The organism is Streptomyces sp. A1136 (assembly GCF_004795055.1).
Classification (GTDB): Bacteria; Actinomycetota; Actinomycetes; order Streptomycetales; family Streptomycetaceae; genus Streptomyces.
In genome coordinates this window covers 226,510-270,292 of record NZ_SSBJ01000007.1, presented here as the reverse complement: position 1 = coordinate 270,292, position 43,783 = coordinate 226,510, and the positions used below count along the sequence as shown (strand labels likewise).

Below are 43,783 nucleotides of genomic sequence, written 5' to 3'. Positions count from 1 at the left end.
CCGCCGGAGTCGGGCCCGGGTGTGTGGGAGCCCCGCTACGAGGGTCCGGCCGCCGACTTCGGTGTGCAGCCGCCGGAGTCGGCGCGGCCCCCGCGGGTCCCGGGGCCCCGGCGCGAGGGCGCGACGACCCGCCCGGTGGCGCAACCGCCGGAGTCGGGCCCGGGTGTGTGGGAGCCCCGCTACGAGGGTCCGGCCGCCGACCTCGCGGCGCAGCCGCCGGAGTCGGGCCCGGGGTTACCGGAGCCCCGGGACCAGGGCTCGACGGCCGGCCCCGGGGTAGGACCGCCCGAGGCGTCGCCCGGGGAGCCGGTCGGGCGGGCCGACGGACGGTGGCTGCGGGGTGGGCGGCGTAGCGGGGGCGCCCGGTACGCGGGGGCGCCGGCCGGGGAAGCGCCGCCGTCGCTGCCGGACTCGACTCCCCGGGCCCCGGAGGTCACGCCCCGCGGCGCCCGCTTCGCCCATCTCGTCCCCGCGGGCGCGGCCCCGGACACCGACCCGGCCGAGCACCCGGGCGCCGATCCGACGGCCCCGCCGCGGCTCGGCCCCGGTGCGCCGGAGCCTGCCACAGGGCCTGCCGTGGGGCCCGGTACCGGGGCCCTCCCGCCGGAGGTGCCCCGGACCGTGGCCCGACTCCTCGGGCTCCGGGCGCAGGGTCGCGGGGGAGAGGCGCACGCGCTGCTCTGCGAGGCCGCCGCGTGGCCCGCGCACCTCCTCCCGGAGTTCGCCGCCGAGCTGGGCCGCGCCGGGCTCGGCGCGGACTGGGCCACCCTGCTCTGGGAGGCGGCCTCGCTCCCGCCCGGCCGGCTCGCCGCCGCGGCGGCAGCGCTCGGGGAGGCCGGGCGGGACGGCGACAGCGACGCGCTGCTGCGCCAGGGCGTCGCCCGTCCCACCGCCGAGATCGCCGAGGCGGCCCTCCTCCTCGGCGCCGGCGGGCGAGAGCGCGAGGCCGACGCGCTGCTCTCCGCCTTCGTCCGGCTGCGCACCGCCGAGGAGGCCGCCGCCCTGGCGCGGCGGGACCCGCACTGGTTCGCCCCGCGCCTGCTCCGCGCGGCCTCCGCGCTCGCCGGGGGCAAACACCGCGACCTGTCCCACGCCCTTCGCGTCGCCGGGATTCCCCTGCCCTGAACCGGCCACCCCCTGATCGCAAACGATCACGTTTGCACCTAACGTGATCGACTACTCCAACAGCGCACGGCGCTCTTGCCCCACGGTGTGACGAGGCCTACGTTCTACTCCCTACGGACACCGTCTACGGGCGTAGAAGTCGGCGTCCCGTCGCGAGGAGGCAGCTCATGGCCCAAGTCGTCCGCGCCGCTCTGGTCCAGGCCACCTGGACCGGAGACACCGAATCGATGATCGCCAAGCACGAGGAGCACGCCCGGCGGGCCGCCGCCCAGGGCGCGAAGATCATCGGCTTCCAGGAGGTCTTCAACGCCCCCTACTTCTGCCAGGTCCAGGACCCCGAGCACTACCGCTGGGCCGAGCCCGTCCCCGACGGCCCCACCGTCCGCAGGATGCGTGACCTGGCCCGCGAGACCGGCATGGTGATCGTCGTCCCGGTCTTCGAGCTGGAGTCCGAGGGCTTCTACTACAACACCGCCGCCGTCATCGACGCCGACGGCAGCTACCTCGGGAAGTACCGCAAGCACCACATCCCGCAGGTCAAGGGCTTCTGGGAGAAGTACTACTTCCGACCGGGCAACCTCGGCTGGCCCGTCTTCGACACCGCGGTCGGCCGCGTCGGCGTCTACATCTGCTACGACCGGCACTTCCCCGAGGGGTGGCGCCAACTCGGACTCGCAGGCGCCCAGTTGGTGTACAACCCGTCCGCCACCCACCGCGGTCTCTCGGCCTACCTGTGGCAGCTGGAACAGCCCGCCGCGGCCGTCGCCAACGAGTACTTCATCGCGGCCATCAACCGCGTCGGCCAGGAGGAGTACGGCGACAACGACTTCTACGGCACCAGCTACTTCGTCGACCCCCGCGGCCGGTTCGTCGGAGAGACGGCGAGCGACAAGGAGGAGGAACTCCTCGTCCGGGACCTCGACTTCGACCTGATCAAGGAGGTCCGCGACCAGTGGGCCTTCTACCGCGACCGCCGCCCCGACGCCTACGGAGGACTCGTACAGCCGTGAGCAATCCGATCCCCCTGCACAGTCGCCACCACGCCGTCCTCCCGGACTGGCTCACGCTCTACTACGAGCGCCCCATCGAGCTCACCCACGGCGAGGGCCGCCACGTCTGGGACGCCGACGGCAACCGCTACCTCGACTTCTTCGGCGGCATCCTCACCACGATGACCGCGCACGCCCTGCCCGAGGTCACCAAGGCCGTCGCCGAACAGGCCGGGCGGATCATCCACTCCTCCACCCTGTACCTGAACCGCCCCATGGTCGAGCTGGCCGAGCGGGTCGCCGCCCTCTCCGGCATCCCCGACGCCAGGGTCTTCTTCACCACCTCCGGTACCGAGGCCAACGACACGGCCCTGCTGCTCGCGACGACGTACCGCCGCTCCAACCAGATCCTGGCGATGCGCAACAGCTACCACGGGCGCTCCTTCTCCACCGTCTCCATCACCGGCAACCGCGGCTGGTCCCCGACCAGCCTCTCGCCGCTCCAGACGTACTACGTCCACGGCGCGGTCCGCACCCGCGGCCCCTTCGCCCACCTCGGCGACGCCGCGTTCACCGAGGCGGCCGTCGCCGACCTGGAAGACGTACTGGGCCAGGCCCGCGGCGGGGTGGCCGCCCTGATCGCCGAACCGATCCAGGGAGTCGGCGGGTTCACCTCCCCGCCCGACGGCCTCTACGGCGCGTTCCGCGAGGTCCTCGACCGGCACGGCATCCTCTGGATCAGCGACGAGGTGCAGACCGGCTGGGGCCGCACCGGCGAACACTTCTGGGGCTGGCAGGCCCATGCCCAGAACGGCCCGCCGGACATCCTCACCTTCGCCAAGGGCATCGGCAACGGCATGTCCATCGGCGGCGTCGTGGCCCGCTCCGAGGTGATGAACTGCCTCGACTCGAACTCGATCTCCACCTTCGGCGGCTCCCCGGTCACCATGGCGGCCGGCGTCGCGAACCTCGGGTACCTGCTGGAGCACGACCTCCAGGGCAACGCCCGCCGCGTCGGCGGTCTGCTCCTGGAGCGGCTCCGGGCCATCGCCGCCGGCGTGCCAGCCGTGCGGGAGGTGCGCGGCCGGGGCCTGATGGCCGGGCTGGAGCTCACGCGGCCCGGCACCGACGAGGCCGACCCGCGGGCGGCCGCCGCCGTACTGGAGGCCGCCCGCGCCGGGGGCCTGCTGCTCGGCAAGGGCGGCGGCCACGACACCAGCGTGCTGCGCATCGCGCCGCCGCTCTCCCTCACCGTCGCGGAGGCGGAAGAGGGCGCCGAGATCCTCGAACAGGCCCTGCGCGGTCTGAACCGGTAGCGAGGGACACGTACATGAGCACCCGCACCCTGATCCGCGGCGGACTCGTCGTCACGGCCGCCGACGAACTGCACGCGGACGTCCTGATCGAGAACGGCCGCGTCGTCGCCCTCGCGGCCCACGGCTCACAGGTCGCCGACGGCTGGACGGCGCAGACCACGATCGACGCGAGCGGGAAGTACGTCATCCCCGGCGGCGTCGACGCCCACACCCACATGGAGCTTCCCTTCGGCGGCACCGCCGCCTCGGACACCTTCGAGACGGGCACCAGGGCGGCCGCCTGGGGCGGCACCACCACCATCGTCGACTTCGCCGTGCAAAGCGTCGGCCGCTCCCTGCGCGCCGGGCTCGACACCTGGTACGACAAGGCCGACGGCCGGTGCGCGATCGACTACGCCTTCCACATGATCCTCTCCGACGTCAACGAGGGCACGCTCAAGGAGATGGACCACCTCGTCGGCGAAGGCGTCACCTCCTTCAAGCTGTTCATGGCCTATCCGGGGGTCTTCTACAGCGACGACGGCCAGATCCTGCGCGCGATGCAGCGGGCCTCCGGCAACGGCGGACTGATCATGATGCACGCCGAGAACGGCATCGCGATCGACGTCCTCGTCGAACAGGCCCTGGCGCGCGGCGAGACGGACCCCCGCCACCACGGCGAGGTCCGCAAGGTCCTCCTCGAAGCCGAGGCCACCCACCGCGCCATCCAACTCGCCCGGGTGGCCGGCTCCCCGCTGTACGTCGTCCACGTCTCGGCCGAGGAGGCGGTCGCCGAGCTGGCCGCCGCCCGCGACAAGGGCCTGCCGGTGTTCGGGGAGACCTGCCCGCAATACCTGTTCCTGTCCACCGACAACCTGGCGGAGCCGGACTTCCAGGGCGCCAAGTACGTCTGCTCCACCCCCCTGAGGCCACGCGAGCACCAGGCCGCGCTGTGGCGGGGGCTGCGCACCAACGACCTCCAGGTGGTCTCCACCGACCACTGCCCCTTCTGCTTCCGGGGCCAGAAGGAGCTCGGCCGCGGTGACTTCTCGAAGATCCCCAACGGCCTGCCCGGGGTGGAGAACCGCATGGACCTCCTGCACCAGGCCGTCCTGGACGGGCACATCACCCGCCGGCGCTGGATCGAGATCGCCTGCGCGACCCCGGCCCGGATGTTCGGCCTCTACCCCAAGAAAGGCACCATCGCGCCGGGCTCCGACGCCGACATCGTGCTCTACGATCCGCATGCCGAGCAGGTCATCTCCGCCGAGACGCACCACATGAACGTGGACTACTCGGCGTACGAGGGCAAGCGGATCACCGGGCGCGTCGACACGGTGCTCTCGCGCGGGGAACTCGTCATCGACCGGCGCGAGTACACCGGCCGGGCCGGTCACGGGGCCTTCGTCCCCCGCTCGACCTGCCAGTACCTGTAAGGAGCCGTGATGGACTTCGGTCTCGTCCTGCAAACAGACCCGCCCGCCTCGCAGGTCATCAGCCTGATGAAACGCGCCGAGCGGGGCGGCTTCCGCTACGGCTGGACCTTCGACTCGGCGGTCCTGTGGCAGGAGCCCTTCGTCATCTACAGCCAGATCCTCGCCAACACCCAAAAGCTCCACGTCGGACCGATGGTCACCAACCCGGGAACCCGGACCTGGGAGGTGACCGCCTCCACCTTCGCCACCCTCAACGACATGTACGGCAACCGCACGATCTGCGGGATCGGCCGCGGCGACTCCGCGATGCGGGTCGCGGGCCGCAAGCCCAACACGCTGGCCCGCCTGGGGGAGGCCATCGAGGTGATCCGCGACCTCGCGGAGGGCCGCGAGGCCGAGGTCGACGGCAACCCGATCCGCATCCCCTGGATCAAGGACGGCAAACTCCCCGTCTGGATGGCCGCCTACGGGCCCAAGGCCCTCGCCCTGGCAGGGCAGAAGGCGGACGGGTTCATCCTCCAGCTCGCCGACCCCTGCCTCACCGAGTGGATGATCAAGGCGGTCCGCGAGGCCGCCGCCCGGGCGGGTCGCGACCCGGACGCGGTCACCATCTGCGTGGCGGCCCCGGCGTACGTCACGGCTGACGACTCGGTGCGGGCGCTGGCCCACGCGCGGGACCAGTGCCGCTGGTTCGGCGGCATGGTCGGCAACCACGTCGCCGACCTCGTCTCCCGCTACGGTGAACACTCCTCGATGGTCCCGGACGCCCTCACCGAGTACATCAAGGCCCGGGGCGGCTACGACTACAGCCACCACGGCCGCGCCGGGAACCCGTCCACCGACTTCGTTCCGGACGAGATCGTCGACCGCTTCTGCCTGCTCGGCCCGGTCGAGGCCCACATCGAGAAGCTCCGCGCCCTGCGCGCCCTCGGCGTGGACCAGTTCGCCGTGTACGCCATGCACGACGCCAGGGAGGACGTGATCGACACGTACGGGCGGGAGGTCATCCCGGCGCTCGGCACCTGACGGCGCGGCCCCGGGGGAGCGCCGCCGGGGCTCAGGCCCGCGCCTCTCAGGCCCGCGGGTCCATCAGCAACGCCATCACGCCGACCAGCGTCGCGCTGCTGACGATCTCCCGCCGGGCGATCATCCCGGGGACGTCGGAGAGGGGGATCCACTCCACCCGGTCCGACTCGTTGCGCTCCGTGGGCTCGCCCACGCGCCGCACCCCGTCGGCGCGGAACACGAAGTGTCGGGAATCGGTGATCCCGGCGGCGGGTTCCGCGTAGAGCAGCTCCCGCACGGCCGCCGGCCGCCACCCGGTCTCCTCCTCCAGCTCCCGGGCGGCGGCGGCCTCGGGGTCCTCGCCGTCCTCCACCAGCCCCATGGGCAGCTCCCAGGCCCAGGTGTCCGTGACGAAGCGGTGGCGCCACATCATCAGGACCCGTCGCCGGTCGTCGACGGCAGCCGTCACGGCCAGGTCCCGCAGGCGCACGACCTCGTAGGGGACACGGGCGCCGTCCGGCCGCTCCACGTCGAGCGAGCGGAGCCGTACCCAGGGGGTGTCGAGAATCGTCCGCTCGCCGTGAACGGTCCAGCGCATGTCGTGCCTGCTCTCGATGGGGGGCGGTCCGGCATCCGTAGCCTCGCACGTCGTGCCGGAGGAAGGCCGTTCGCGGTGTGAAACCCCGTCGGGGAATGGCGAATTTCCCAGGGACAAAGGTCCTATGGCGCGCGACAGCTCCCGAAAGCCACAGTAGTGACCACGGCGAGGGCAGGTCGGACAGGCCATGACGGGAGTGATCATGACACGGATATCCATCGATCCGGGGCGCTTCAGCCAATTCGGGGAGGCCACGGGAAGCACCTTCTGTCTGGTCACCAACCCCGAGTTGGTCGACCGGTTCGAGATCGTGGAATCCGCCGCGTACAAGAATTACCTCACGATCCCGATGGGCCAGGGTGACCGTTTCGAGGACCTCCTCGAAAAGCGGATCCCGGAACCCGCCCACATCCTGGTCGTATCGCCCCACCGGTTCTTCGCGTCCCCGGACCCCGATCTGGTGGGGCAGCGGAAGATCATGGGAATGGCCTGCAATTCGACGCCGACCACCCTCGACGAGATCCGGCACTTCCTCGGCGTCATGGAGCGGACCTCATCGGCCGAGCAGGCGGCGTTCTGCGACACCTTCTTCGAACTCGCCGAGGAGGCCGACCACCTGGTCTACGCCGACCCCGTGCACGGCACCCGAGCGGTACTCGACCATCTGCGCGACGGCCTGGTGTGGAACCAACAGGCCGGCCCGCTCGAATGGGGCGACCAGCAGATCGTGCCGTCCGGCGAGATCAGCGTGCTGCCGGTGGAGATCAGGGAGTTCGACGAGGCCCTGAAACTGCCGTTGGAAGGCGAGATCACGCTGCGCGGCTACCCGATCCTGCACAACGGGACCCCGTCCTTCTCACGCGCCGACCAGGCCCGCATTCACGCGAGGCTCTGGGCGATGCGCGACCACGCCATCAAGGCCCGGGTCGAGGACGGCAGGATCACGCGGCTGGAGGCACTGGACCCGGGGGCAGAGCCCGCCGTGTCGATGTTGGAGCAGATGTTCGCGGTGGACTCCCGCTACCGCATCGTGTGGGAGATCGGTCACGCCCTCAACACCTCCCTCGACATCCTGCCCGGCAACCACGCCATGAACGAGGTGTACGGCGGCACGGAAGGCTGCCTCCACTACGGTCTCGGGCTCACTCCGTACACCCAATACCACCTGGACATCATTTCGCCCGACACGCGCGTCCTCACGAGCAATGGACTGGCGCTGATCGGCCACCCGGACCACCCCACGGTGGAGAGGGTCGTCACCGCGGACCAGCGGAACCGACCGTCCCCCGACCGTACGGGGTGAATATGAGGAATCCATTCAACAGGAGGTGACTGTCATGAAGAAGATCAAGGTGCAGAAGAACCGCAACTACCTGGGCACGCTCCTGGGCTGAGTACCGACCCGTGGCGGGGCATTCAAATGCCCCGCCACGGGGTTCTCGTCGTCTTTCACTAGGGAGTGCGCCCGTGTCACCGCTGGATCTCACCACAGACGACTTCGGTCAATTCGGCGAGCCGGTAGAGACGTTCTGTCTGATCACGACCGAGGACGGCGGCGAGCCCCTCTCCCTGCTCCCCGGTGACGGGTATTCCCGCGTGGACCACCTGACCCTGCCGCGCGGCACACGTCTGGGCACCCTCATCGCCGAGCAGGCCCCGCCGGACGCGCACGTCCTGGCCGTCTGCCCGGGGCGCTTCCTCGACTCGCCGAGCCCGCAGGAGTTGGGCGCGCGCAAGCTGGCCGTGCTGCCGGCCGGCTCCACCCCGCTCACCGACGAGCACGTCCGCTACTTCCTGCGTACCGCGGCCAAGACCGACGTGGCCCGACAGGCCGCCGCGGCGGAGGAGTTCTTCGACCTCGTCGGGGACAGCGAACGGTTGACGATCGTCGACGACGCCTCGGGAACGGAAGCCGAGTTCGACCACACGGCGGGCGACTGCGTCTGGAACCAACAGGCGGGCGTCCTGGAGCCCGGCGATCAACAGATCTTCCCGTCCGGCAAACTGAGCGTGACCGCCGCCGAGATCACCACCTTCGAGCCGGACGCCCGCCTGCTCGGGCTCCACGGGGACCTGACGCTGCGCGGGTGGCCGATCGTCCACCGGCACGCGGACCCCGCCGACGGCGACGAGCAGCGAAGGCTGTTCGACGCGCTCTCCCCGCTCGTCTCGAACGCCGTGACGCTCCACGTGAGCGCCGGAACCATCGAGGGCGTCACCCCGCAGACCCCGGCCGCCGCGCCGGCCGCCGAGGAGCTGGACAAGCTCCTCACCGACGACCCCCGTTACCGGGTCATCTGGGAACTCGGCTTCGCGATCAACACCGCCACGGAGGTCATACCGGCGAACTGCGGGCCCAACGAGGTGTACGGAGCCACGGCCGGCGTGGTCAACCTCGGACTGGGGATCACCCCGGCCACGCGCTTCGCCCTGGCCTTCCTCTGCCCCCGCAGTTCCCTGCTGACATCGGACGGAACCCCCGTACTCGGCGCCCGCAAAGCGGTGCGCCGCGGCCGGATGCAGCGCGTCTCCAGCGCGAGTTGCGGCTGCCACTGACCCCACGGCCACTGGCCCCACAGGAGGGAAGCAAGCCCATGACGGTCAACCCCGAACTGCGCAAGCGGGTCGACGCGATCCTCGACACCTACATCAAGGACTTCTACGAGACGGTGCCGTTCGCCCAGCACCAGAAGAACGCCGCCGAACTCAACCTGGACTACTACAAGCGCCACAACATCGAGACCATCCTGCGGCTGCGCCGCAAGCGGACCATCGACGCGCTGGCCATCAAGTACTTCACGAAGGTCGACCCGGTGCAGGCCAAGGCGTGGGCCCACTACACCGATGACGAGATGCTGCACGACCGGCTGTTCGCCGCGGACCTCGCGAAGGTCGGGGTCACCAAGGACCAGATCTACTCCACCGAGCCGATGCTCTCCACCAAGCTGCTCACCGGATACCTCCAATACGGCATGGAATTCGAGGACAGTCCGCTCGCGCTGATCACCAGCGTCTACTTCGTGGAGTACGTGACCACGCGTACCCAGCCCGAATGGCTGGACAACCTGGAGAGCGTCCTCGGCCAGGAGAACGTCAAGGGCGCGCGCGCCCACGTCAACACCGACCTCGACGACGACCACGACGACTTCGTGTGGCGGGTGATGTCCACCCTGGTCACCACCGACGCGGACGAACAGAAGGTCGTCGAGCACCTCGACCACGTCTACTGGCTGTGGAAGCTGTACTTCGTCGAGCTGCACCAGCTCACCGTGCTCGGCCGCACGGAGGACCGGATCCCGCTGCCCACCTCGGCCGACGTCTGAGCGGGGCCTCCCGTGCCGGACGACGACCGGGCCGCACGACGGGGCGGGCGGCGGGCAGTCGAGGTGACGGCCCTGCCGCCCGGCCGGGAGCTGCCGACGGAGACCGAGAAGTGGATCGTGGACGGCCTGGTGGCGGCCATGCCCGGCCTGCGGGCCCGGCAACTGTTCACGCTGCGCCGCGACATGCTGACGGAGGCCGACTACATCGTCGTCGGGGTGGACCGGGAGCGCGACCGCGTCGTCTCCCTGCTCACGTCCCACTGGGCGGAGCTCCCCTCGGGGCGCTCCTGCCTGCACGTCATGATCCAGTTCGTGGGCGACGCGTACCGCAACGGCCGTGTCTTCGGGGAGAGTTGGTCCGTGCACTTCGCCCGACTTCTGGCCGACGGGCACCGGTTCCCCGAGGTGATCGCGCTCAAGACGTACAACCCCGTGGTCCACTGCGCGATGTCGGCGTTCAGCGGGCATCCGGACATCACCATGTACCCGGACCTGTCCGGCGGCAACGACAGCGGCCGGGCGGCGCCGGCGGCCGAGGTGGCCGCGGTGCTCGCGCCGGGCGCGCCCTTCGACGCCGCCCGAGGCGTCATCCGGGGCATCGGTCGTCCGCTCGACCTCTACCGGGAACGGCCCACCAGCCACGACCTCGCGGCGAACGCGTACTTCGAGCGGCACGCCGCCCCCGGCGACCGGGTGCTGTGCATGCTGCACGTCCCGACGGCGGAGGGGGCGCACGCGATCCTCGCGGCCCTGGGCGTGCCGCTGCCCTCCGACCTCGGTGGCGGGCGCCGCTGAACCCCACGGGCCCCGACTCCGGGGCCCGCGGCGCGCGGTCCTGTCGCCCCGTAGCCCGTACCGGAACCCCAGGAACGCGAGGCAGCCATGACAGACGCCTTTCCCTCCGACTACGCCGAGGCCCGGGCCGACTTCCTGCGGGCCGCCGAAGCGGCGGGCGCGCGGCTGCGGACGTACACGCTGCCGGGGCACCGCGGGCCCGACGGCGACGAGCTGCGGGTCGACACCGCGTACACGGGTCCCGCGGACCCGGAGAAGCTGCTGGTGACGGTCTCCGGGACACACGGCATCGAGGGTTTCTGCGGCTCCGCCTGCCAGACCGGCATCCTGCTGCGGGAGGGGCTGGCGCGGACGGCCGGGCCGAGAACCGGTGTCCTGCTGGTACACGCCCTCAACCCCTACGGATTCGCGTACCTGCGGCGGGTCAACGAGGAGGAGGTCGACCTCAACCGGAACTTCGTCGACCACGACGACCCGCCGCACAACGACGCGTACGACGCCGTCCACGCGACACTGGTGCCGCCCGGCTCCGCCGCCTTCTCCCCGAGCGCGCTGGTGGCGGACCTGACGGCCCTGCGCGACCGGCTCGGCCCGCAGACCCTCCAGGAGGCCGTGACCAGGGGCCAGTACCGGCACGCCGACGGACTGTTCTACGGCGGCCTGCGGCCCACCTGGTCCCGCCGGGTGTTCGAAGTCGTGGTGGCCGAGCAGATCGCCGACGCCGCGCACGTCGCGTACATCGACCTGCACACGGGTCTCGGGGAGCGCGGTGTCGGCGAGCCCATCTTCCGGGGGGGCCGGGACGCCGACGCGCACGCGCGCGCCCGACGCTGGTACGGGGACGCGTTGACCGCCTCCGAGCTGGGGACCTCCTCGTCCACGCCCATCGTCGGCAACACCGCCACCGCGGTGGCCGACGGCCTCGGGCCCGTCGGCCGGCTGACCGCGATCACCCTGGAGTTCGGCACGCTGCCGGGCCCCGAGGTGCTGCTCGCGCTGTGCGCGGACGCCTGGTTGCACCGGCACCACACGCCGGCCGAAGCGGTCCGCTCCGAACTCAAGCAGCTCATCCGCGAGGCGTTCTGCCCGGCGGACGCGGCATGGCGCGAGCAGGTCCTGCGACGCGCGCGGGAGGTCTTCGGTCAGGCCCTCGCCGGCCTCGCGGACGTGAAACCGGGGTACGCCGGATGAGGGCGCGTGGCAGGAATTCGTGGACGGACGTCAGTCTGGCCACTGTCGCCCCGGCCCGCCCCGTCGCAGAGTGATCCCATGGCAAGCAGCGATTCTCCCTCCGCGGTGCAGGAGACGGAGCCGGAGCCCACACCCGTGCACGTCGGCGTCAAGACGGTCTGGCGGGAGTCACCGACAGCCGTGAAATCCCTGCTCGTGGGCACCGCCGTGAACAGACTCGGCGGGTTCATCCAGGTCTTCATGGTGCTGTACATGACGCAGCGCGGCTTCTCCGACACAGAGGCCGGCCTCGCCCTGGGGGTCTACGGCGCCGGGACCGTGCTGGGGGTGCTGACCGGCGGCTGGATGTCCGACCTGGTCGGTCCGCGGCTGACCATCATGTCGACGCTGGTCAGCTCGGCCGTGCTCCTCCCCGCCGTGCTCTACCTGGACAGCTATCCGGCGATCCTGGCGGTCATCGGCGTCGGCGCGGCACTGAGCCAGGCCTACCGTCCCGCCTCCACGAGCATGATCAGCCAGCTCATCCCCGCCGAGCGCCAGGTCATGATCTTCGCCATGGTCCGTCTGGCGATCAACCTGGGCACGACGGCGGCCCCGCTGCTGGGCGCGGCCCTGGTGCAGGTGTCGTGGGACTTCCTGTTCTGGGGCGAGGCCGTGGCGATCCTGGTCTTCGCCACGGTGGCGGGGGTGACCCTGCCCCGCGGCCGGACGAACGGGGCCGGGGAGGAGGGGACGGCGGACACCGCGCGGTCCCGCGTCACGGGTCGCAAACCGAGCTACCTCGCCGTGCTGACGGACGGCCGCTACCTGCTGTTCCTGCTCGCGATGTTCGTGAGCTCGGTGATCTACATCCAGTACGTTTCCACCCTTCCGCTGACGGTCAAGCACCTCGGCCTGGGCACCGGCGTGTACGCGGCGATGGTCGCGCTCAACGGCGCTCTCGTCATCACCTGCGAGCTGCTCGTCGCCAAGGTGGTGCAGCGGTGGCCGGCGCGGATCGCGGTGATCGCCGGCGTGGCCCTCACCGGCATCGGGATGAGCCTGTACGCACTGCCCTGGGGCGTCGCCGCGCTGGTGATCGCGACCCTCGTCTGGTCGTTCGGCGAGATCGTGGGCTATCCGACCCTCTTCTTCGCCTATCCGGCGCAGGCCGGACCGCCGGAACTGCGCGGCCGCTACCTGGGCGCGTCGAACTCGCTGTACGGGCTCGGTACCGCGGTGGGGCCGTTCCTCGGCGTCATGCTCTGGAACAGGTTCGGGGACGGCCTGTGGCTCGGGTGCGGGGCCCTCGGGCTGCTCGCCGTGGGCGCCGCCTGGCTGGGCGTGCGCCCGGCGGGCGCCGCCGACCGCGAACCGCCGCGGACGGAGCCGGGCAAGGGCGCGGAGCCCGACGCGGGCCTCGGCGCCGGCGCGGAGACCACAGTCACCCAGTGAGGCCGGCAGCGCCCACGCACTACTTCGGAGGAGAACCATGCCCCGCTACGCGATTCTCGTCGACCCCTACTCCGGCGCGGCCGAGTACGCGAACGCCTTCCGGGAACGGGACGTCGAACCGGTGGCCGTGCTGAGCACCCCGGGTCCGTTGAACTCCTACCGGCGGACGTGGAACCCGGACGCCTTCTTCCGGACCCACCACCACGACGGGGACTTCCAGGAGTTGGTCCGGACGGTGAAGGGCTACGACCCGGTCGCCATCGTCCCGGGCAACGAGTCCGCCGTCATGCTGGTCGACGCCCTGATCGAGGAACTGATGCCGGGCACGGGCAACGTCTTCGAGCTCTCCGAGGCCCGCCGGGACAAATGGCCCATGGGTCAGGCGGTGGCCGCCGCCGGCATCCCGCACCTGCGCCAGATCGCCACCGCCGACCCGGAAGAGGTCGCCGCGTGGATCAGGGACAACGGGCTCCAGGGCCGCCCGCTGGTGCTGAAGCCCCGTCGCAGCGGAGGCACGGACGACGTGCACAAAGTCGGCGGCCGGGAGGACTGGCGACCGTACTTCGACCGCCTCCTGGGCTCGGTCAACCGCTTCGACATCCGCAACGACACCGTCCTGGTGCAGGAGTTCGCGCAGGGCACGGAGTACATCGTCGACACGTACTCGGTCGACGGGGAGTTCGGTCTGGTGTCGGTCAGCCGCTACAGCAAGTCGGCGAAGGAGGACAGGATCGGGATCTACGACGCGGTCGACTACCTGGCGCCGCAGGACCCGATCACGAGGATGCTGGGCGAGTACACCCGGCAGGTGGCGCGGGCGGTGGGCGTCCGCAACGGCTGCACGCACACGGAGGTCATGCTCACGGACGACGGCCCGCGCCTGATCGAGACGGCGGCGCGGCTGGCCGGCAGCTGTCTGCAGTACTCGGCGCGGCTGGCCACCGGGGACTGCCAGATCGACCGCACGGTCCGCCACCACCTCGACGGCGCGTTCAGCCCCGGGTACGAGATCGTGCGGCCCGTACGCGTGGTGTGGTTGTCCAGCCCACGCGCGGGCGTCCTGCGCAACGCCGAGGCACTGGACGCGGTCCGCGAACTGCCCACCTTCCACCGCCTGGGCATGCCCTACCGCGACGGGGAGCAGGTGCCCTGCACGGAGGACCTGTTCACCAGCCTGGGTTGGGTCATTCTCGGTGGTCCGAGTCAGGAATCGGTTGACGCCGACACGGTCCGTGTCAAGGAAATCGAGGCACGACTGACCGTGGAACCCGTCTGACGTCAAGGAGGGGGCGACGGGGGCCGGGAAGGGACGGGGTGGTGATCCGGACACCCCGTCCATTTTCGTATGGGACGAGAGTCCTATGGTGAGGGCGAATTCGCCCGACTAGGGTGATTCCCGCCTGATCAAATTCGGCGTGCATATGCAACGTAATGTTGCCGGTCGGTCAAGAGGGAGAGGGCATACCGTGGAGCCGGTTGCGTGGGTCGGCGAAAGTTCGCCCGAGCGCGAAAGGATCATTGGCTGGCAGGCTCCCCCGCTGAAGTTCGGGGTCGGCGCCACCCGGGAGATCGGTTACGAGCTGCGCAGGGCCGGCGTCCGGTCGGTGTTGCTGGTCACCGACCCCGTCCTGGCCGGCCTCGGCCTGCCGGCCCGGGTCGCCAAGCTCATCGAGCAGGAGGGCGTCGCGGTCTCGGTCTTCGACCGCGTCCGGGTGGAGCCCACCGACGAGAGCTGCACCCGGGCCGCCCGCGAACTGGCGTCCCTCCGGGTGGACGGCTTCGTCGGCCTGGGCGGGGGCAGCTCGATCGACACGGCCAAGATGCTCAACCTGCTGCTCACCCACCCCGGCCGGTCGGTACGCGACTACCTGAACGCGCCCATAGGCGCCGGAGCCAGGATTCCCGGGCCGCTGAAGCCGCTGGTGGCGGTGCCCACCACGGCCGGGAGCGGCAGCGAGTGCACCGCCATGGTCGCCCTCGGCGTCAGCGGCCTGAACGTGAAGACGGGCATCAGCGATCCGCGGCTGCTGCCGTCCCTGGCGTTGATCGACCCCGCCAACACCCTCACGCTTCCCCCGGCCGTCACCGCGTCCTCCGGGTACGACGTGCTGACCCACGCCTGCGAGTCGTATACCGCCCGCCCCTACGACCGGCGCCCGCCCTACCCCACGCCCGCGGACCGGCCGCTGTACGTCGGCGCCAACCCGATCAGTGACGTGTGGGTGGAGCAGGCCCTGATACTGGTCGGTCGCTACCTGCGGCGAGCCGTGCTCAATCCGGACGACCTGGAAGCCCGTATCGGGATGAGTCGGGCGGCGAGTTACGCCGGAATGGGCTTCGGAAACGCCGGAACCCACATTCCGCACGCCTGCGCCTATCCGATAGCCGGATTGGTCCGGGACTACCGGCCCGAGGGTTACGCGGTCGATCACCCGATGGTCCCGCACGGCGTGGCGGTGGTATCCACCGCCGCGGCGGCATTCGAATTCACCTACCCGACGTCGCCGGAACGTCATTTGCGCGCGGCCGAACTGCTCGGGGCGAATGTGGGGGGCGTGTCGGTCGCACACGGCGCGGATGTACTTCCGGCCACTTTGCGGGAGCTGGTGGCGGATACGGGCGGTCCGGGCGGCCTTGCGTCCTTCGGTTATTCCGGCAAGGATTTGCCTGCACTTGTCGAGGGGGCCCTGAAACAGCAGCGTCTGCTGGTGTGTTGCCCGCGCGACGTCGCATCCCGTGACCTGGCGAGAATCCTCGGCGGTTCGATGACCGGCTGACGAGACGTGTTGCGGTCCCCCCATGCAAGGAGCTTGGTGCCCCGTGAGCGAAGCAGACTTGACCGAGTACACGGCCGTCATCGCGGGAAAGAAGGTCCCCGCGGCGGGATGGATCGATGTCCTCGATCCGTCGAACGGCCGTCCGTTCGCGCGAGTGGCCCGCTGTGGCGAGGCCGAGGTCGCCGACGCGGTGGACGCGGCCCGGTACACCTACGAGTCCGTCTGGCGCCTGGCGCCGGTGGCGGAGCGGTCCGGTGCCTGCCGCCGGATCGCGACGGCGATCCGCTCCGCCCGCTCGGAACTGGCCACTTTGGAAACCCTCGACACCGGCAAGCCGCTCAGGCAGTCGCTGGTCGACGCCGATGTCGCCGCACGCTACTTCGATTTCTATGCCGGCGTGGTGGAGGCGCTGGGTGGTGAAACGATCCTCCACCAGGCGGACCGGTTCGCGTTCACACTGCGGGAGCCGTACGGGGTGTGCGGGCACATCATCCCGTGGAACTACCCCCTGCAGATCGCCGCCAGGACGGTGGCTCCGGCCCTCGCGGCCGGCAACTGCTGTGTGCTCAAGCCGGCCGAGGACGCGCCGTTGACCTCGCTCCGGCTGGCGGAGATCGTACTCGAAGCGGGACTCCCGCCGGGCGCGCTGAACGTCGTGCCGGGCTACGGGGAGGAGGCGGGCGCGGCCCTGGCCGCCCACCCCGGCGTGGACCGGCTCGCCTTCACCGGTTCGCGGGAGATCGGCGAGGCCGTCATGTCGGCCGCGGCGCGGAACATCGTGCCGGTCACCCTGGAACTCGGCGGCAAGTCGCCGCACATCGTCCTCCCCGACTTCGACGCCGCGCGGGCCGTACCCCTGATCGTGGACTCGATCACCGAGCACGCGGGCCAGAACTGCTCGGCCGGAAGCCGGCTGCTCGTCCACCGTTCCGTACACGAGGAGCTGGTGGCGGAGCTCGCGGCGGCCTTCCGCGCCCTGCGCGTCGGCCCGGGGATCGCCGACCCCGACATGGGACCGCTCATCTCCGCCAAACAGCGCGACCGGGTGCTCGGCTACCTCGCCGAGGGCGCCGGGGACGGTGTGCTCCGCGCCGGCGGCGCGGTACCCGAGGGAGAGGTCTACGCCGGGGGGTTCTACGTGGAGCCCACGATCCTGGACCACGTGAAGCCGTGGCACAGGGTGTTCAACGAGGAGATCTTCGGCCCGGTCCTGTGCGTCTCGGTCTTCGACGAGCTGGACGAGGCGGTCGAGCTCGCGGAGCACACCACGTACGGCCTCGCCGCCGGGGTCTGGACCTCCGACGTGACCACCGCCCACTGGCTCGCCCAGCGGCTGCGAGTGGGGCAGGTGTTCGTCAACAACTACAGCGCGGCCGGCGGAGTGGAGCTCCCCTTCGGGGGCTACCGGCGCTCGGGCATAGGCGTGGAAAAGGGCGTGGAGGCGCTGCGCGAATACACGCGGTGCAAGACCGTGACGATTCACACGCCGGCTCCCGCGTGAACCGTCCGGCCCGCGCGATCCGTCCGAAGACGTAGTGGAACTCACCGAAAAGAGCGGTTCGGTTATCACATCCGCATTGAGGGAGTGCACCTGATGGCACGTGTTGTGCAGAGGCGAACCATCGAGTTGAGTGGCAAGAGGTGCTGTGAAGTGTGCGGTGCGCCACCGCAGCCGGTCACGGATCTCGCCGAGGCGGTCGACAAGATGCACAAGGCTCTCGGTGAAGTGCAAGACGCCCTCGAAGCCCAGGAACAGAGGAACGAGGACTCGCGCACGGACCCCGGGGACGGGGACGGGCCGGATGTCGCGCCGTCCCCTCGCCACCCCGATCCGACGTCCCGGGAGCCGCTCTCGCTCCTGACCGCGCGCGAGCGCGAGATCCTGGTCCTCGTCTCCCAGGGGAAGTCGAACCGGCGGGTGGCCAGCTCGCTCGGGATATCCGAGAAGACCGTACGGAACCATTTATCCGCCGTCTTTTCGAAGGTGGGAGCGTCCGATCGCACCCAAGCCGTCGTCATGGGAATTCGCGGCGGTATCGTCTCCATCGGCGAGTGACGCGGTGCGGCGGCTCCCTCCCCGCATTCGGGTGGACGAATCCGGAACACCGCCGGACGCATGCCGTCGGTGTGCGGGAGCTTTTGGCCGGCCGGCAGTGGGGGGACTGTCAGAGCACAGCGAATCCCTGCCACATTGGGTCCATGTTGAAAAACGTAGCCGCTGTGCTGCTCGACAACGTCCACCCCTTCGAGCTGGGCGTCGTGTGCGAGGTGTTCGGCATCGACCGCCGGGAGGAGGGTCTGCCCGCCTACGACTTCGCGCTCGTCGCCGCGGAATCCGCCTCCGTGCGCGCTGTCCCCGGATTCACCATCAGCACCCCCTACGGCCTCGACCGGCTCGCGGACGCGGACCTGATCGCCATCCCCGTGGGCGACGACTTCCACACCAGGGACTTCCCGCCGGAGCTGCTGGAAGCCCTGCGCCAAGCCGTGGCGCGCGGCGCCCGGGTGCTCAGCGTCTGTGTCGGGGCCTTCGTCCTGGCGGCCGCCGGCCTGCTCGACGGGCGGCGCTGCACCACGCACTGGCGGTACGCCGACGCGCTCGCCGCGCGCTACCCCGAGGCGGAGGTCGAGCCCGGTGTGCTGTATGTCGACGAAGATCCGGTCTTCACCTCGGCCGGCACCTCCGCGGGGATCGACGCCGCCCTCCACCTGGTGCGCAAGCTCCAGGGCAGCGACGTCGCCAACGCCATCGCCCGACGCATGGTCGTGCCCCCGCACCGGGACGGCGGCCAGGCGCAGTACATCGAAAGGCCCGTGGCGGAGTACCGCGAGGACGGGGTGCGCTCCGTACTGACCTGGGCCGAACAGCACCTGGACCAGGAGATCAGCGTCGAGCGGCTCTCGGCGCTGGCGTGCATGTCACCGCGCACCTTCGCCCGCCGCTTCCGCATGGAGACCGGAACCACCCCCTACCGCTGGCTGCTGGCGCAGCGGGTGCTGAGCGCCCAGCGGCTCCTGGAGAAGACGGACGAGACGATGGAGGCGGTGGCCGCCCGTACGGGATTCCCCAACGCGGCGGCCTTGCGGCACCAGTTCGTGCGCTCGCTGGGCACCACCCCGAACGCCTATCGCCGCGCGTTCCGGGGCTCTCTCACCTGACAGACCCACGCCGGGCGGCCGCCCGGACTCGGACAGGAGGACGGGAATGCCGCGCATCGCGATCGTCGGCGCCACGGGCGCCGTGGGCAGGGAGTGCCTGGCCCTGCTCGACAGCGGGATCGTGCCGGTGGAGCGGGTGACACCGGTCGGCTCGGCGCGCAGCGTCGGCCGGGACCTGGGGGCCGAGCTCGCCCTGTCCCTGCCCGTGGCCCCGCTGGTCACCGTCGATGACCTCGACCCCCGCGACGTGGACGTCGCCGTCTTCTGCGCGGGTGCGGACGTGAGCCTGCGGGAGGCGGAACGACTGGCCGCGGCCGGAGTGCTCGTCGTCGACAACAGTTCCGCGTTCCGGATGCGGGCGGACGTACCGCTCGTCGTACCGCAGGTCAACCCCGGCGCCCTCGCCGACCGGCCGGTCTCCCACCTGGTGGCGAACCCCAACTGCTCGACCATCCAACTGGTCCGCGCATTGCACCCCCTGCACGAGCTGGCCACGTTGGAAAGCGTCGTGGTGGCGACATACCAGGCGGCGTCGGGAGGCGGTCTGCGCGGGCTGGAGGAACTGGCCGAGGGCTCGCGAAGGGTGCTGGACGACCCCGGGGCGCGGGTCGAGCCGGGCGGCCGGTTCGGTCAGCCGCTGCCCTTCAGCCTCGTGCCCGAGATCGGCCTCCAGGACGACTCCGGGCGCACCCACGAGGAACGCAAGCTCGTCCGGGAGCCGCGCAAGATACTCGGCCTGCCCGGACTGCGGGTCAGCGCCACGGCGGTACGGGTGCCGGTCTTCCACTGCCACTCCGAGGCGGTGCACGTCGTACTGCGCGAGCCGGTCACCGTCGAGGCCGTCGAGAAGGCCCTGACCGCCACCCCGGGGCTCCGCGTCCACACCCGGTCGGACACCCCCTCGTACCCGATGCCGCGCACCGTCTTCGCCCGGCCCGAGGACCGGGCCCTGGTCCACGTGGGTCGGATCAGGGTCGAGCCCGAGGACCCGCGGGCGGTCGCGGTGTGGGTCGTCGCCGACAACCTGTGGGTCGGGGCGGCCCTCAACGCCCTTCAGATCGTCGGACTCGCCATGGAAAACGGGTGGTTGCGGTGACGGATGTCGGCGGCGGCCCGGACCGGGGTCCGCTGGTGGTGAAGTTCGGTGGTTCGGCGTTCGCGGACCTGGGCGGCTATACGCGGGTCGCCCGGTACACGGCCCGGCGGATCGCCGAGGAACAACGGCCGGTCGTCGTGGTGGTGAGCGCGATGTCCGGTACCACGGGCAGGCTCCAGCAGACCCTCGACGTCGTGGCCGACACCCCGCCCCCGCAGGTCTGCGCCATGCTGCTGACCAGCGGCGAGACGGTGAGCGTGGCCCTGCTCACGGCCGCACTCGACGCCGCGGGCGTGCCCGCGCTGCCGCTGTCCGCCGCGGGCACCGGGCTGCTGGGCGAGGGGCCGGCCGACCGGGCGCGGCTGATCCGGGCCGACCCCGAGGTGCCGCTGTCGGCTCTGGCCGACCACCCGGTCGTCGTCGTACCGGGAGGGCAGGCCGTCGACGCGGACGGCGGGACCGTCATGCTCGGCCGCAACAGCTCCGACCTCTCGGCGGCGGCGATGGCCGCGGCGCTGGGCGCCGGCACCTGCGTCCTCTTCTCCGACGTGCCCGGCGTGTGCACCGCGGACCCCTATCTGGTGCCGGCCGCGCGGACACTCCCCGAGATCAGCTACGAGGGCGTGCGGCGCATGTCGCGCCACGGCGCGAAGGTCGTCCACGAGAGCGCCGTGGACTGGGCGGAACGCGGGGACGTGCGGTTGCACTGCCGTCCCTTCCCGTGGACGGCCTCGGACGGGGCCGGGACCGTGGTGGGCCAGGGTACGGAGGCCGCCGCGGTCGTCGCGCACAAGAGCAGCGACGTCTGGCGCTTCCGGTCCGGGCGGGAGCGACGGGCGGCGGCGCGGGGGTTGCTGGCTGAGGGCCTGCGCGGCACGGAATTCGACTCGGCGAGTGGCACCTACCTGGTGGTTCCGGGAGCGGTCCGGGGCGCGGCGCACCACCTCCTCGCCGCGCGGCGCCACGACGACCTGTGCCTGATCACCTCGCTGCGCGCGGACGGCCGGGCCGAACACGTCCTGGTGTCCCGGGCCGACGCCGACGCCGAGGCCCGCCGGTGCCACGCCCTGCTCTACCCGGACCCGGTGACCGTGGCCGGCCCGGCCGCTCCCGCGCGCGCCAAGCGCCGCTCCCCGCACAGCGACGTCCTGTCCGGCCCGCCGCCGGTGCCGGTCCCGGGTGACGGCGCGCGCTGAGCCTCCGCCCGCCGGACCCCGACCCGAACCCGGGCCTCGCGGCGGGCGTGGGGGTGTGGCGGGGGGCGGGGAGCGAGGACAATCGCTCGACGTGACGGATGACGACTCGTACCTGTGGCTTGAGGAAGTCGAGGGCGCGGACGCGCTCGGCTGGGTGGCGGAGCGCAACGCGCAGACGCTCGACGCCCTGGCCCGCGGCCCCGGCTTCGACGCGCTGCGGCGGGAGGTGCTGGAGGTCCTCGACGCCTCCGACCGCATCCCCTACACCGTCCGCCGGGGCGCTTTCCTCTACGACTTCTGGCAGGACGCGGCGCACCCGAAGGGGGTCTGGCGGCGTACGACGCTGGAGCAGTACCGCAAGGACGCCCCCGAATGGGAGCTGCTGCTGGACGTCGACGCCCTCGGCGCGGGCGAGGGCGTCGAGTGGGTGTGGGCCGGGGCGCGGGTGCGCCGCCCGGACTGGGGGCGAGCGCTGGTGAGCCTGTCGCGGGAGGGGTCGGACGCGATCGTCGTCCGGGAATTCGACCTGGGCACGCGGGAGTTCGTGCAGGGCGGCTTCGCGGTGGGGGAGGCGAAGACCAGCATCGACTGGATCGACGCCGACCACGTCTACGTCGGCACCGACACGGGCCCGGGCTCCCTCACCGAAGCCGGCTATCCGCGTACCGTCCGGCGGTGGCGCCGCGGCACCGCCCTGGCCGACGCCGAGGTGGTCTTCGAGGTCGCGACGGGCGACGTGGCGGCCGCCGGCTGGCGGGACCCGACGCCGGGCTTCGAGCGCGACTTCGTCTCCAGGGCCCGGGACTTCTGGCACGACGAACTGTTCCTGCTGGCGGACGACGGCACGCCGCGACGCGTCGACGTACCGGACGACGCGGGCAAGTACGCCTGGAAGCAGTGGCTCGTCGTCACCCCCGAGTCCCCGTGGCTGGGATATCCGGCCGGCTCCCTCCTCGCCTTCGACTTCGAGGCGTTCCTCGCCGGTGACCGCACCGCCTCCGTGCTGTTCGCCCCGGACGGGCGCACGGCGTTGGCCGGGCACAGCTGGACGCGCCACCACCTCGTCCTGGAAACCCTGGTCGACGTCGCGACCCGGATCGAGATCCTCACCCCCGGCCCCGGCCGGGAGTGGGCGCGGCGGCCGCTGGCCGACGTGGCGCCCTTGTCCTCGGCCGGCGTCACCGACACGGACCCCGAGGTCTGCGACGAGTACTTCCTCGACGTCGACTCCTTCCTTCGGCCCTCGACCCTCTACCGGGGCGAGATCGGAGGCCCCACCGAGATCCTCAAGCGGGCCCCGGCCCACTTCGACGCCACCGGGATGGCCGCGCGCCAGTACTTCGCCACCTCGGCGGACGGCACCCGGGTGCCGTACTTCGTCGTCGGGCCCGACACCGCGCACGACGCCGGGTCCGGCCCCCGCCCGGTGCTGCTGTACGGCTACGGGGGCTTCCGGGACCTGCGGACGCCCTCCTACGACCCGGTCACCGGCCGGGCCTGGCTGGCGCGCGGCGGCACCTACGCGGTGGCCAACATCCGCGGCGGCGCCGAGTACGGACCGGCCTGGCACCGCGCCGCCCTCGGCGCGGGCCGGCCGCGCGCCTTCGAGGACTTCGCCGCCGTCGCCCGCGACCTGATCGACCGCGGCCTCACCACCCCCGAGCGGCTCGGGGCCGTCGGCGCCAGTAACGGCGGACTCCTCATGGGAGCCATGCTCACCCGCTACCCGGAGCTGTTCGGCGCGATCGTCGCCAAGGTCCCCCTGCTCGACATGCTCCGCTTCCACAAGCTGCCGGCGGGGGCCTCCTGGACCGGTGAATACGGCGACCCCGACGACGAGGCCGACCGTCCGCACCTGCGGGACATCTCCCCCTACCACCGGCTGACCGCCGGCCGGCCCTATCCGCCGCTGCTCCTGATGACCTCCACCCGCGACGACCGCGTCCACCCCGCCCATGCCCGCAAGACGGCCGCCCGCCTGCGCGAACTCGGCCACCGGGTCCTCTTCTACGAGAACACCGGCGGCGGCCACGGCGGCGCCACCGACAACGCGCAGGCCGCCTTCAACCACGCCCTCGCCCACACCTTCCTCTGGCAGCACCTCGGCTGAGCGCCTCGCCGGCGGGCGGACCCGCGCCGTCTCCGGACCCGTGGTCCGCGCCGCTCCCCCCGGCCCACGGTCATCCACCGTCCACCGGGAGTGTTCTCGTCCGCCGGGGCAGCGGGTGGGGTTTGTCAACCGGGCGTGGTGTGATGGAGGCATGATCACAGAATTTCGGACCCCCGACCTGTCCGCCGTCGAGGAGGCCGTGCGCAAGGCGGCCGCGGTCGAGATCATGCCGAGATTCCGGCAGCTCGCCGAGCACGAGGTCGACGAGAAGAGCGGCCCGCACGACCTGGTCACCGTCGCCGACCGCAGGGCCGAGGAGCACCTGACGGCCTCGTTGACCCGCCTGCTGCCCGGCTCCGCCGTCGTCGGCGAGGAGGCCGTGCACGCCGACCCGACGGTGTACGCGGCGCTGCGCGCCGACGCGCCCGTGTGGATCGTGGACCCCGTCGACGGCACCCGACAGTTCGTGGGCGGCGACCCCGCCTTCTGCACCCTGGTCGCGCTGGCCCATCGCGGGGAGATCCTGGCCTCCTGGACCTACGCCCCGGCGCTGGACGAGTTGGCGACCGCCGTACGCGGGGAGGGGGCGTACGTCAACGGTGAGCGCGTCCACAGCGGTTCCCCGGAGCCCGGCGCCGCGTTGCGGGTCGCGATGGCCCACCCGCTGTACACCTCCGAGGAGGACAAGCGCGCCCTGGCCCGGCTCGACGTACCCGGCGTCACGGCCCGGCCCTGCGGGTCGGCCGGCCTGGAGTACCTCAAGGTGGCCCGCGGCGAGATGGACGGCCTGGCCTTCACCTGGCCCTCGGCGTGGGACCACGCGGCCGGGCTGCTGCTCGTCGCCGAGGCGGGCGGCGCGCAGAGCACCGTCGCCGGGGTGCCCTTCCGGGTGGACCGGGACAACGCGCTGCCGTTCGCCGTGGGCCGCGACGAGGCCACGGCGGTCCGGATCCGCGAGCTGTTGCGCGGCGCATGACCGGCCGGACATGCCGTGTCTTCACATAAAGTGCCGCCTGGACGCACCGCCGCCCCATACGCGGTGCCGCCGCCGGACGAAGGAGTCGTAAGGTGCCCTCCATTCTCGACGCGGTCATCGTGGGGGCGGGCCCCAACGGGTTGACCGCCGCCGTCGAACTGGCCCGGCGCGGGCTGTCCGTGGCCGTCTTCGAGGCAGCCGGGACCGTCGGCGGCGGGGCCCGCACGGAGGAGCTCACGCTCCCCGGCTTCCGGCACGACCCCTGCGCCGCAGTGCACCCGCTGGGCTCCGGCTCGCCGGTGTTCGCGACGATGCCGCTGGGGCGGTACGGGCTGGAGTGGCTGCACGCCCCGCTGCCCATGGCCCATCCGTTCGACGACGGCACGGCGGCGGTGCTGTCCCGCTCGGTCGCCCAGACCGCGGCTTCCTTCGGGCCGCGTGACGCGGGCGCGTACCGCCGTCTGGTGGAGCCGTTCCTCGGCCGATGGGACACCCTGGCCCGGGACTTCATGTCCCTGCCCTCGACCGCGCTGCCCAGGGACCCCGTCACCCTGGCCCGATTCGGGCTCGTCGGGCTGCCGCCCGCCACCTGGCTGCTGCGCCGCTTCGGCGACGACCGGGCCCGCGCCCTGTTCGCCGGTCTCGTGGCCCACGTCATCGCACCGCTGAACGGGATCGGCACCGGCGCCGTGGGTCTGGTCTTCGCCCTCGCCGCGCACGCCAACGGCTGGCCGATGCCGCGCGGCGGCTCGCAGTCGCTCTCGGACGCCCTCGCCGCCTACCTGCGCGACCTCGGGGGCGCCGTGCACACGGACTTCGAGGTCAAGCGCCTGGACGAGCTGCCGCCGGCCCGCGCGTACGTCTTCGACACCTCGCCGACGGCGCTGGCGCGGATCGCGCGCCTGGGGCGCGCCTACGACGGCTACCGCTACGGAGCATCCGTCTTCAAGATCGATTACGCGTTGGACGGCCCGGTGCCCTGGACCTCCGAAGAGGCGCGCCGGGCCGGCACCGTCCAGATCGGCCCGCGCACCAGCGACATCGACGCCGCCCTGCAACTGGCCGCCGGCGGCCGCGCCCCCCGCAACCCCTTCCTGATCACCGCCCAGCCCAGCCTCGTCGATCCGGGCCGGGCGCCCGAGGGCAAGCACGTCTTCTGGGCGTACGGGCACGTACCGGCAGGGTGGGAAGGCGACCTCACCGAGGCCATGGAGCGCAGGTTGGAGCGCTTCGCCCCGGGCTTCCGCGACCTCGTCCTGGCCCGCGCCACCGCCGGCCCCCCGCAACTCGCCGCCCGCAACCCCAACTACGTCGGCGGGGACATCGCCTGCGGCGCCGCCTCCGGGCTCCAGCTCCTGCTCCGCCCGAAGATCACCCTGTCCCCGTACACCACGGCCCACCCGGCGGTGTTCCTGTGCTCCTCCGCGACCCCGCCGGGCCCCGGAGTGCACGGCATGTCCGGTCACAATGCCGCCAAGGCCGTCTGGCGCCACCTGCGGAAGGCACCCCGATGACGCCCCGTATCACCCTCGTCCGAGGAGACATCACCGAGGAGCGGGTGGACGCCGTGGTCAACGCCGCCAACTCCTCGCTGCTCGGCGGCGGGGGAGTGGACGGCGCGATCCACCGGCGCGGCGGACCCGAGATCCTCACCGCCTGCGAGCGGCTGCGCCGCTCCCGCTACGGCAAGGGCCTGCCGACCGGCAGGGCCGTCGCCACCACGGCGGGCCGGCTGCCGGCCGCCCATGTCATCCACACCGTGGGGCCCGTGTACTCGCGCGACGAGGACCGCTCGGAGCTGCTCGCCTCCTGTTACCGGGAGTCCCTGCGGGTCGCCGACGAACTCGGCGCCCGTACGGTCGCCTTCCCGGCCATCTCGACGGGGGTCTACGGCTGGCCGATGGACGACGGCGCCCGGATCGCGGTGGAGACGGTGCGCGCGACGCCGACCTCCGTGGAGGAGGTCCGCTTCGTCCTCTTCGACGACGCCGCCCACGCCGTGTTCGCCTCTGCCCTCGGCTGACGGGACGCCCCGGACCGCCCGGGCTTTTCCGCGCCACTTCCACGGCGGGACCCGGCCGTGCGGCGTGAATTCCCCTTTGGCATATCCCGACCCGGCATGCGTCCGCGCCGGCTTTCGGCGAAAACCGACGAGGCGTGGCCGGATAGAACCCGCAACGGTCAAAGGCGAGTTGGGCGTGTGACATCATGACCGCGTCGTCTGCCCCGGGGATCTTGAAGCACGGGCAGGGGAGGGCAGCCGCCGAGTTCCGCCGGAGGACTGAGGGATGAAGATACCGGGCTCAGGTTCGCCGGCATCCGAGGACAGGCGGCTCAGGCGTCGGCTCAGGAATGTCCGTCGTACGTGTGAGGCGATGTTGGTGGAGTGGGGTATGGAGCACGGCTGCGGAATCGACGAACTCCACCGCTATCTCAGCGAGAGCCGTCGGCGCACCATTCACCTGATTCCGACCTCCTTCCCGGAACGCCATTTGCTGGGCCTGTGGCTGAAATTGGACGACTTCGATGTCGTCGCCTTCGAGAAGTCGGCCTCGCCGGCCCACAAAGAGCACATCATCACCCACGAACTGGCCCACATCGCCTTCGAGCACCGCGGGTCCGTGCCCCTGGACCAGACCGGATCCGGACCGCTCCTGACGAATGTCGATCCCGCCGGCGTACGGGGGTTACTCATGCGCTCCCGCTACAGCGACGACGAGGAGCAGGAGGCGGAGACCATGGCCTCCCTCATCCTGGCCCGGGCCACCAAGCGCTGGGTCGAACCCGCGTGGGCCGTTCCCGACGAGGCCGCCGAGGTCGTCGCCCGCATCGAGCAGGGGCTCGGCAAGGCGGACCCGCAGTGACCGCCGTCTACACGGCCCTCGCCTGGATCTGCGCCTTCGTCGGTCTCGCCGCCTTCGCCTACCGGCTCCCGGACCTGGTGCGCCGCAAGCACGACATCGCACTGTGGGCACTGTGCGTCTACTTCCTGTGCTCCGGCATCAGCTTCCTGGTCGACCTGGACCAACTGCGGCTGCACATCTCCGGGTTCTTCGGCGTCCCCAACATCACCTCGCTGATCACCCAGGTGGCGGTGGTCGTGCTCACCGCCGCCCAGCAAGTGGTCCTCGTCCACTGGTCCTCGCCCCCGGAGCAGGCCCGGCGGATGGCACGCCGGCGGGTCCTGTTCTTCGGCGCCGCGCTCTGCGTCCTCGTGACCTCCTCCTTCGTCGTCGGCCCGGTGGCGCACTCCGACACGGCGACGTCCACGATCCTGCTGAGCATCCACCACGGCGGCTACGCCCTGTACATGTCCTTCTACCTGCTCATCTGCGCCGTGGGACAGGCCGAGACGGTGCGGCTGTCGGTGGGCTTCACCAAGGTCGCCAACCGCCAGTGGCTCGCCGCCGGCATGCGGACCGTCACCGTCGGCGCCACGCTCATCCTGGTCTACTGCGTCACCCGGGGCATCCAGATCGCCGGCACCCGGCTGCACTTCGACGGAGCGGGCCTCGACCCGGTCCAGTGGGCCTGCGGCAGCGTCGGCGCGCTGCTCCAGATCACCGGATGGACCATCCCCGCCTGGGGCATCCGCCTCACCCGCGCCCGGGCCTGGGGTCGCAGCTACCGTGCCTACCGCCGTCTGCGCCCCCTGTGGGCGGCCCTGCACCGGGCCTCCCCGGACATCGCGCTGGACCCGCCCCGCTCCCGGGTGCGGGACCTCCTGCCGCCCATGGACCTGCACTACAGCCTCTACCGGCGCGTGATCGAGATCCGCGACGGGCAGCTGATCCTGCGCACCTCGCTCTCGCTCGCGGACTTCTCCCGGGTCGCCCGCTCGCTCGGTCTCCCCGAAGATCCGACGTCGCCCCTCGGCGAGGCCCTCCAGGTGTGCGCCGCCCTCAGCAGGGCCCCGGAGGAGCGGGCCGAGGAGACGGAGTCCCCGGAGATCCCCGCGCGGCCGCCCTGCGAGGACTTCCGCGACGAGGTGGAATGGCTGACCGAGGTCGCCGCCTCCTTCACCGCCCTCGGCCGCAGCGGCCACCGGCCCGAGGCGTGGGCGGTGACCCGGTGACCGTCGGGGCGCCCGCCACGCGGAGGGCGACGCCCGCCGCGGAGGCGATCCGCGCCGTGGAGCGGCTCGTGACCCTCGATGCCACGCTCGGCGCGCGGGCCGCGGTCCCCGCCGTCCGCGAGGCCGTACGCCGTCACCGGGAACTCACCGCCGAGCCCGAGAGCCTGCGCGGCCACGACAGCGACCGGATCGCGGCGCTGGCCGAGCTGTCCGAGGTCATCGGCTGGATCCTCTTCGACGCGGGCCTGCACCGCCACGCCCACCGGGCCAACGCCCACGCCCTCGCCCTCGCGGAACTCTGCGGCGACCGTTGGACCGCCCGACTGGTGCGGCTGAACCACAGCATGCTCCAGACCCACACCGGGCACCCCCGCGCCGCCCTGGCGACCGCCTCCCGCGTCGCCGGGCCGCGGCCGTTGCCCGCCCGCGTCGGCAGCCTCGTGCTGATCCGCCAGGCCCACGCCACCGCCCTGCTCGGCGCCCACCGCGAGCCCCTGGAACTGATCGCCCGGGCGCAGAGCCGCTTCCTGGACGGCGTGTCCCGCCGCGACCCGCACTGGGCGTGGTGGATCGACCAGGCCGAGCTGACCGGCCACCAGGGGTGGGTCCTGGCCCGGCTGCGCCGGTGGGACCGCGCCCTGCCCCTCCTGCGGCGGGCCGCCACCGCGCCGGGCCCCTCCTACCGCCACCTCTTCGCCGCGGAACTCCTCGCGGCGCAGGCCCGCGCCGGAGCCTGGAGCGAAGCGGAGGACCTCATCACCGACCTCGCGCCCCGCGCCGCCCGCATCGGCTCCGCCCGGACGGTCGAGTCGCTCCACGGGACGGCCCGCCTCCTGCGACGGGCCCCCCGCGTTCCCGCGAGCCTGCGCGACGCGGCGGTGTTCCTGCGCGAGCGCCTCCCGGCCCCGGCGCCCGCGCGCACCCCATGAAACCAACCCCCCACGACCATCACGGACGACCATCACAGACAGGGACCCCATGCGCCCCATTCGGATATCCATGCCCGCGGCCGTCGCCGTACTCACCGCGGCCGTGCTCTTCTACGGCTCGTCAAGCCCGGCGTCGAACGCCGGCTTCCGATCGCCCGCCGCCGCCTCGACGGTGAGCCAGGAGGCGGCCACGGGACGGGGCAGACCGTACGTCTCCACCACCCTCTACTTCGGCACCGGCCGGCACGACGGCAAGCCGCCCATCACCGAGGAGCAGTTCGACAAGTTCATAGCCGACGTCGTCACCCCCCGCTTCCCGGCCGGGCTGACCCTCCAGGAAGGGCGCGGCCAATGGAGGGACAAGGAGGGTGACATCAACCGCGAGAAGTCGTACGAGCTGACGGTGCTCTACCCGGTGACCGAGGCCAGGGCCCGGGACGCCGACATCGAGTACATCCGCGACCTCTACTGCACGACGTGGGAGCTGGAGTCCGTGGGCCGCGCCGACGCGCGGGTCCAGGTCGACTTCTGACCCGCCCCGGTGGACGGCCCCGACCCGGGCCGTCCACCGCACGGCGACCGCAGCGCCCCCCGACGAGCACTCGGCTAGGGTGAACCGGAAGGGAAACAGGCCCCCTCGGGGTGAGGTCGGTGCATTGGACACTTACCGGTTGACGAGCGAGGTACCCGATCAGCCGCCGGGCGTCGTCGGGTACGCGGGCGTACTGCGGGAGCTGCTGCCGATCGCCCTGTGGCGCGAGGACGCCGACGGACGCGTCGTGGAGTGGTCGCTGGCCGCCCGGGACCTGCTCGGCCACCGTCCCGAGGACATCCTCGGCCGTCCCGGCAGCGACCTCCTCGTCCCCGACGCCAACCGCGAACTGGCCGAGGACCTGACCCGCCGCGTCCAGGCCGGCGAGACGGTCGTCGGAACCCTGCCGGTGCGCCACCGCGACGGCCACCGCGTGACGATGGAGATGTGGATCGTGCCCGCGGCGGACCCGAAGGGCCGTCCGGGCGCCATGCTGGTCGCCGTGGAGACGTCCGAGGTCCTCCACATGCGGGACTCCCTCGCCGCCCTCCAGAGCCTGTTCACCCAGTCCCCGATCGGCCTCGCCACCCTCGGCACCGACCTGCGCTTCCTGCGCGTCAACGATGCCCTGGCCCGGATGAACGGCGTGTCCGCCGCCGCCCACCTGGGCAAACGCCTCACCGAGGTGGTCCCCGGCGTCAACGCGGCCGCGCTGGAGGCGACGATGCGGCAGGTGCTGGAGCAGGGCACCGCGGTGGTCGACGTCCGCCGCACCGGCCGCACCCCCTCCGACCCCCACCACGACCGGACCTGGTCCTGCTCCTACGCCCCGCTGCTCGACCCGAGCGGCCGCCCCCTCGGCGTGATCGCCTCCCTCATCGACATCACCGAGGGCCAGCGGGCGCAGCAGGAGGCCGAGCGGGCCCGCAGGCGCTTCGCCCTGCTCGCCGAGGCCGGCACCCGCATCGGGACGACGCTGGACCTCGACCAGACCGCCCGGGAAACCGTCGACCTGCTGGTGCCGCAACTCGCCGACTCCGCCGACGTACAGCTCCTCGAAGCAGTCCTCGGCCCCGACGACGCCGCGTTCTCCAACCGCGGGGTGCTGCGCAGGCTCGCCGTCACCTTCCCCGACCCCACCGCGCCGACGGCCGCCCTCGCACCCGGCCAGACCTTCCGCATCCCCGCCGGGACCGTATACGAACGGGTCATCGCCGAAGGCCGGCCCATCAACCTGTACGCCACCGACGTCCCGGCGCTGATCACCGACGCGCGCGCCGAACCGCTGCGCCGGTACCTGGCCGGGCTCGGGTCGGCCCGGCTGGTCCCGCTCGTCGCGCGCGGCACCGTCCTCGGCGCGGTCACCGTGACCCGGCTGCGCGAGCGCGAGCCCTTCGACGAACAGGACTGCGTCCTGGTCGACGAGCTGGTGGCCCGAGCGGCACTCAACATCGACAACGCCCGCATGTACACCTCCCAGCGGCGGGCGGCCCTCACCCTCCAGCGCAGCCTCACCAACAGCGCCCTGCCGGTGGTCACCGGCCTCGAACTGACCGGCCGTTACCGCCCCGCCAGCGCGCACGACGTCGGCGGCGACTGGTTCGACGTCATCCAGTTGCCCCGGGGTAGGACCGGACTGGTCATCGGTGACGTGATGGGCCACGGCATCCACGCGGCGGCCGTCATGGGTCAGCTCCGCACGGCCGTGCGCACCCTCGCACGCCACGACGTGCCGCCCGAGCGGATGCTGCGCTCGCTGGACGCCGCGGTGGCGGACCTCGGCGAGGACGAGATGGCGACCTGCGTGTACGCCGTGCACGACCCGGCGGCCGGCGGCTGCGTGATCGCCCGTGCCGGGCACCCGCCGCCCGCCGTGGTCGGCGCCACGGGCACGGTGACGTTCCTGGACGGACCGCCCGGGACCCCGCTCGGGGCGGGCGGCACGGACTTCCGGACCGAGGAGGTGCCGCTGCCGCCCGGCAGCCTCCTGGCGCTCTACACCGACGGGCTGATCGAGACCCGCGACCGGGACCTGGACCAGGGACTCGGACGGCTGGCGCGGGCCCTGGCGCAGCCCGGTATGCCGCTGGAGCAGCTGTGCGACGAGGTGCTCGAACGGCTCCTGCCGAGCGCGCCGCAGGACGACGTGGCGGTCCTCCTGGCCCGCACGGTGGCCTCGTAGGGCCCGGCGGTCGGCCCCTCCCGGCGGTCGGGGCCGCGCCGGCCGGGGGTGTCCGGGGCGCGTGTCGCCGGGCCCGGTCGCCCCGCCCGTCACCAGGCGAGGCCCTCCAGCTCGTCCAGGTCCAGGGTGAGCGCCGCCAGCGGCTCCGCGCTGCCGCCCGTCAGCGGCAGCTCCGCCCAGATGACCTTCCCCCGCTCGGTGTAACGGGTGCCCCACCGTTCGGCGTACTGCGCGACCAGGAACAGGCCGCGACCGCCCTCGTCCGTGGAGGCCGCGTACCGCAGGTGCGGGGAGGTGCTGCTGCCGTCGGACACCTCGCAGATCAGGCTGCGGTCGCGCAACAGCCGCACCCGGATGGGCTCGGAGCCGTACCGGATGGCGTTGGTGACCAGCTCGCTGAGGATCAGCTCCGCGGTGAACGCGATCTCCTCCAGCCCCCAGGCCTGGAGCTGCGCCGAACCGGCGTTGCGCACCCGCGAGACGGCCACCGGGTCGTCCGGCACCTCCCATTCCGCGATCCGGTCCGCGTCCAGCAGCCGGGTGTCGGCGACCAGCAGGGCGATGTCGTCGCTGGGCGAGGGGAACAGCAGCGCCGCCAACACGTCCGCACACGCCTGCTCCGGGGTGCGCCCGGTGGCCGACAGCGCCCCCTCGAGCAGCTCCAGTCCGGTGTCGAAGTCGCGGTCGCGGTCCTCCAGCAACCCGTCCGTGAACAGGGCGAGCCGGCTGCCCTCCGGCAGCCGCAGCTCGGCCGTCTCGAAAGGCATCCCGCCCACGCCCAGCGGCAGCCCTGTCGGCAGTTCGGGGAACTCCACCCGGCCGTCCGGGTGGACGAGCGCGGGGCCGGGATGCCCCGCGCTCGCCACCGAGCAGCGGCCGGAGACCGGGTCGTAGACGGCGTACAGGCAGGTCGCGCCGGTGACGCCGGCCGGATCGTCGCCCCCGTCCCCGGACTCCCCGGCGGAGCCGGTCTCGTCCCGGTCGATCCGGTCGATCAGCTCGTCCAGGTGCCCCAGCAACTCGTCGGGCGGCAGGTCCAGCGTCGAGAAGTTGTGCACGGCGGTGCGCAGCCGGCCCATCGTCGCCGCGGCGTGCACCCCGTGCCCGACCACGTCGCCGACCACCAGCGCCACCCGGGCGCCCGGCAACGGGATCACGTCGAACCAGTCGCCACCCACCCCCGCCTGCGCGGGCAGGTAGCGGAACGCGACGTCCACCGCGCTCAGCTCCGGCAACACCCGGGGCAGCAGGCTGCGCTGGAGCGTCACCGCCGTGGCGTGCTCGCGGGTGAAACGGCGGGCGTTGTCGATCGAGACGGCCGCGCGCGCCCCCAACTCCTCGGCGAAGGACAGGTCCTCCTCGTCGAAGGCGTCCGGGGTGTCGGCCCGCCAGAAGTTGGCCATGCCCAGCACCACGCCGCGCGCCTGCAACGGCACCGAGATCAGCGAGTGCAGCCCGTACTCCAGCGCCAGCCGGGTGCCCTCGGAGTCCTGGGCCCGCCAGCCGAAGGCGGTGTTCAGATCCGCCGCCAGCACCGCCCGTCCGGCGGCCAGGGCCGCGGCCATCGGGGCGGTCGGCACCACGAACCGGATGATCTCGCCGACCGGCTGCAACGGCTGGTCGGAGCGGACCCCGCTCATCGCCGCCCGGCGCATCTCGGTGTACACGCCCGACAGCGTCGAGGGTTCCTCGCCGTGCAGCACCGGTTCCAGCAGCTCGACGGTGACGAAGTCCGCGAACCGCGGAACGGCCACCTCCGACAGCTCCTCGGCCGTGCGCACCACGTCCAGGGTGGTACCGATCCGCACCCCCGCGTCGTACAGCAGCTGGAGCCGCCCGCGGGCCACGTCGGCGCGGCCGGAGAGCGCGGCCAGCTCGGTGGAGTCGCGCAGCGTCATGACGCTGCCGGACGGCATGCCCCGGTACGGCTTGGTGGGCCGCACGTTGACGGCGAGGAGGCGGTCCCCCGAGAGGTGGACCTCGTCCGTGACGGTCCGTCCGGAGACGAGCAGGTCCGCCGTCCGGGGGTCCAGACCGAGGTCGGTGACGTGCCGCTGTTCGGCGTCCGGGGGCAGGTTCAGCAGCCGCCGAGCCTCGTCGTTGGCCAGGACCAGCCGGTGGTCCGCGCCGATGATCAGCACGCCCTCGCGCACGGCGTGCAGGACCGCTTCGTGGTGCTCGTTCATCCGGGTCATCTCGGCTTCGCCCAGGCCCCGGGTCTGACGCCGCAGCCTGCGGCTGACCAGTGCCGCGCCGCCGGTGCCCAACAGCAGGGCGCCCGCCGCCGCGCCGAGGAGCAGGGGCAACTGCTTGCCGACCACCTCCCCGACGTTCGCGATCTCGATGCCGGTGGACACCAGTCCCACGACGGCCCCCGAGGAGTCCCGTACGGGGACCACCGCGCGCACCGCGTCGCTGGGGGCGCCCTTGAATGCCTCGGTGAACGCCTCCCCGTGCTGCGCGCGCGAGAGGTCACCGGTCGCGCGCTTGCCGATGAGATCGGGCCGGGCGTCGGTGTAGCGGACGCCGTCCTTGCTCAGCACGGCGATGAAGTCGATCCCGGAGGCGCGTCGGGCGGCGTCGGCCAAGGGTTGGAGCTCGGCCGACGGGTCTGGCGAGCGCAGCGCGGCGGTCAGGCCGGGAGCATGGGCGAAGGCCTCGGCGGCCGCGAGCGAACGGTTGCGGGCGTCGCGGTCGCTGTCGTACCGGGACTGGAACACCAGGGCCAGCGTGGCCGCCGTGATCAGCACCAGCACGATCACGGCCTGTAGCAGGAACACCTGGCCCGCGACGCTCCCGGGAAAGTGCGCGAAGCGCGCGAGCAGGCCCGAGGGGCGGCCCGCCGGCGGCGATCCCCTGGGTCGACCCGAACGTCCGGTCATGAGCCATTTCTAACACTGTCGCGATGATTTGGGATGGCGGCCGCCGCCGCACGGTAGGCGCGCGGACTCTGCCCGACGTGGGCGGTGAAGTGCTGGCGGAAGGTGACCTCGCTCGCGAACCCGGCCCGGCGGGCCACCTCGGGGACCGGATGGTCCGTGCGCTCCAGCAGTCGACGGGCCGCGTCGAGGCGGTGGCCGAGCAGCCACTTGTGCGGGGTGGTGCCCGTCGCGGCGGCGAAGTGCCGGGCGAAGGAGCGCGGCGACATCCCCGCCCAGCCGGCCAGGGTGGCCACGTCCAGCGGTTCGTGCAGCCGCCGCAGCGCCCGCTCCCGTACGGCTGCCAGCGCCTCCGCGGTGCGGTCGGCGGCCGGGGTGGGCCGGTCGAGGTACTGGGCGTGGTCCCCGGTGCGGAAGGGGCCCGTCACCATGGAGCGGGCGACCGCGGCGGCGACCTCCGCGCCGTGGGCCTCGCGCACCAGGTGCAGGCACAGGTCGATGCCGGAGGCCACTCCGGCGGAGGTCCAGATACCTCCGTCCTCCACGTACAGCGGTGCCTCCTCCACCAGGGTGCCGGGGTAGCGGGCGGCCAGCCGCGGGGCCAGCCACCAGTGCGTCACCGCGCGGCGGCCCTCCAGCAGCCCCGCCTCGGCCAGGACGAACGCCCCGGCGCACAGCGCGGCCACCGGCACGCCCCGGGCGTGCGCCTCCCGCAAGGCGGCCAGGACCGGCCCGGGGCTCGGGTCGTCGGGCTCCGCGAGCGCCGGTACGACGACCAGGTCGGCCTCGGCGAGCCAGTCGAGGCCCCGGTCGGGGGTGAGCGTGATCCCGCCGGGAAGGGCCACCGGATCGGGCGTCGACGCGCAACGGCGCAGTTCGAAGGGCGGGACCCCGGAGCGGCTGCGGTCGGGACCCCAGACCTCGGTGATGACGGCGAGGTCGAAGGCCCTGATGCCGGGCTGGATGACGATCGCGACGCGCTGCATGCCCCGATCGTCGCAGAGTCCGTGCCCATGGCTGCCAACCTGGCAGGATCTCATCGGTTCGGGGCGCCGCCGGCCCTGTCGGCGCGGGGCCGGCGCGGACACGATGGAGCCATGACGACGAACGAGATCGAGATCGCCCCGAACAGCGCCCTGCTGGTCATCGACGTGCAGAAGGGCTTCGACGACGAGGCCTTCTGGGGGCCGCGCAACAACCCGGCCGCCGAGGCGAACACGGCCGCCCTGATGGACGCCTGGCAGCGGTCCGGGCGCCCGGTGGTGCTGGTCCGGCACGCCTCCTCGCGAAGCGGCTCCGTCCTCGCCCCCGACCAGCCCGGCCACGCGTTCAAGGACTTCGTCGAGGAGCGCCGCGAGGCGGCCGCGCTACACATCACGAAGACGGTGAACTCGTCCTTCTACGGCACCCCCGACCTGGCCGAATGGCTCACCGCCCGGGGCATCGGACAGCTGGTGCTCGCCGGCATCCAGACCAACATGTGCGTCGAGACCACCGCCCGGATGGCGGGGAACCTCGGCTACGACGTCCTCGTCCCCCTGGACGCCACCCACACCTTCGACCTCGCGGGCCCGGCCGGCACCCGCCTGAGCGCCGACGAGCTGGCGACGGCCACCGCCGTCAACCTCCACGGCGGCGGCTTCGCCCGCGTCGTCACCACGGCGCAGGTCCTCGCGGCGGCCCGGGACCGGCTCACCGCGTAGTCCGACTCATCGCGGGGTCCGACTCACGGCGTGATCCGTCACCGCGTGTCGGTCACCGCGCCGTCCGGCTCACCGCGTGGTCCGTCACCGCGCCGTCCAGCTCACCGCGTAGTACCGCAAGCGCCCGTCCCGGCGCACGCACTGCATCCCCGCGGCGGCCATCACCCGCTGGGACGCGGTGTTCGTCAGGTCGGTATCGCCGTCCACGCCGCGCGCCCCGTGGCGCCGGGCGTGCTCCAGGAGCCCGCGCAAGGCCTCCGCGGCGTAGCCCAGCCCCCGCGCGGCCGGGACCAGGCCATAGCCGACGGTGACCCGGCCACGGGCGTCCGCGGGGCCGTGGAAGCCGGCCCCGCCGATGGTCACCCCGTCGGGTCGGAGCAGGATCTCGTACGCCCCGAACGGCCCGGGATCGCCGTGTTCGGCGAGCACCCGCAGGAACCTCTCGGCGCCTGCCCGGTCCCCGGCGTCCGGATACCCGGGCCCCCAGCGGTCCGCCGGGCCGGGACGGCCGGCGAGGACGCGACGGGCCCCGGCCCGGTCGAGGGGGCGCAGCAGCAGGCGGGGGGTCGGGATCGGATCGGTGCTCACTTCCTCCATGAGCCCTGCCTACCAGTGACGACCGCCGTGGCGCGCCCCGATTTCCCTCGCCCCGGAAACGCGGGAGGGCCGGCTCCGGTCGGGAACCGGCCCTCTGTCGCGTCCGGAAGGTCAGAGCACGTCGGCCGCGATCTCGGCCGCCACCTGCTCCAGCAGCGGACCGGCGTTCGCGATGCACTTGGCGGGGTCCGGCTCGATCTCCGTCAGCGGGTACGCCCGCCGGATGCCGGCCGCGCTCAACGCCTCCTGCTTCAGCAGCAGCCGCCCGCAGACCGCCACGACCTCCTTGCCGGCCGCCCGGGCCGCGGCGGCGACACCCGCCGGGGCCTTGCCGTGCAGGGTCTGCTCGTCCAGTGAACCCTCGCCGGTGATGACCAGTGTGGCGCGCTCCAGCGCCGGGGCGAAGCCCAGCACCTCCAGCATCAGCTCGATACCGGGACGGAACGTCGCCCCGAGCAGCAGTGCCCCGTAGCCGATGCCGCCCGCGCCACCGGCACCCGGAAGCACCGCGCACTCGGCGGCCTTGGCGCCGATCGCCTTCTCCAGCACCACCGCGAAGTGCGCCAGCGCCGCGTCCAGCGTCGCCACGTCCTCGGGGGTGGCCCCCTTCTGCGGGCCGTACACCGCCGGGGCGCCCTTCGGGCCCGTCAGCGGGTTGTCCACATCGCTCGCCAACACGAGGTCGACGTCCGCGAAGCGGGGGTCGATGCCGGACAGGTCCGCCGACGCCAGGGAGGCGAGCGCCCCGCCGCCCGGGCCGACCGGTTCGCCGTTCGCGTCCAGGAACACCGCGCCGAGGGCCGCGAGCATGCCCGCGCCGCCGTCCGTGGTGGCGCTGCCGCCCACGCCGAAGACGATCGACCGCGCGCCCGCGTCCAAGGCGGCCTTGAGCAGCTCGCCGGAGCCGTACGTGGTCGCCGTCAGCGGGGCGAAGACTCCCCGGGGGAGCAACTGGAGCCCGGAGGCCTCCGCCATCTCGACCACGGCGGTTCCGTCGCGCAGCGCGAAAGCGGCCGTGACCTGGTCGCCGAGGGGTCCGGTGACCCGCACCTCACGGCGTTCGAAACCGGCCGCCACGGCGGCCGCGACCGTACCGTCGCCGCCGTCCGCGACGGGGAGGGTCTCGATCTCCACGCCCGGTACGGCCTTGCGAAGGCCTGCCGTCACCCGCTCCGCGACCTGTACGGCCGTGAGCGAGCCCTTGAATTTGTCCGCGGCGATGAGTACGCGCGCGGCCTCAGTTACTGCTCCGTCCGTCACCTTTGCTGATCCCTTGCTATCGAACAGTGCAGTCGCGCCCCCATGAGCCTATCCGGAGGATCCTCCTATGCCCATGGGTGGCCTGGGTCACACACGGCGCGCGTGCCGCCAAAGGGGGACATAACCCTGCATAGTGTGGCCGCCTGGACGCGGATTCACGGCAGGGACACGTCCGTGCCGCCGCGGCGACGGTCGACGGGTGCGACGGCGCCGGCCCGCCGCGGGGGTGGTCAGCGGATCGGGGCTTGACCGGGCACGACCCGCGTGGGAAGGCCTGGGTAGGGTGGCGGACGTGACGACCACGGATGACTACGCCACCTACATCGCGAGCCTGCCCCGGGTGCTGGCCGGTGCGGCCGCCCTCTTCCGGGACGCCGAGGGCCGGGTGCTCCTCGTCGAGCCCAACTACCGTGAGGGCTGGGCCCTGCCGGGCGGCACCGTCGAGTCCGACCGGAACGAGTCGCCCCGGACCGCCGCCCGACGCGAGAGCGCCGAGGAGATCGGCATCGACAAGCCGCTCGGCCGGCTCCTCGCCGTCGACTGGAGCGTGGGCGTGGGCCGTCCCCCTCTGGTCGCGTACCTCTACGACGGCGGTGTGCTCGACGCCGAACAGCTCGCCTCGGTCAGGCTCCAGGAAGAGGAGCTGCTCTCCTGGAAGATGGTCGCGCCCGAGGACCTGCCGACGTACCTCCTCGCGTCGCTCGCCCGCCGGGTCCAAGAGGCTTACCGGGTGCTGGAGTCGGGGGCGAGCGCCGTCGAGCTGGAGAACGGCCGCCGTCCGGCGGAGGCGTAACGCCCGTTGTACGAGGCCTACTTCGACCAGGACAGAATGCAGCACATGATCACGATGTATGCCTGGCCGAGTACGGCCGACGGGCCGGACGCCCTTCCCATGGTCCACTTCACCACCGACGAGCAGGCCGGGGGCGAGGTCACGCCCGAGGGCGCGCCGGTCTGGCTGTTCGACGGCGCGATACGCGACGGCGGCTGGGCCGAGTTCGCCGACTTCGAGGCCTGGTCGGTCCCGGCCACCGACTGGCAGGCCTTCTACCGCCGAGAGGACGACCTGCTCGCCGTCACCGGCCCCGGCAGCTGCGAGGGCTGGTACCAGGGCAAGCTCGGCGCCGACGCGCAGTGGGTCGCGGCGGCGGCCGAGCAGCGCAGCGTGGTCCTGCTCGCCGCGCCCGTCCAGCACCCCTCCCTGTACGGCTACGCGGTCGAGGCGGGCGCCGGCTTCGCCCTGCTGGTCCCGCTCGCGGTCGTCTAGCGGGCGGGGGCGGGCGCCACCGGCAGGGACCGCTCGCCGGCCTCGAAGGCCAGCAGCCGGACCTTGCGGTCGAGGCCGCCGCCGTAGCCGGTCATGGCGCCCGAGGCTCCGATCACGCGGTGGCAGGGCACGATGATGCCGACCGGGTTCTTGCCGTTGGCCAGGCCCACGGCCCGCGAGGCCCCGGGCTTGCCGAGCCGCGCGGCCAGTTCACCGTAGGACCAGGTACGTCCGTAGGGGATGCGGACGAGTTGTTCCCACACGCTGCGCTGGAAGGCCGTGCCCTCCAGCCGGACGGGGACGGTGAACTCGGTGAGCTCGCCGGCGAAGTACGCGTTCAGCTGTCGCACCACTTCGGGGAAGGGTTCCTCGGCCGGTGAGACCCGTTCGCCGAAGGACTCCTCCTGCGGGCGGTGCCGCTGGCCGACCATGTAGAGGCCGCTGAGGACAGCGTCCGTGGCGACGAGGGTGAGGGGGCCGTAGGGGCTGTCGACGACGGTGTGCTGCTTGCTGCTGCTGTTCATGACTGGTCGCGCTCCTCAGACGGGCAAGTGGTTGATCGGGTGGCTGTCGGTGGCCCACAGGTACTGGACGGCGTACGCGCGCCAGGGCCGCCAGCCCGCCGCCCGCGCGGTGAGCGCGGCGGGCGTGGAGGGCAACCCCAGCCCGGCCGCGGCGCGCCGGACCCCCAGGTCGGAGGGGAGGAACGCGTCCGGGTCGCCGAGGGCCCGCATCGCGATGACCTCGGTCGTCCACGGACCGAAGCCGGGCAGCGCTCCCAGCCGCGCGCGGGCCGCCTCCCAGTCGCTGTCGACACCCAGGGGGAGCGAGCCGTCCACGAGGCCCGAGACCAGGGTGGCGAGGGTCGCGCGACGGCTGCGCGGCAGGGCGAGCGACCGCGGGTCCAGCGCGGCCAAGGCCTGCGGGGACGGGAACAGGTGGGTGAGCCCGCCCTCGGGGTCGGGGTCCGCCACCGGCTCGCCGTGCGCGGTGACCAACCGGGCCGCGTGGGTACGGGCCGCGGCGGTGGACACCTGCTGCCCGAGCACGGCCCGTACGGCGAACTCGGCCGCGTCGACGGTACGGGGAACCCGGCGCCCCGGCGCCTTGTCGACGAGCGGGGCCAACAGGGGGTCCGAGCGGAGCTGCTCGTCGACGGCCTCGGGATCGGCGTCGAGGTCCAGCATCCAACGGCAACGGCTGATGGCGATCGTGAGGTCCCGCAGGTCCGTCAGGGCCAGCTGACAGGCGATGTGGTCCGGTCGCGGGGCGAGCGCGACCACGCCGGTGCCGTACGGGAGCCGCAGGGTCCGGCGGTACGCGCCGCCGCGCCACTCCTCGACGCCGGGGACCGCGGTCGCGGCCAGGTGGCCGAAGAGGTTGTCGGGATTGAGGGGCGCCCGGAAGGGGAGCCGCAGGCTGATCGTGCCGGGGATGCGCGGCTGGTCGAGGTGGGCCTTGGCGGAGCGGGTGCGCAGCTCGCTCGGGGAGAGGGCGAAGACCTCGCGGACGGTGTCGTTGAAGGCCCGGATGGAGGCGAACCCGGCGGCGAAGGCGACGTCGCCCATGGGGAGGGCGGAGGTCTCGATGAGCAGCCGGGCGGTCTGGGCGCGCTGCGCCCTGGCGAGGGCGAGGGGCCCGGCGCCGAGCTCGGCGTTGAGCTGCCGCTCGACCTGGCGCGTGGAGTAGCCGAGCCGGGCGGCCAGCCCCGGTACGCCCTCGCGGTCGACCACGCCGTCCTGGATGAGCCGCATGGCCCGGGCGACCGCGTCGGCGCGGGCGTTCCACTCGGGGGAGCCGGGGCTGGTGTCCGGCCGACACCGCTTGCAGGCCCGGTACCCGGCCTGCTGGCAGGCGGCGGCGCTGGGCAGGAAGGTCATGTTCTCGACCTTGGGCGGCACGGCGGGGCAGCTCGGCCGGCAGTAGATCCCGGTGGTCCGGACGGCGGTGAAGAACCAGCCGTCGAAGCGGGCGTCCTTCGACTGCACGGCCCTCACGCAGCGGTCGGTGTCGGTGTACATGGCTCCAGCATCCCGGCCGGTCCCGTGCGGGGCTGGCGGTTTTCCGACATCAAGCGTAGCCGTCCCGGGCGATCGGACGTGGGGAAACGGGAGGGCCCCCGGTCGCCGGAGCGATCGGGGGCCCTTGCCCTGGAAAATCAGCGGACAGCGCTACGGCAGCTGCGCCGCCCGCGCCTCCCGGCGGTTGTGCCGGAACGTGTTCGCGCGACGGGTCGTCGCGAACAGCGGGATCGTCGCCGCCAGGGCGATCTGCAGCGCGCAGCCGGTCTGGAGCAGGAGCTGACCACCCGGGGCGTCGAACGCCCAGGCCGCCAGCAAGCCCATCGCTCCGACGATCCAGCTCAGCATCGCCACCGCGAGGACTCCCCGCGGCTTGGGATACTCGACGCGGCTCACCATCAGCCACGCCACCCCGATGATCGCCAGGAGCGTCGGGATGAAGGGCAACCCCAGCAGCACGACGGACACGACCGTCAGGGCTCCGAAGGGGCTCGGCATGCCCTGGAACATGCCGTCCTTCATCGTCACGCAGCTGAATCTCGCCAGGCGCAGGACGACGGCGAGGAGGACCACGATCGCCGCCAGTGCCGACATCTTCTGGTGCGCGTCGTCCGCGACCATGCCGTACACCAGCACGAAGTACGCCGGCGCCAGACCGAAGCTGATCAGGTCCGACAGGTTGTCCAGCTCCGCGCCCATCGGCGAGCTGCGCAGCTTGCGGGCCACGATGCCGTCGAAGAGGTCGAAGACCGCCGCGAGCAGCATCAGTATCACCGCCGTCGCCGCGCTGTGCCGGGCCATGCCCGACTCGCCGCTTCCGGTCAGGTGCGGGATGAGGATCCCGGTGGTGGTGAAGTACACCGCCATGAATCCGCAGGTCGCGTTACCGAGGGTGAGGGTGTCCGCTATCGACAGCCGCAGGGAGAGCGGCATGTCTTCCGCGTCCGCGTCCTCGTCCTTCGCCTCGGGTACCCAGCCTGTGGCAGGGGTCTCAGGGTCAGTCACGGTCAATTCGGGTCACCCCCGCGGTGGTGGCCTGACCGACCTCGACCGCGACCTCGACGCCCTCGGGGAGGTAGATGTCGACGCGCGAGCCGAAGCGGATCAGACCGATGCGTTCGCCCTGCTCCACCTTGGTGCCGGCCGGCAGGTAGGGGACGATGCGACGCGCCACGGCACCGGCGATCTGCACCATCTCGATGTCGCCGAGCTCGGTGTCGAAGTGCCAGACGACGCGCTCGTTGTTCTCGCTCTCCTTGTTGAACGCCGGGACGAACCCGCCGGGGATGTGCTCCACGGACGTCACCGTGCCGGCCAGGGGCGCACGGTTGACGTGGACGTTCAGGGGGCTCATGAAGATCGCGACGCGCGTGCGCCCGTCCTTCCACGGCATGATGCTCTGCACCACGCCGTCGGCGGGCGAGATGACGCGGCCCTGGGCGATTTCGCGCTCGGGGTCGCGGAAGAACCACAGCATGCCCGCCGCGAGAGCGGTGGCGGGCACGGCCGCCGCGGCCCAGCGTCCGGACTTGCGGGCCCGGGTGAGGCTGAGCGCCGCGGTGGCGACGGTCGGCAGGAGCCACGGCGATGCTCCGCGCGCGAGGCGTCCACCGAGGAGGCCGACGCGAGGTGCAGAGGTTTGGCTGTGGGGCATGGATGACCTTCGTAGCGGGTGATGCCGCGCCGCAAACGGGGGGACGGGACGGCGGCTTTACTGGAATGCTATCGGTTGCGCGCAACAACTGGGCAAGCCAGAAGCCGAGTCGATGGCCGTCGGCCAGTGACTGCCAGTGATCCTTCTGCGGAAAATCGTCGAGCGATTCACCATAAAAG

38 protein-coding genes and 1 pseudogene are annotated in these 43,783 nt (G+C 72.4%); 30 read left to right on the top strand and 9 right to left on the bottom strand.

The genetic code is table 11. The annotated features are described in order from the left end of the window. The 5 genes and pseudogenes from E6R62_RS40255 to E6R62_RS09775 form a co-directional block, all read left to right on the top strand. A pseudogene (locus E6R62_RS40255) lies at positions 1 to 1,125 on the top strand (hypothetical protein); the annotation flags it as partial. 167 nt (positions 1,126 to 1,292) lie between these two features. Next, entirely contained in the window at positions 1,293 to 2,135 is an 843-nt protein-coding gene (locus E6R62_RS09790; protein ID WP_136212935.1) for a nitrilase-related carbon-nitrogen hydrolase, read from the top strand. After that, positions 2,132 to 3,430 (top strand): aspartate aminotransferase family protein, encoded by a 1,299-nt coding sequence (locus tag E6R62_RS09785; RefSeq protein WP_240801571.1) that lies wholly within the window; start codon positions 2,132 to 2,134, stop codon positions 3,428 to 3,430. Before E6R62_RS09790 ends, E6R62_RS09785 begins: the two co-directional genes overlap by 4 nt. A gap of 14 nt (positions 3,431 to 3,444) precedes the next feature. Beyond that, positions 3,445 to 4,845, top strand: a complete 1,401-nt coding sequence (hydA, locus tag E6R62_RS09780) for a dihydropyrimidinase (RefSeq protein WP_136212934.1) — start codon at positions 3,445 to 3,447, stop codon at positions 4,843 to 4,845. A 9-nt stretch (positions 4,846 to 4,854) separates the two neighbouring features. Continuing rightward, positions 4,855 to 5,871, top strand: a complete 1,017-nt coding sequence (locus tag E6R62_RS09775) for a TIGR03842 family LLM class F420-dependent oxidoreductase (RefSeq protein ID WP_136212933.1) — start codon at positions 4,855 to 4,857, stop codon at positions 5,869 to 5,871. A 46-nt stretch (positions 5,872 to 5,917) separates the two neighbouring features. On the opposite strand, the gene E6R62_RS09770 is transcribed toward E6R62_RS09775, so the two are convergent. Beyond that, positions 5,918 to 6,448, bottom strand: a complete 531-nt coding sequence (locus tag E6R62_RS09770) for an NUDIX hydrolase (protein WP_136212932.1) — start codon at positions 6,446 to 6,448, stop codon at positions 5,918 to 5,920. 202 nt (positions 6,449 to 6,650) lie between these two features. Between E6R62_RS09770 and E6R62_RS09765 the strand changes: the two genes are divergently transcribed. The 22 genes from E6R62_RS09765 (at position 6,651) to E6R62_RS09660 (ending at position 32,223) form a co-directional block, all read left to right on the top strand. Beyond that, positions 6,651 to 7,751, top strand: a complete 1,101-nt coding sequence (locus E6R62_RS09765) for a hypothetical protein (protein WP_240801570.1) — start codon at positions 6,651 to 6,653, stop codon at positions 7,749 to 7,751. Positions 7,752 to 7,915: 164 nt separating this feature from the next. After that, positions 7,916 to 9,004, top strand: coding sequence for a hypothetical protein (locus E6R62_RS09760; protein WP_136212930.1), 1,089 nt, complete (start codon positions 7,916 to 7,918; stop codon positions 9,002 to 9,004). A gap of 38 nt (positions 9,005 to 9,042) precedes the next feature. Continuing rightward, positions 9,043 to 9,771 (top strand): hypothetical protein, encoded by a 729-nt coding sequence (locus E6R62_RS09755; protein ID WP_136212929.1) that lies wholly within the window; start codon positions 9,043 to 9,045, stop codon positions 9,769 to 9,771. A gap of 12 nt (positions 9,772 to 9,783) precedes the next feature. Beyond that, complete coding sequence (locus E6R62_RS09750; protein WP_136212928.1) at positions 9,784 to 10,566, top strand: hypothetical protein; 783 nt, start codon at positions 9,784 to 9,786, stop codon at positions 10,564 to 10,566. An 87-nt stretch (positions 10,567 to 10,653) separates the two neighbouring features. Next, complete coding sequence (locus E6R62_RS09745; protein ID WP_136212927.1) at positions 10,654 to 11,757, top strand: M14 family metallopeptidase; 1,104 nt, start codon at positions 10,654 to 10,656, stop codon at positions 11,755 to 11,757. Positions 11,758 to 11,835: 78 nt separating this feature from the next. Then, positions 11,836 to 13,191 carry an MFS transporter gene (locus E6R62_RS09740; protein WP_136212926.1) on the top strand — a complete coding sequence of 452 codons (1,356 nt, stop codon included), beginning with the start codon at positions 11,836 to 11,838 and terminating at the stop codon, positions 13,189 to 13,191. Positions 13,192 to 13,228: 37 nt separating this feature from the next. Beyond that, the gene (locus tag E6R62_RS09735; protein ID WP_136212925.1) at positions 13,229 to 14,467 is read left to right on the top strand and encodes an ATP-grasp domain-containing protein; all 1,239 of its coding nucleotides are present in this window, start codon (positions 13,229 to 13,231) and stop codon (positions 14,465 to 14,467) included. 190 nt (positions 14,468 to 14,657) lie between these two features. After that, positions 14,658 to 15,968: a hydroxyacid-oxoacid transhydrogenase gene (locus tag E6R62_RS09730; RefSeq protein ID WP_240801569.1), complete on the top strand. Its 1,311-nt coding sequence runs from the start codon at positions 14,658 to 14,660 to the stop codon at positions 15,966 to 15,968. A 43-nt stretch (positions 15,969 to 16,011) separates the two neighbouring features. Then, positions 16,012 to 17,469, top strand: coding sequence for an aldehyde dehydrogenase family protein (locus tag E6R62_RS09725; protein ID WP_240801568.1), 1,458 nt, complete (start codon positions 16,012 to 16,014; stop codon positions 17,467 to 17,469). A gap of 150 nt (positions 17,470 to 17,619) precedes the next feature. Then, positions 17,620 to 18,024, top strand: coding sequence for a response regulator transcription factor (locus E6R62_RS09720; RefSeq protein WP_240801567.1), 405 nt, complete (start codon positions 17,620 to 17,622; stop codon positions 18,022 to 18,024). A 143-nt stretch (positions 18,025 to 18,167) separates the two neighbouring features. Beyond that, on the top strand, positions 18,168 to 19,127 hold the full coding sequence (locus tag E6R62_RS09715) for a GlxA family transcriptional regulator (RefSeq protein WP_136212922.1): 960 nt from the start codon (positions 18,168 to 18,170) through the stop codon (positions 19,125 to 19,127). A 46-nt stretch (positions 19,128 to 19,173) separates the two neighbouring features. Beyond that, entirely contained in the window at positions 19,174 to 20,223 is a 1,050-nt protein-coding gene (locus E6R62_RS09710) for an aspartate-semialdehyde dehydrogenase (protein ID WP_136212921.1), read from the top strand. Then, the gene (locus E6R62_RS09705; protein ID WP_168714009.1) at positions 20,220 to 21,419 is read left to right on the top strand and encodes an aspartate kinase; all 1,200 of its coding nucleotides are present in this window, start codon (positions 20,220 to 20,222) and stop codon (positions 21,417 to 21,419) included. The genes E6R62_RS09710 and E6R62_RS09705 overlap by 4 nt, the downstream gene beginning before the upstream one ends. 91 nt (positions 21,420 to 21,510) lie before the next feature. Then, positions 21,511 to 23,529, top strand: a complete 2,019-nt coding sequence (locus E6R62_RS09700) for a prolyl oligopeptidase family protein (RefSeq protein WP_136212919.1) — start codon at positions 21,511 to 21,513, stop codon at positions 23,527 to 23,529. A 151-nt stretch (positions 23,530 to 23,680) separates the two neighbouring features. After that, positions 23,681 to 24,505 carry an inositol monophosphatase gene (locus E6R62_RS09695; protein ID WP_136212918.1) on the top strand — a complete coding sequence of 275 codons (825 nt, stop codon included), beginning with the start codon at positions 23,681 to 23,683 and terminating at the stop codon, positions 24,503 to 24,505. Positions 24,506 to 24,597: 92 nt separating this feature from the next. Continuing rightward, positions 24,598 to 26,019 (top strand): NAD(P)/FAD-dependent oxidoreductase, encoded by a 1,422-nt coding sequence (locus E6R62_RS09690; RefSeq protein ID WP_136212917.1) that lies wholly within the window; start codon positions 24,598 to 24,600, stop codon positions 26,017 to 26,019. Beyond that, the gene (locus E6R62_RS09685; protein WP_136212916.1) at positions 26,016 to 26,528 is read left to right on the top strand and encodes an O-acetyl-ADP-ribose deacetylase; all 513 of its coding nucleotides are present in this window, start codon (positions 26,016 to 26,018) and stop codon (positions 26,526 to 26,528) included. Before E6R62_RS09690 ends, E6R62_RS09685 begins: the two co-directional genes overlap by 4 nt. A gap of 370 nt (positions 26,529 to 26,898) precedes the next feature. Then, positions 26,899 to 27,369 (top strand): hypothetical protein, encoded by a 471-nt coding sequence (locus E6R62_RS09680; protein ID WP_136212915.1) that lies wholly within the window; start codon positions 26,899 to 26,901, stop codon positions 27,367 to 27,369. Then, the gene (locus E6R62_RS09675; protein ID WP_136212914.1) at positions 27,366 to 28,580 is read left to right on the top strand and encodes an MAB_1171c family putative transporter; all 1,215 of its coding nucleotides are present in this window, start codon (positions 27,366 to 27,368) and stop codon (positions 28,578 to 28,580) included. The genes E6R62_RS09680 and E6R62_RS09675 overlap by 4 nt, the downstream gene beginning before the upstream one ends. 68 nt (positions 28,581 to 28,648) lie before the next feature. Further along, the gene (locus E6R62_RS09670) at positions 28,649 to 29,509 is read left to right on the top strand and encodes a DNA-binding protein (protein ID WP_240801566.1); all 861 of its coding nucleotides are present in this window, start codon (positions 28,649 to 28,651) and stop codon (positions 29,507 to 29,509) included. A gap of 49 nt (positions 29,510 to 29,558) precedes the next feature. Beyond that, positions 29,559 to 30,041: a DUF3574 domain-containing protein gene (locus E6R62_RS09665; protein WP_240801565.1), complete on the top strand. Its 483-nt coding sequence runs from the start codon at positions 29,559 to 29,561 to the stop codon at positions 30,039 to 30,041. Positions 30,042 to 30,165: 124 nt separating this feature from the next. Next, positions 30,166 to 32,223, top strand: a complete 2,058-nt coding sequence (locus E6R62_RS09660; protein WP_136212913.1) for a SpoIIE family protein phosphatase — start codon at positions 30,166 to 30,168, stop codon at positions 32,221 to 32,223. An 89-nt stretch (positions 32,224 to 32,312) separates the two neighbouring features. On the opposite strand, the gene E6R62_RS09655 is transcribed toward E6R62_RS09660, so the two are convergent. Beyond that, positions 32,313 to 35,105 carry a SpoIIE family protein phosphatase gene (locus E6R62_RS09655; protein WP_136212912.1) on the bottom strand — a complete coding sequence of 931 codons (2,793 nt, stop codon included), beginning with the start codon at positions 35,103 to 35,105 and terminating at the stop codon, positions 32,313 to 32,315. Further along, positions 35,102 to 36,088 (bottom strand): GlxA family transcriptional regulator, encoded by a 987-nt coding sequence (locus E6R62_RS09650; protein ID WP_136212911.1) that lies wholly within the window; start codon positions 36,086 to 36,088, stop codon positions 35,102 to 35,104. Before E6R62_RS09650 ends, E6R62_RS09655 begins: the two co-directional genes overlap by 4 nt. 111 nt (positions 36,089 to 36,199) lie before the next feature. Here E6R62_RS09650 and E6R62_RS09645 point away from each other — a divergent pair, with 111 nt between their 5' ends. Next, positions 36,200 to 36,805 carry a cysteine hydrolase family protein gene (locus tag E6R62_RS09645; protein ID WP_136212910.1) on the top strand — a complete coding sequence of 202 codons (606 nt, stop codon included), beginning with the start codon at positions 36,200 to 36,202 and terminating at the stop codon, positions 36,803 to 36,805. An 84-nt stretch (positions 36,806 to 36,889) separates the two neighbouring features. Here the strand turns inward: E6R62_RS09645 and E6R62_RS09640 are convergent, their stop codons facing one another. Together E6R62_RS09640 and E6R62_RS09635 are read right to left on the bottom strand one after the other, a co-directional pair. Next, positions 36,890 to 37,402 (bottom strand): GNAT family N-acetyltransferase, encoded by a 513-nt coding sequence (locus tag E6R62_RS09640; RefSeq protein ID WP_136212909.1) that lies wholly within the window; start codon positions 37,400 to 37,402, stop codon positions 36,890 to 36,892. A gap of 111 nt (positions 37,403 to 37,513) precedes the next feature. Further along, positions 37,514 to 38,662 (bottom strand): glycerate kinase, encoded by a 1,149-nt coding sequence (locus E6R62_RS09635; RefSeq protein WP_136212908.1) that lies wholly within the window; start codon positions 38,660 to 38,662, stop codon positions 37,514 to 37,516. 292 nt (positions 38,663 to 38,954) lie between these two features. Here E6R62_RS09635 and E6R62_RS09630 point away from each other — a divergent pair, with 292 nt between their 5' ends. Beyond that, positions 38,955 to 39,455, top strand: coding sequence for an NUDIX hydrolase (locus E6R62_RS09630; protein ID WP_136212907.1), 501 nt, complete (start codon positions 38,955 to 38,957; stop codon positions 39,453 to 39,455). 45 nt (positions 39,456 to 39,500) lie between these two features. Next, positions 39,501 to 39,929 carry a hypothetical protein gene (locus E6R62_RS09625; RefSeq protein WP_136212906.1) on the top strand — a complete coding sequence of 143 codons (429 nt, stop codon included), beginning with the start codon at positions 39,501 to 39,503 and terminating at the stop codon, positions 39,927 to 39,929. Here E6R62_RS09625 and E6R62_RS09620 read toward each other — a convergent pair. The 4 genes from E6R62_RS09620 to E6R62_RS09605 form a co-directional block, all read right to left on the bottom strand. Next, positions 39,926 to 40,453, bottom strand: coding sequence for a methylated-DNA--[protein]-cysteine S-methyltransferase (locus E6R62_RS09620; protein ID WP_136212905.1), 528 nt, complete (start codon positions 40,451 to 40,453; stop codon positions 39,926 to 39,928). The genes E6R62_RS09625 and E6R62_RS09620 overlap by 4 nt on opposite strands. Before the next feature lie 15 nt (positions 40,454 to 40,468). Continuing rightward, positions 40,469 to 41,950 (bottom strand): AlkA N-terminal domain-containing protein, encoded by a 1,482-nt coding sequence (locus E6R62_RS09615; RefSeq protein WP_136212904.1) that lies wholly within the window; start codon positions 41,948 to 41,950, stop codon positions 40,469 to 40,471. A 150-nt stretch (positions 41,951 to 42,100) separates the two neighbouring features. Continuing rightward, complete coding sequence (gene pssA, locus E6R62_RS09610) at positions 42,101 to 42,883, bottom strand: CDP-diacylglycerol--serine O-phosphatidyltransferase (RefSeq protein WP_240801575.1); 783 nt, start codon at positions 42,881 to 42,883, stop codon at positions 42,101 to 42,103. A gap of 64 nt (positions 42,884 to 42,947) precedes the next feature. Further along, the gene (locus tag E6R62_RS09605) at positions 42,948 to 43,604 is read right to left on the bottom strand and encodes a phosphatidylserine decarboxylase (protein WP_136212902.1); all 657 of its coding nucleotides are present in this window, start codon (positions 43,602 to 43,604) and stop codon (positions 42,948 to 42,950) included. Between the last annotated feature and the right edge of the window lie 179 nt (positions 43,605 to 43,783).

Excerpts from the sequence above, each read along its gene's own strand:
- E6R62_RS09790 (WP_136212935.1), top strand. The coding sequence starts at position 1,293 with ATGGCCCAAGTCGTCCGCGCCGCTCTGGTCCAGGCCACCTGGACCGGA.
- hydA (WP_136212934.1), top strand. The coding sequence starts at position 3,445 with ATGAGCACCCGCACCCTGATCCGCGGCGGACTCGTCGTCACGGCCGCC.
- E6R62_RS09775 (WP_136212933.1), top strand. The coding sequence starts at position 4,855 with ATGGACTTCGGTCTCGTCCTGCAAACAGACCCGCCCGCCTCGCAGGTC.
- E6R62_RS09770 (WP_136212932.1), bottom strand. The coding sequence starts at position 6,448 with ATGCGCTGGACCGTTCACGGCGAGCGGACGATTCTCGACACCCCCTGG.
- E6R62_RS09765 (WP_240801570.1), top strand. The coding sequence starts at position 6,651 with ATGACACGGATATCCATCGATCCGGGGCGCTTCAGCCAATTCGGGGAG.
- E6R62_RS09755 (WP_136212929.1), top strand. The coding sequence starts at position 9,043 with ATGACGGTCAACCCCGAACTGCGCAAGCGGGTCGACGCGATCCTCGAC.
- E6R62_RS09745 (WP_136212927.1), top strand. The coding sequence starts at position 10,654 with ATGACAGACGCCTTTCCCTCCGACTACGCCGAGGCCCGGGCCGACTTC.
- E6R62_RS09740 (WP_136212926.1), top strand. The coding sequence starts at position 11,836 with ATGGCAAGCAGCGATTCTCCCTCCGCGGTGCAGGAGACGGAGCCGGAG.
- E6R62_RS09735 (WP_136212925.1), top strand. The coding sequence starts at position 13,229 with ATGCCCCGCTACGCGATTCTCGTCGACCCCTACTCCGGCGCGGCCGAG.
- E6R62_RS09715 (WP_136212922.1), top strand. The coding sequence starts at position 18,168 with ATGTTGAAAAACGTAGCCGCTGTGCTGCTCGACAACGTCCACCCCTTC.
- E6R62_RS09710 (WP_136212921.1), top strand. The coding sequence starts at position 19,174 with ATGCCGCGCATCGCGATCGTCGGCGCCACGGGCGCCGTGGGCAGGGAG.
- E6R62_RS09695 (WP_136212918.1), top strand. The coding sequence starts at position 23,681 with ATGATCACAGAATTTCGGACCCCCGACCTGTCCGCCGTCGAGGAGGCC.
- E6R62_RS09685 (WP_136212916.1), top strand. The coding sequence starts at position 26,016 with ATGACGCCCCGTATCACCCTCGTCCGAGGAGACATCACCGAGGAGCGG.
- E6R62_RS09680 (WP_136212915.1), top strand. The coding sequence starts at position 26,899 with ATGGAGCACGGCTGCGGAATCGACGAACTCCACCGCTATCTCAGCGAG.
- E6R62_RS09665 (WP_240801565.1), top strand. The coding sequence starts at position 29,559 with ATGCGCCCCATTCGGATATCCATGCCCGCGGCCGTCGCCGTACTCACC.
- E6R62_RS09655 (WP_136212912.1), bottom strand. The coding sequence starts at position 35,105 with ATGACCGGACGTTCGGGTCGACCCAGGGGATCGCCGCCGGCGGGCCGC.
- E6R62_RS09650 (WP_136212911.1), bottom strand. The coding sequence starts at position 36,088 with ATGCAGCGCGTCGCGATCGTCATCCAGCCCGGCATCAGGGCCTTCGAC.
- E6R62_RS09645 (WP_136212910.1), top strand. The coding sequence starts at position 36,200 with ATGACGACGAACGAGATCGAGATCGCCCCGAACAGCGCCCTGCTGGTC.
- E6R62_RS09640 (WP_136212909.1), bottom strand. The coding sequence starts at position 37,402 with ATGGAGGAAGTGAGCACCGATCCGATCCCGACCCCCCGCCTGCTGCTG.
- E6R62_RS09625 (WP_136212906.1), top strand. The coding sequence starts at position 39,501 with ATGATCACGATGTATGCCTGGCCGAGTACGGCCGACGGGCCGGACGCC.
- E6R62_RS09620 (WP_136212905.1), bottom strand. The coding sequence starts at position 40,453 with ATGAACAGCAGCAGCAAGCAGCACACCGTCGTCGACAGCCCCTACGGC.
- E6R62_RS09615 (WP_136212904.1), bottom strand. The coding sequence starts at position 41,950 with ATGTACACCGACACCGACCGCTGCGTGAGGGCCGTGCAGTCGAAGGAC.
- pssA (WP_240801575.1), bottom strand. The coding sequence starts at position 42,883 with ATGCCGCTCTCCCTGCGGCTGTCGATAGCGGACACCCTCACCCTCGGT.
- E6R62_RS09605 (WP_136212902.1), bottom strand. The coding sequence starts at position 43,604 with ATGCCCCACAGCCAAACCTCTGCACCTCGCGTCGGCCTCCTCGGTGGA.